Raw genomic sequence first — 43261 nt, 5'->3', positions numbered from 1 at the left:
GAGGCTGTGTCAAAAGTCCCTTCTGAGATAGACTTGCGGCCTCATCTGCGGAGGCCAGCATGGGTCGGTTCGTCGAAGGGCAGGACCGTCGGCAGTCCTGGTTGCTGCCCAGTTCGCTGGATGACTATGTCACCGCCGACAATCCGGTTCGGGTGATCGAGGTCTTCATCGACGAACTCGATCTGGGTGCGCTTGGCTTCACCCGCTCCGAGCCTGCGGCGACCGGGCGGCCTGCCTATGACCCGGCCACGCTTCTGAAGCTCTACCTCTACGGCTATCTCAACCGCGTGCCGTCGAGCCGGCGACTTGAGCGTGAGGCACAGCGCAACATCGAGGTGATGTGGCTGACCGGTCGCTTGGCTCCCGATCACAAGACGATCGCCAACTTCAGGCGCGACAACGGAACTGCGATCCAAGCGGCCTGTCGGCAGTTTGTGGTGCTGTGCCGGGATCTGCAGCTCTTCGCCGGGGCGACCGTCGCCTTGGACGGGTCGAAGTTTAAGGCGGTCAACAACCGGGACCGCAACTACACCGTGGCCAAGGTCGCCAAGCGCTTGGAACAGGTGGAGGCCAGCATCGCCCGCTACCTCGCGGCGCTCGACAGGGCGGACAGGGAGGGCAACGACGTCCCCGAGGCACGCACGCAGCGCATCGGCGAGAAGATCGCCGCCCTGCGCCGCCAGATGGCCTTCCTGCGCGAGATGGAGGCGCAGGTGGAGACCGCAGACGACGGACAGGTCTCGCTGACCGACCCGGACGCGCGCTCGATGGCGACGAGCGGGCGCGGCACCGGCATCGTCGGCTACAACGTCCAGATTGCGGTTGACCCCGAGCATCATCTCGTCGTCGCCCATGAGGTCATCAACGAGGGCCACGACCGAACCCAGCTCGTGCCGATGGGCGATCGGGCCAAGCAGGCCATCGACGCGGGCGAGATCGTGGTCCTGGCCGATCGCGGCTACTACAGCGGTGACGAGGTTCTGGCCTGCGAGGGCACGGGCATCCTGCCGGCCATGCCGCGGGCCGACACGTCGGGTCGAGCCAAGAAGGGGCTCTTCGTGCGCGCCGACTTCGTCTACGCCGCCGCGGCCGATCACTACGTCTGTCCCGCCGGCGCTGTGCTGACGAAGTCTAACGCTCGCTCCGATCGACACGGTGACATCGACCACTACCGCAACCTGGAGGCCTGTCATGCCTGCGCGATGCGGGCGCGCTGTACGACCGAGAAGTTCAAACGCTTCAAGCGCTGGAAGCACGAGGCGGTGCTGGAGGCCATGCAGAGGCGGCTCGATGCCATGCCGGACGCCATGGCGGTCAGACGCGCCACGGTCGAGCACGTCTTCGGGACGCTGAAAGCTTGGATGGGCAGCACGCCCTTCCTGACGAAGGGCCTGAAAGGCGTGCGAACCGAGATGAGCCTCGCGATTCTTGCCTACAACATGAAGCGGATGATCCGCCTGTTTGGCGCAGCCTGGCTCATCCAGGCCATTCGAGCCTGAAGCGGCCCACCGCGCCGCCGTCATCATCCTGCCAAGCGACGCTGCCGGCCACGAGCAACGCGTTTTGACACGGCCTCGCACGAAAACGGCCCTCGGGATGGGATGCCGTTACCGCTCGCCCTGCGGCACCGCCGGCACGCCGTCCGCGAAGGGGCCGCCGCCGGCGCTGAACAGCTTCCGCAGGAAGCCGGGGGCGATCGCCGAGAGCGGGTTCACGCTCACGTCCGGGGAGGAGAGCTTGCCGGCGACGCGGAAATTGACCGCGAACAGGCCCTCATTGTGCCCGCCGCCCAGCAGCGGCCCGAGCAGCGGCAGCTGCGAGGCGACGTTGTTGAGCCCGTAGAGCGGCACGAAGGTGCCGTTCATGTCGGTGCGCTCCCGGCCGGTATCGAGCCAGCCCGACAGGGTGAAGCCCATCGCGGCGTTGGAGATCGCCGCGTCGCTGAAATCGACCCGGCTGCCGCTGCGCACGAAATTTGCCCGCATCCGGTCGAAGGTCACGTCGCCGGCCGCCCGGCCCGGGGCGATGCGGCGGCCGCGGGCCGATTCCGCCTCGGCTGGCTCCGGCCCCTGCGCCATGATGCTCGACAGGGCCGGCTCGTTGCGGAGCGAGAAGTCGCGGATCTGGACCACGCCGGATTGCGGGCCGTCATTGAGGCCGATCCCGGCGGTCAGGCGGCCACCATACATCCGCCGGTAGACGTCGACGAAGCGCAGCGTCGCGCCGGCATCGGACGATTCCACGGAAAGCATCGGCACGCCGCGCTCGCCCCTTGTGACCGTGGCGGCGAACGGCGCCGCGCGGAAGCGCCCGGTGATGTTGGCCGCCCGCAGGGTCCGGCCGTGCAGCGACAGCCGCAGGTTGGCGTTGGTCAGGGCTTCGTCGTTGAAGCCCGCCACGATCGGCACCTGGATGTCGGCGTCGATATCCTTCGGGTTGGGATCCCTGGTCTCCTTGCCGCCCTTGGCGTCCGGGCCGCCCAGCGACTTGAGGAACGGCCGGGCATCGACCACCGCGCCGCGCACCACGACCTTGTAGCCGCCGCCGGTGCGGTCGAGGCTCACCCGCATGTCGTCGCCCGGCGACAGCTTGACGCTCGTCAGGTCGGCGCGCTCGAGGCCGCTCTCGGGGCTGATCGTGAGGCTGCCGCGGGCGGCGGCCGGAGCGGCGTCGAGGGCGAAGTCGCGCAGCTCGTAGGTCTGGCCGCCATCCACCAGCGTGAAGCTGACGCGGCCCGGCTTGCCCGCCAGCTTGGTCAGCCCGGGCACCAGCCCGTCGATGCCGGCCTTGGCGAGATCCGCCTCGACCCGGATCGGCGGCTTGCCGGAGCCCGGCCGGCCGATCGGCACGACGGCGCGGACCGGAATCGTCCCCGAGAGCTGCGGCGCGGTCGGCAGGCCCTTCTTGCCGCGCAAGGCATCGTCGAGGGCGAGGTTGACCACCGCCTCGCCGGGCTGGCCGACCTTGGGCTGGCGCAGGTCCACCGAGATCGGCGCACCCGCGACCCGGCCGTCGCCCTTCAGCGTGAAGGCGCCGCGGTCGTACAGCAGGGAGAACTTGCCCGATTCCAGGCGGTCCTTGCCCATCACCTTGTCGACCGAGAGGTCGGAGAGCGTTCCCGACAGGGTCACGGGCAGGTTCGGCAGGTCGGGCACGTGCTTGAGGTCGAGGGGGAAGTCGACCCGCAGGTCGGCGCCGCCCTTGATCGTGGCCGGGTCCAGGTCGACGCTCATCAGGCTCTTGAACAGCTTCGCCTGGAGCACGGAGGCCATGCCGTCCGCGCCGCCGGAGAGCCGCATGCCGATCTGCGCCACCACCCGGTCCGGGGTGATCTGCGGGATCACGAAGCTGCCGTCCGAGATCGCCAGCCCGCGCCCGTCCGGGCCGCGGACCTCGGCCGTCACATTGCGCACGGTGGTCGAGCGCCCGGTGATGGTCCCGGAGACGTTGCCCTTGACCACCGGCGGCGCGTCCGCGGTGACGTCCAGCGCCGCGTCCGAGACCCGGAAATCGATATGCACCGCGTCGTCGGGGGCGGGCTCGCCCTTGGTCGCGGCAGCCAGCACCGTCCCGGACATCTTCACGCGGATGTCGACGGAATCGATCCGGCCCCGGCGCAACTGGTCCACCAGGTAGGTGCGGGCCGGCGGCGCGATATGCTCCGGCCACAGGCGCAGCCCGGTCCGGACCTCGCCGTCATGGCCGAGGATGCGGAGGGTCAGGCCGCCCTCGTCGGCGGTCGTGCCGATCGTGCCGGTGATCACCCCCTGCACACCCGGCGCCGAGACGTTGAGCGCGTCGATGGCGATGCCGCCGTCGCGGCCGGTGAGCTGCGCGTCCAGCGCGTCGATCTTCACTGGCGCGTCCTGGGCGGTCGCCCCCCGCAGGGTCGCGTCGCGGCCCGACAGCGTCGCGGTCCAGGCCGTGGCGGCGTCCGGCGGGCTTCCCGTCCAGGCCCCGGTCAGGTGCACCGCGTTGCCGGCGCCCCGGTAATCCAGCCCGGTGAGCGACATGACCCGGCCGGCCTCGTCCCAGTTCAGGGTGGCGTCCAGGCTCTCGACCGTGACCGGGTTGAAGTCCTTCTCCTCGATCAGGAAGGTGCCGTCGCCGGTATGGACCTTGGCGCTCATGGTCTTGATGCGCCCGGCCGCCAGGCTCACATCGGCACGGGCCGAGAGCTTGAGGTCGGTGGTCAGCGGCAGGCCCGACTGGCCCGAGAGCAGCAGCAAGTCGGGCACCGGCAAATCGTCCAGGGTGATCACGCCCGAGCGCGCGTGTTCTGTGCCCTCTTGCCCCTCCCCGCCCTCCCGCAGGGAGCCTCCGAAGCGCCACTCGCCGTGCGGTCCGTCGAGCCGCAACTCGAAGTTGCGGGTTCCGTTCACCGGATCGCGCCCGAACAACCCGTTGACCCGGGCGAACACCGCCCGCTCGCGGCCGTCATCGTCGATCAGCCGCAGGCGCGCATCGGTGAGGCGGGCGCGGTCGAGGGCGCCGACGATGCCGCTGGAATCGAGCACCACGCCGAAGATCGACGCCACGGTCGCCGAGAGCGGCGAGACCTTGCCCCGGGCGTCGTCCACGCTCGGCAGTGTGTGCGGCTCGATATCGACCGGGTGGTTGGCCTCGGAGGCCGCGAACGCGATCGAGCCGTCCCGGTGCACCAGGGCGGTGGTCTGGGTCTCGCGGAACTCGATCGAGCGCGGCTGCAGGTTGAGATGCAGGAGCCCCCAGGGATCGAGGCTGACCACGGCGAGCGGCGCCCGCACCACCAGGTCGCCCTGCGGGTTGCGAATGTCGAGGCCGGAGAAGCGCAGGCTCAGGGCGTTCTCGCGGTCGAGCTCGAGGCTGCTGCCGCGGATCGCGATGCTCCAGCCCGGCCCGATCCGCTCGGCCACGGCGGCCGCGACCCGGCGCGACAGGGCGTCGATCTGCAGCGGGCCGTTCGACAGACGCAGCACCGCCAGCCCGATCCCGCTGCCGACGAGCAGCACCAGGGTCAGCGCGCCGACGAGGCAGAACCCGCCCCAGCGTCGTGCCCTCCCCCGAGGCTTGCCTGCCAAGGTCGTCTCGTCCGCCATCGGGACCCTTGTTCCGGGTGCTTCGCGCGCGGAACTCCGCGGCCGGTGGATCGAAGTGCGGCCGCGCTTTACAGCGGGCTTGACTCCGAGTTCTGGTCGGGCGGCGCGGCGCAACCTCATGGAGCTGCCGCGCACGGCGGGACTGCACACCATCAATCGGCCGAAAGGAAGGCACGATGCCATTGTCAGAGGGCGATCCGGCCCCCGATTTCGACCTCCCCGCCTCGGGCGGAGGACGGGTCGCGCTGTCCGCGCTCAAAGGTCACAAGATCGTGCTCTACTTCTACCCGAAGGACGACACGAGTGGCTGCACCCTGGAGGCGCAAGACTTCAACGGATTGCTGCCGGCCTTCGCGGAGGCCGACGCGACAGTGATCGGCCTGTCGCCGGATCCGGTGAAGAGCCACGACAAGTTCTGCGGCAAGTACGGCCTCGCCTTCCCGCTCGCCTCCGACGAGGACAAGGGCGTGCTGGAGGCCTACGGGGTCTGGGTCGAGAAGAGCATGTACGGGCGCACATACATGGGCGTGGAGCGCACCACCGTGCTCGTCGATCGCGCGGGGCGCATCGCGAAGATCTGGCCGAAGGTGAAGGTGCCCGGGCATGCCGAGGCGGTGCTGGAGGCCGTCCGGGCGCTGCCCTGACCGGGCGCGGCGCGACGGATCCTTAACCCTAAGCGGGTCTGAATGGCGGCTCCCACGGGGCCGTCTTGATGCATCGCCCGCCGCTTCCGAAAATCCTCGCTGCCGGCTTCGCCTTCGCCCTGATCTGGGCGCTCGGCGCCTCCTACCTGATCGTGTTCCACGACGACGTGCTGGCCGGCTTCGTCGCCCGCCAGGGGGCCATGCGGGACGCCTACGAGGCCCGTCTCGCCGAGCTGCAGGACCGGCTCGACCGGGCGGGCCGCGATCGGGCCGGGGCCGAGACGAGCCTGGCTGAGCGGGTCGCGGCGGCGCTGGAGCGCCAGGCCGAGCTGGAGCGGCGCCAGGCGGCCCTGGCCACCCTCGGCGCTCAGGTCTCCGATCCGCTCACCACCGGCGCGCTGCCGCGTCCGGATGCGGACCCGGACGGGTTCAGTCTGCGCCCGCCCGAGGCGGGCCCCCGGCCGCGCCTGCCCGCCCTCCCCCGTCGCAGCGCCATCGACGCCGAGACCGGTCTGATCCGGCTGGAAGCCCGCCTCGACGGCCTGCGGGCCGCACAGGGCGAGCGCCTCGCCCGGGTGGTCGAGCGGGCGGGCGACACGGTCCGGCGCCTGCGCGGTCTGATCGGCCGCACCGGCCTCGACCCCGACCGCCTCGACCGTGCGGCGGCCGGCGGAACCGGCGGCCCGCTGGTTCCCCTCGGTCCCGACATGCTGGACGGGGCCGGCGTCGCCAATAGCTTCGCGAGCAACCTGGACCTGGCCCGTCGGACGCTCGGCGACGGCGAGCGCCTGCACCAGCTCGTCGCCACTCTGCCGCTCGGCCGGCCGACCCGTGGCGAGCCGGTCGTGTCGAGCCCGTTCGGGACCCGGCTCGACCCGTTCACCCGGGGGCTGGCGCTCCATACCGGCCTCGACCTCAAGGCCGAATCCGGCGAGCCCACCCGCGCCACCGCCCCCGGCCGGGTGAGCGCCGCAGATTTTGCCGGCGGCTACGGCAACATGGTCGAGATCGACCACGGCCACGGCGTCGTCACCCGATTCGGCCACCTCGCCCGCATCTTCGTCCGGACCGGCCAGCGCGTCGCCGCGGGGGACGTGGTCGGCCTCGTCGGCTCGACCGGGCGCTCCACCGGGGCGCACCTGCATTACGAGACCCGGATCGACGGCGAGCCGGTCGACCCGCAGCGCTTCCTCGAGGCCGGCGGCGATCTCGCGGCGGTGCTCGCAACCGACTGAGCCGTCGCCGGAATCAGAGATTCATGTTATCGTGGCGCCTCCGATCGGAGGCCGCCATGGCATGGGCTGGGAGGCGCGACGCCCGCATGAGCGTCGCCGAATACCGGCGCTGGGTCGAGCCGCGTCCGGACGAGGAGCGCTGGGAACTGCTCGACGGCGAGCCGGTGCTGATGGCGCCGCCGAGCGCTCGACACCAACGCATTGTGACCAACCTGCTCACGCGTCTCGATGGTCTGGCCGAGCCTCGGGGCTGCGGCGCCTACCCGGGCCTCGCCATCCTCAGCGACGCGATGGACGATTACGCGCCCTACCCGGATGTCGTGGTCCATTGCGGATCGATGCCGCCCGGCGGCTACGTCGACGACCCGCTGCTGATCGTTGAGGTGCTCTCGTCCGGCACCATGACCAACGACCGGGGCCGCAAGCTCGCCTTCTACGCCACCGTCCCGAGCCTCCAGACTTTGTTGATCGTCTATCAGGACGAGGCCCGGATCGAGGTCTGGCGCCGGGATGCCGGCTGGACGATGCGGGTCGCCGGGCCGGGCGAGGCTATCGCCCTGCCGGAACTCGGCGGTGCCCTGCCGGTGGGCGAGGCCTACGCCCGCGTGGCCTTCTGAACCGGCGCTGTTGCGGGCGCCGTCGCGGGTGCTACCATCGCGCCCGGATCGGAGGGCGGCGATGGCGTTGGCCGCGAAGCGCGACACGCGCATGGGATTTGCCGCGTTCAGGCGCTGGGCGGAGGATCGCCCGGACGAAGAGCGCTGGGAGTTGCTCGACGGCGAGCCCGTGCTCATGTCGCCGCCGCGCGAGCGCCATCAGCGCATCGTCATGAACCTGGCCGGGCGCCTGGATGCCCTCGCCGAGCCGCGGGGCTGCCGCGCCATACCGGGCCTGGGGATCGTCAGCGCCGAGCAGGACGATTTCGTGCCGATCCCCGACGTGGTGGTGCGCTGCGGACCGCCGCTGTCGGACGGCTACGCGGAGGACCCGCTGCTGGTGGCCGAAGTGCTGTCGCCGTCCACGATGAGCCTGGACCGGGGCCGCAAGATCGACTTCTACCGCACGGTCCCGAGCCTCAGGGGCCTGCTGATCGTCTATTCCGACGAGGTGCGGGTCGAGGTCTGGCGCCGGGGGCCCTCCGACTGGACCGTGCAGGCGCTGGGCCCCGGCGGCAGCGTCGCGCTGCCGGAACTCGACGGCACCGTGCCGGTATCCGACATTTACCGCGGCCTCGCCGACTGAGCCCCGCACCCGATCGCAACGCGCCGGTCTCCCCGGCCCAGCAGAGCTTCAAGGCAACCGACTTGCCCCATTTCGAAGATTTCTACGCGGCCAAGCTGCGCGGCGCCCTCGGCGTGACGGACGCGGAATCGGTGCTCGACCTGCGCGGCGCCAACCGGGCGACCGCGGAGGCGTCCCTCAAGGACATGCTGGAGCGCAGCCGCTTCGCCAAGGGCAAGACCGTGGCGATCCGCCTGGACCCGCCCCCGGAGGGCGGCGGCGAGACCCTGTTCCAGCCGGCCGGCCGCCTGCTCCTCGACGCGAAGCGCCGCGGCCTGATCGAGCGCCTGCACACCCTCCCAGCCCAGGACGGGCTCGGCTTCTACGTCGCTCTGGCCGGTCGCTCGGAGCGGACGCCGATGTGATCCGGGCGATCGGTATCGAGCTGGCAACGGATCGGGTCCGGGCGTCCGGGCGTTGACCGGTCCCGCATCATCGGATCCCGCCCGTGCCGAACCTGATCTCCTGCCCCGACCGGTGCCGCGCATGACGCCCGTTCCGGGCGGTCGCAACACGATCGAGCGCATCGCCCGTTTCGGCTACGGCGCCCGCGGGGTCGTCTACGTCGTGGTCGGCGCCCTGGCCCTGCTCGCGGCGATCGGCCAGGGCGGCCGGGCCGGCGACAGCAAGGATGCCCTGCGCGCCGTCCTGAACGGGCCGTTCGGCGCCGTCCTGGTCGGGCTGATCGCCCTGGGGCTCGCCGGATTTGCGCTCTGGCGCCTGGTCGAGGGCGTGACCGATGCCGACCGCCGGGGCACGTCCGCCAAAGGGCTGGCGGTGCGCGGCGCGCATCTCATCAGCGCCGTGATCTATTTCGGTCTGGCCGTCAGCGCGGCCTCGCTCAGCCTCGGCCTCGGGATGAGCGGCGGCGACGGCGTCCATGACGGCACCGCCTGGCTCCTGGCCAAGCCCTTCGGCCGCTGGCTCGTGGCGCTCGTCGGCCTCGGCGTGATCGGCGGAGGCTTCGGGTTCCTCGGCAAGGCGTGGCGGGGCGACGTCACCGACCGGCTCGCCCTGGATGACCAGGCCCGCGACCGCTGGGCCGGGCCGGTCGGGCGCTTCGGCTACGCGGCCCGGGGCATCGCCTTCCTGATCATCGGCGGCTTCCTGGTGGCGGCGGCCTGGCATCAGCGCTCGTCGGACGCGAAGGGCCTGGCCGAGGCCTTCGCGCTGCTGCGCGCCCAGCCCTATGGCTGGATCCTGCTCGCGCTGGTCGCGGCCGGCCACGCCGCCTTTGGGGCGTTCGGGCTGATCCAGGCCCGCTATCGGCACATCGACGCGCCCGACATCGACCGGGTGGACGACGCGGCCGGGGCGGCCGTCCGGGCGCTGCGGTGAAAGATAAGTCTTTGTAAATCGTCGCCCGTGCCCCATGTAGAGTTCACCCTCCGCGCAATCCCGTGCCCTGGGCGACGATGCGGAGACGATAATGGCCAGGACTCTGATTACGGGTAAGGCGCAGACCGTAACGACGGAAGACTTTAACGAGCGCGTTCGGGTCCTGCTCGTCGACAAGATTTACCCGCTGAAGGGCCGGACCTACCAGAAGAATTTCAAGACCGGCTTCTCCGGCGCGATCGTCAAGTAAGGTACGCCACCGGCCGGGTGCCCCCGGGGCGTCCGGCCCCGCGTTGACAGGGCGGATGCCGCAGCGGATACCGCGCGGCACCCCATCCGGCCCCCGATGCAGCAGCGCTTCTACAAGATCGCGGTGATGGTGGCCCACGACCTCGCGGCGACCGCCGCCGCCGTGGTGCTCACCTTCCTGTTCCGCTTCCAGGGCGGCATGTTGGACGAGCGCCTGCACGCCCTGCCGCTGCTGCTGCCGCCGTTCCTGCTTTTCGCCGGCCTCGTCTATGCCCGGTTCCGGCTGTACCGGACCAAGTGGCGCTTCGCCTCGCTGCAGGATCTCGCCGGGATCGTCCGGGCGTCGAGCGTCCTGGCGCTCGCCCTCTTGGTGACCGACTGGGTCCTGGTCTCGGCCGACCTCTACGGCTTCTACTTCTTCGGCAAGATCGCGATTTTTTTGTACTGGGTCCTGCAGATCTTTCTGCTCGGGGGCGCGCGCCTCGCGTTCCGGTACCTGAAGGACACCCGCTCCCGGCAATCGAGCGCCCGGGCCGCCACCGTGCCGACGCTGCTGCTCGGGCGCGGCGGCGATATCGACGTGCTGATCCGCGCCATCGAGACCGGCTCGGTCAGGAAGCTGGCGCCCCGCGGGATCCTGTCGCCCCGGGCGGACGAGACCGGGCAGTTCATGCGCGGCGTGCCGGTGCTCGGCGGCTTCCGCGACCTCGAACGGGTGGTGGCGGAGCTGGCGGCGAGCGGCGAGCCGGTCCGGCGGCTGGTGGCCGCCCCCAGCGCCCTGGTGCCGGAGGCCGCCCCGGACGACCTGATCGCCCGCGCCCGGCGGCTCGGCCTGCCGCTGGCCCGCGTGGTCGGGCTCGGCGAGGGCGCGCAGGGACCCGAGCTGGCCCCCCTCGAGATCGAGGACCTGCTCCTGCGCCCCACCGTGGCGATCGACCGTCCGCGCCTCGAGGCGTTCCTGACCGGCCGCCGGGTGGTGGTGACCGGCGGCGGCGGCTCGATCGGCTCGGAGATCTGCCTCCGGGCCGTGGCCTTCGGGGCCGCCGCGGTGCTGGTGCTCGAATCCTCGGAGCCGGCCCTGCACGGCATCCTCAGCCACCCGGCGATCCTGTCCGCGGAGGCGGCGGTGACCGGCGTGCTCGCCGACATCCGCGACCGGGACCGGACCCATCAGGTCATCGCGGCGTTCCGGCCCGATTGCGTGGTCCATGCCGCCGCGCTCAAGCAGGTGCCCTATCTGGAGCGCGACTGGCAGGAGGGCATCAAGACCAACGTGTTCGGCTCGATCAACGTCGCCGAGGCCGCGGTGGCGGCGGGCGCCCGGGCGCTGGTGATGGTCTCTACCGACAAGGCGATCGAGCCGGTCTCGCAGCTCGGCGTCACCAAGCGCTTCGCCGAGATGGTCGCGCAGGCGCTGGACGCCGAGCAATCGGCCAGGCCGGACCATCCGACCCGGCTGATCGCGGTGCGTTTCGGCAACGTGCTCGGCTCGGTCGGCTCGGTGGTGCCGGTGTTCAAGGCGCAGATCGCCCGGGGCGGCCCGGTGACCGTCACGCATCCCGACATGGTGCGCTACTTCATGACCGTGCGCGAGGCCTGCGACCTCGTGCTGACCGCGGCCTCCCACGCCGACGGCGAGGGCCGCACCGCCCCGGAGGCGGAGCGCGCCGCGGTCTACGTGCTCAAGATGGGCCAGCCGGTGCGGATCGCCGAACTCGCCGAGCGGATGATCCGGCTGGCCGGGTTCGAGCCGGGAGCGGAGATCGAGATCGCCTATACCGGCGCCCGGCCCGGCGAGCGGCTCAACGAGATCCTGTTCGCCCGGGAGGAGCCCCGGGTCACCCTGCCGGGCATCGACGGCGTGATGGCGGCCCGCCCGGTCTTCGCCGACCGCGCCCGGCTCGACGCCTGGGTGGCGCAACTGCGCGCCGCCGTCGCGGCGGGCGACCGGGCCGCCGCGGAGGCCGTGTTCGAGGCGGCAGTGCCGCATTTCCGCGAGCGCCACGCGCAACGGCCGGCGGGGCGGGAGCCGGCTTCCGCCGGGGCGGCGATCGCGGACGAGTCGATGGCCGGTGCGGCGAGCCCCGCGATCGGCTGACGCGTTCGGCTCCCAGGGGCGACCTCGTGTTTCGTCCCATCCAACCCCCTCATCTTGAGGCGATGGAGCGAAGCGGAGGCCTCGAAGGAGCCCTCCAGCCGGCCGCGCGATCCCTGGGGACCTCCTTCGAGGCCCGCTGACGCGGGCGCCTCAGGATGAGGGGTGTGGATGGGAAAGACCGTCACCGCCCTGAACTCAGCCCCCCTCCCGCGCCAACCGGGCCAGCCCGTCCCGGGTCGGTGCGGCCGGGCGCCATCCGAGTGCCGCGAGGCCGTCGGCGCGCGCCTCCAGGCCCTCGGCCACCCGGGCGAACAGCGCCTCCCGGCCGGTCAACCGGCAGGCCAGCCCGAGCAGGCCGGCCGGCACCGGGACCAGGCCGGGCTTGCGGCCGAGGCCGGCGCGCAGCGCAGTGAGCATCTCGGCCAGGCTGAGCGGGTCCGGGTCGGCGGCGATCAGGGCGGATCGGATCGGGTCCGGCGCCCGCAGCACCGCATCCACGGCCCCCGACAGGCTCTCCAGGGATATCAGCGAGCGCCGCGCCGCCAGCCCGCCCAGCGGCAGGGGATAGGGGCTGCGGGCGAGCCGCAGCAGCGCGGCCATGTTGCCCTTCACGCCGGCGCCGTAGACCAGGACCGGGCGGAGCGCGACCCAGTCGAGCCCGATCTCGGCGAGCGCCCGCTCGGCCTCCAGCTTGGAGCGGCCGTAGGCGTCGGTGGGCCGGGGCTCGTCGTCCTCCCCGACCACGGCGGACGCGCTGGCCCCGATCTGCGCGCGGATCGAGGACAGGAACACGAAGCGGCGCACCTTCGCCCGGGCAGCGGCCTCCGCGAGCTTGCGCGTCGCCTCCGTGTTGAGGGTGCGGTAATCGTCCTCGGGGGCGCCCGACGTGGACGAGGTGAGATTGGCGTGGGCGAGGCCCGCCGAATGCACCACCGCGTCCACGCCGCTGAGCGCCGCCGCCATGTTGATCGGGCGGGTCAGGTCGCCCACCACCGCGCTCGCGGCCCCCTCCGGCAGGGCGGTCGGCCGGCGCAGCAGCACCCGGACCTTGTAGCCGCGGGCGGTGAGGTCGGCGAGCAGGTGGCGGCCGATGAACCCGGTGGCCCCAGTGAGCGCGATCGATCCGGTCACGGGCTGGGGGCACCTTCGGCATGGGCCGGCGCGGGGGCGCGGGCGAAGCGGCGGAGCAGGGCGGCGACCAGGGCGAGCCCGGCCGCGAGAGCCCCGAGCGTGACCGGCCAGGACGGCCAAAACAAGGTCGCGGCGGCGAGCGCGGCCAGGACGAGGTTGACCCCGAACACCCGCGCCACGACGCCCGAGACGGTCAGGCCGTTGTTGGTCGCGCGCTGGTAGTAATGGCCGCGATGCGCCTCCCAGACCCGCTCGCGCCGTGCCGCCCGGGCGGCGAGCGTCAGGCTGGCATCGGCGAGGTAGACGAGCGGCAGCAGCAGGGCGGCGGCGAGCCCCCCCGCCAAGGCGAGCTGGCACAGGAGCCAGGCGGTCACGAGCCCGATTGGCAGTGACCCGACATCCCCGAGGAAGAGCCTCGCCACCGGCCGGTTGAACGGCGCGAAGCCGAGCAACGCCCCGAGCAGGCAGGCCGCCACCAGGGCCGGCAGCGCCGGCAGGCATCCCGCGAGCCCGAGCAGCAGCAGCGCCCCGGAGACCGGGACGATCTCGGCCACCGTCATCCAGTCGAGCCCGTCCATGAAGTTCGTCAGGTTGACGAACCAGACCCCTGCGAGCAGCGCGAGGCCGCGCTCGAGCCACAGGGGCGCCCCGGGCAGTAGACGGCCGTCGATCTGCCAGACCAGCACGCCGACGACGCCCGCCTGCACGGCGAGCCGCAGCCCGGCCGGCAGCGGGCGCAGGTCGTCCACGGCGCCGAGCAAAGCCAGGACCAGGGTGCCGCTTGCGAGCCCGATCCAGTCCGGCCGGCCGCCGATCTCGGGCGCCGCAATCAGGAGGCCGGAGATCGTCACCAGAGCCGTCACCACGGCGATCCCGCCGCCCTGCGGCGTCGGCACCGTGTGGCTCGACCGGGCGTTCGGCCGGGCCAGGGCGTAGCGCTGCAGCACCGGCCGCAGGCGCAGGATCAGCCCGGCCGACAGGGCGGCGGCGAGTGGGACAGCGAGGAGGAGAATCGTGTCGCGGACGGACGGCATGGCGCCGTCCTACGCGATCCCGCGCGCGCTCGGGAAGGCGCGCCGCCCGTATCCCGTGGGATGCGCCTCAGTAGACCTGGGCACCCTCCCGCGCCGGCTCCGGCGGAGCGCCCTGCCGGTCCAGGCTCTTCTCCACCACCTTGGCCAGGCCGATCATGATCGCGTCGATGGCGTAGTCCTTGGGGGTGTAGACCGCGCGCACGCCCATGTTCTTCAGGACCAGCTCGTCCTCGGGGGAGATGATGCCGCCGACCACGACGGGGATGTGGTCGAGCCCGGCCTCGCGCATCTGGGCGCGGACCTCGCGGACCAGCGGCACGTGGCTGCCGGACAGGATCGACAGGCCGACCACGTGGGCGCCGGTCTCCTTGGCCTTGGCGACGATCTCGGCCGGCGTCTGGCGGATGCCGTCATAGGTGACGTCGAAGCCGACATCCCGGGCGCGCAGGGCGATCTGCTCGGCGCCGTTCGAGTGGCCGTCGAGGCCGGGCTTGCCGACCACCAGCCGCGGGGTCTCGCCCAGGCGCTCGCCGAGATCGGCGATCAGCAGCTTGGCCTCCTCGGCCGCCCCGGAGGAGACGGTCTCGACCGTCACCCCGGTGGGCGCCCGGTACTCGCCGAAGACCTGCCGCAGGCGCTCGCCCCACTCGCCGGTGGTGACGCCGGCTTTGGCGGCCGCGATCGAGACCGGCATGATGTTGGCGCCCGAGCGCGCGGCCTGTTCCAGGGCGTCCAGCGCCTGGCCCACCGCCTGGGCGTCACGCTTGCTGCGCCAGTCGCGGATGCGCCCCTGCGCCTCCATCTCCACCGTCTCGGAGACGGAGAAGATCGCCCCCTCCCCGGCGGTGAGCGGCGAGGGCTCGCCCTGCTGCCACTTGTTGACGCCGACGACGATCTGTTCGCCGGCCTCGATCGCCGAGATCCGCTTGGCGTTCGACTCGACCAGGGCGCGCTTGAGGGCGCCGGTCTCCACCGCGGCGACCGCGCCGCCGATGCCGCCGATCCGCTCCAGCTCGGCCCGGGTCTCGGCCTTCAGCGCCTCAACCTTGGCCTCGATGACTTTCGAGCCGTCGAAGATATCGTCATATTCCAAAAGATCGGTCTCGAAGGCCAGGATCTGCTGCATCCGCATGGACCATTGCTGGTCCCAGGGCCGCGGCAGGCCGAGCGCCTCGTTCCAGGCCGGCAGCTGCACCGCCCGGGCGCGGGCGCGCTTGGAGAGCGTCACGGCCAGCATCTCGATCAGGATGCGGTGGACGTTGTTTTCCGGCTGCTGCTCCGTCAGGCCGAGCGAGTTGACCTGCACGCCGTAGCGGAAGATCCGCTTCTTCGGGTCGTCGATGCCGTAGCGCTCCTGGGCGATCTCGTCCCAGAGCTCGGCGAAGGCCCGCATCTTGCAGATTTCGGTGACGAAGCGCAGCCCGGCATTCACGAAGAACGAGATCCGCCCGAAGACGTCGGAAAAACTCTTCTCGTCGAATGCGGGGTCGTCGCGCACGGTGTCGAGCACCGCGATGGCGATGGCGAGCGCGTAGGATAGCTCCTGGACCGGCGTCGCCCCCGCTTCCTGGAGGTGGTAGGAGCAGACATTCATCGGGTTCCACTTCGGCACGTTCTTGGTCGTGAACAGGATCACGTCCTTGGTGAGCCGGAGCGAGGGCGCGGGCGGGAACACGTAGGTTCCCCGCGACAGGTATTCCTTGATGATGTCGTTCTGGGTGGTGCCCTGGAGGGCGTCGAGCGGCGCGCCCTGCTCCTCGGCCACCGCGAGGTAGAGCGCCAGCAGCCACGGGGCCGTGGCGTTGATGGTCATCGAGGTGTTCATCTGGGCGAGCGGGATGTCCTGGAACAGGGTCCGCATGTCGCCGAGATGCGCGATCGACACGCCGACCTTGCCGACCTCGCCGCGCGACAGCTCGTGATCGGGGTCGTAGCCGGTCTGGGTCGGCAGGTCGAAGGCCACCGACAGGCCGGTCTGGCCCTTGGCGAGGTTGCCCCGATAGAGCGCGTTCGACTCCGCGGCGTTGGAATGGCCCGCATAGGTGCGGATGATCCAGGGTTTATCGCGGGGCGTCTTGTCGCCCTCAGTCTCCGCGACGCGCGCGCCCATCCTGGCCTCCGTATGGTCTTCTTCACTATCCGCGCTCGGGGCGCAGTCTTGGCCGCACCGTAGCGAAGGCGGCCGGGCGCGTCATCCACGACAGAAGTGCAACGCGCGCCAGTACTGCTTGGGCAGCCTTTAAAAAACTTGCCCCAGAGGGCAGCCGGATTTGAGGGCCGGTCCAGGCCCCCCTTCACAAGCCCGCGCGCGAGCCAGAATTCAACGGCTCCAAACGGGAACCGGTGCGTTGGACCGCCGGCGATCGCACCGGCACCGTTTCGCACGCGTGCGGCCGCCAAATCGGGCGCGACCGGTGTCGCCCCCGATTCCAGATCCGTGACTCACCGCGCTCTCCCGTGCCGGACCGGATGGATCGGCCGGCGGGGAGCGCTTCCAAGGAGCGACAGCGATGGCCGACCAGAGCCCGCGCCTGACCACCGCGTTCGGCAACCCCATCTCCGACAATCAGAATTCGATCACTGCGGGTCCCCGCGGGCCCGTGCTGATGCAGGACTACCACCTCATCGAGAAGATGGCCCATTTCAACCGGGAGCGGATCCCGGAGCGGGTGGTGCACGCCAAGGGCTACGGGGCCTACGGCACGTTCCGGCTGACCAAGTCGCTCAGCGCCTACACCCGCGCCAAGGTGCTGACCGAGGTCGGCAAGGAGGTGCCGATGGTCGCCCGGTTCTCCACGGTGGGCGGGGAATCCGGCTCCGCCGACACCGCCCGCGATCCCCGCGGCTTCGCGCTGAAATTCTACACCGAGGAGGGCAACTGGGACCTCGTCGGCAACAACACGCCGATCTTCTTCGTGCGCGACGCGATCAAGTTCTCCGACTTCATCCGCACCCAGAAGCGCGATCCGCGCACGCACCTGAAGCCGCATTGGCGCCGCTGGGACTTCTGGAGCCTCTCGCCCGAGGCGATCCACCAGGTGATGATCCTGTACAGCGACCGCGGCACGCCGAAATCGGCCCGGTTCATGAACGGCTACGGCTCGCACACCTTCTCGCTCTGGAACGAGCGGGGCGAGCGGCACTGGGTGAAGTTCCACTTCCACACGAAGCAGGGCATCCAGAATTTTTCCGCCGAGGAGGCCGATCGGATCGCCGGCACGGATCCGGACTACTCCGCCGCCGACCTGTCCTCTGCGATCGAGCGGGGTGACTTCCCGAAGTGGAAGGTCTCCGTCCAGATCATGCCGGAGCTCGATGCCGACACCTACCGGATCAACCCGTTCGACCTGACCAAGGTCTGGCCGCACGGCGACTACCCGCTGATCGAGATCGGCGAGATGGAGCTGAACCGGAACCCGGACAACTACTTCGCCGAGATCGAGCAATCGGCCTTTGAGCCGTCCAACGTGGTGCCGGGCATCGGCTTCTCGCCGGACAAGATGCTGCAGAACCGCATCCTGTCGTACTCGGACGCGCACCGGTACCGGCTCGGCGTGAACTACCACCAGATCCCGGTGAACCAGGCCAGGAACGCCAAGGTGCAGACCTACCATCGGGACGGGGCGATGCGGACCGACGGCAACCACGGCGCTCAGGTGGACTACCAGCCGAACTCCTTCGGCGGCCCCGTGGAGGATCCGGCCTTCGCCGAGCCGCCCCTGCGCATCCAGGGCGATGCGGCGCGCTACGGTTGGCCGAACGACGACGAGGACCTCTACGGCCAGCCGCGCCAGCTCTGGTCGAAGGTGCTGAACGACGGGGAGCGCGAACGGCTCGTCAAGAACATCGTCACCTCGATGGGCGATTCCCCGCGCCACATCCAGGAGCGAATGATCGCCCACTGGTATAAAGTCCACCCGGATTTCGGCCGCGGGGTTGCGGAAGGTCTCGGGATCGACACCCGGCAGGCTGCCGCCGAATAATACTTGGTCTGCCGGAAAGGCGAATTTGAATACGGAGGCGCCGGCCTTGAGCCGGCGCCTTTTTCACATCCGAAACCCTTGGCTTTCGACTTTCGGCCCACTTGGACGCTTCGGATATCGCCGCTATAGCGCGATGAGAACCGCGGCCTTCAAGAACCACGCGGGACGAGAGGAGAGCGAGATGGCGGCGAGCGCTGCGGTCAGTCCGGCAGGCGGCGAGGTCAAGGACCTCTACGAGATGGGCGAGATCCCGCCGCTGGGTCACGTGCCGGCCAAGATGTACGCCTGGGCGATCCGGCGCGAGCGCCACGGGCCCCCGGAGCAGTCCCACCAGCTCGAAGTGCTGCCGGTCTGGGAGATCGGCGACGACGAGGTGCTGGTCTACGTCATGGCCGCGGGCGTCAACTACAACGGCGTCTGGGCCGGCCTCGGTGAGCCGATCTCGCCCTTCGACGTGCACAAGGGTGAATACCATATCGCGGGCTCGGACGCCTCCGGCATCGTCTGGAAGGTCGGCGCCAAGGTGAAGCGCTGGAAGGTCGGCGACGAGGTCATCGTCCACTGCAACCAGGATGACGGCGACGACGAGGAGTGCAACGGCGGCGACCCGATGTTCTCGCCGAGCCAGCGGATCTGGGGCTACGAGACGGGGGACGGCTCCTTCGCGCAGTTCTGCCGGGTGCAGTCGCGCCAGCTGATGCACCGGCCCAAGCACCTCACCTGGGAGGAGGCCGCCTGCTACACGCTGACGCTGGCCACCGCCTACCGCATGCTGTTCGGCCACGCGCCGCACACGGTCCGGCCGGGCCAGAACGTGCTGATCTGGGGTGCCTCCGGCGGGCTCGGCGTGTTCGGTGTGCAGCTCTGCGCGGCCTCGGGCGCCAACGCGATCGCCGTGATCTCGGACGATTCGAAGCGCGACTACGTCATGAGCCTCGGCGCCAAGGGCGTGATCAACCGCAAGGACTTCAACTGCTGGGGGCAGCTTCCCACGGTGAACTCGCCTGAGTTCCACGCCTGGACCAAGGAGGCGCGGAAATTCGGCAAGGCGATCTGGGACATCACCGGCAAGCAGGATGTCGACATCGTCTTCGAGCATCCGGGCGAGGCGACCTTCCCGGTCTCGGCGCTGGTGGTGAAGCGCGGCGGCATGGTCGTGTTCTGCGCCGGCACCACCGGCTTCAACATCACCTTCGACGCCCGCTACGTCTGGATGCGCCAGAAGCGGATCCAGGGCTCGCACTTCGCCCACCTCAAGCAGGCCTCGGCGGCGAACCAGTTCGTGATGGACCGCCGGGTCGACCCGTGCATGAGCGAGGTGTTCCCCTGGGACAAGATCCCCCAGGCCCACACCAAGATGTGGAAGAACCAGCACCCGCCGGGCAACATGGCCTGCCTGGTCAATTCCCCGCGCGCCGGCCTGCGCACCGTCGAGGACGTGATCGAGGCCGGCCCGCTCAAGCGCTGACGCCGCCCCCGGTCTCCGCCCTGTGCGGGGGCCGGATCAGCGATCCTGAGGCTGCCCCTTGCCCCCGGCCCGGCCGGGAGCGAGAACGGCCGCGCTTGTTCCAGCACCCGGGCCGGGGCGATGACCGATTCGGCGTGACGGGCGCGGGCAAGCGGGGTGACGGGCGCAGCGCCCGGACCCGGTACCGGGGGTATGGTCTTGGCGGGCGACGACGAATCTTACGTGTACGACGAGGCGACGGGCGAGTGGCTCCCGCCGGGGCAGGCGACCGCCGCGGCGGCCCCTGGACGCGCGGAGGTGCGCGATTCGGCCGGCAACGTGCTGGCGGACGGCGATTCGGTCACTCTGATCAAGGACCTGAAGGTCAAGGGCGCGAACCAGACCCTGAAGCAGGGCACGGTCATCCGGTCGATCCGGCTCACGGACGATCCCGAAGAGATCGACTGCCGCCACGACACCATCAAGGGCCTTGTCCTGCGCACCGAGTTCGTGCGCAAGCGGTAGGACCTGAGGGTTTCACAAGGTCCGGGACCTTTTGCGGGTCCAGGGCAGAGCCCCGGGTCGAGCGAAACTCGATGGCATTGGGGCTCTGCCCCGATGCCCCGCCAAAGGGCTGGGCCCTTCGGAATCCCGGTCTTTCTACCGGCGCTTGGTCTCTTCCTGCGGCAGGTGACGCCCGTAGGTCTCCTGCTTCTCGGCGCGTTCCCGGATCAGGTCGGCATAGGCCTGCCGCATCTCGGGGGAGACGCTGACGCTCTTGCCCTTGGCAGGCTTGCGCTTGGGCGCCTTCTTGAAGGTGTTGCTGGTCTCGCTCATGCCGGGCTCCGCGTCGGACCATGGCGGCGGCGCGCGGCCGGCAGGAGGTCCGAGTCGAGTCCCGATTCGGATATCCGGGCCGGCCCGCGAGGCCGGACCCCTGCCCTCTAGCGCATCGCGCGGCCGCGTGCACGGGAGAGCGGCGCTGGACGGGCAGATTTCCCTGCGCGTGACCGGCCGCGGGCCTTCGATCTGGCGCGCGGTCGAGGCCTCTGCCAAGGTTGCCGCGTTGAGCGTCGGGGACGGCGATGGATTCGCGTCGAGCAGGGCATGAACCGGGTCGTGAGACCGCGCCGCGTGGCCGGCGGACGCGTCCGCTCCTGGCGACGCTGCTGCTGGGGTTCCTGACGGCCCCTGGTCCGACCCTCGCCCAGGACCGTCCGGCCCCGGCCCGGCCGGCCCAGCCCGCGCCGAGGGCGGCGTCCCCTGCCCGGCCGCCCGCGCCCGATCCGGCCCTCGAGGCGACGAAAGCCGCGTTCGAGGCGCTGCCCGAGGCGGAGCGCAAGGCAATCCAGGACGCGCTGGTCTGGACCGGCGACTTCAACGCGGTGGTCTCGGGGGCGTTCGGCCGCCGGACCTTCGACGCGCTGAGCGCCTACCGGACCCGGACGGGCGGCGCCGATCCCCTCGACCCGCGCGGCCGGGCGGCGCTGCTGGCGGCCGGCGAGTCGGCCAGGGCGGCGGCCCGCTTCCGGATCGCCGCGGATCCCGCCAGCGGCGCGATGATCGGCGTGCCCGAGCGCCTGCTGTCGAAGCGCACCGCCCTGCCATCCGGCACTCGCTGGCAGAGCGCGGATGGGCGCGTGACCCTGGAGACCCGGGCCTTCCCGCCCGGGACCGAGACCCTGGACAGCCTGTTCGACCAGGCCACCGCGCCGCTTCCCAACCGCAAGGTCACCTACAAGCTGCGACGGCCGGAATCGCTGGTGGTCACCGCCGAGGCCGGGCCCGGCCTGTCCTACATCCGCTACGATGCCGGGCCCCAGGGCGTGCGCGGCTTCCTGATCGGCTACGACCGGGCCCTGGCCGCGGAGGTCGGCCGCGTGGTGATCGCCGTGGCTAACGCCTTCGAGCCGTTCCCGACGGCCGGCGCGTCGGCGCCTCCGAAGCCCGCCGCGAGCGGATTGTCCGCGGCCGCCGCGGCGCCGCCGCCACGGGCATCCAGTTCAACCGCCGAGGGGGCCGGAACCGGGCTCGTGGTCGCGCCGGGGCGCGTGCTCACCGCATCCGCGGTGCTGGAGGGCTGCGCTGCGCCCCGCATCGGCGCGTCATCGGCTCGGGTGCTGGCCACCGATCCGGCCGGGCTCGCGCTGCTCGAGGCGTCGGGCATTCTGGCCCCGGCGCGCCTGTCCGTGCGGGCGGATCCGCCCGCGGCTGACGAGGCTCTGATCGCCCTGGCCCCAGGGCAAGACGGGGGATTGGCCGCGCCGGCCAACGCGGTGACGGGCGGCGTGATCTCGCCGCTGCAGCCGGGCGCGGGCGGCGCGCCGGTTCTCGACCGGTCGGGCCATCTCGTCGGGCTCGTCGCCCGCTATCCAACGGCCCCGCGGCGGGTCGCCGGGATCGTTCCGCCCGCGCGCCTGGCCCTGGTACCGGCCCAGGCGGTCGCGGCCTTCCTGGCCGGCCAGGGCATCGCCGAGGCAAAGCCGCGCCCGGATGGCGGGCCCGGCGCTCTGGCCCCCGCCCTGGTCGCGATCGCCTGCCGGTAGGGCGCGGCCGTCGCGGACGATCCCGCCGGACCGGATCCGGTCCGGCGGGCCCTGCGTCCGAGAGGGTGTGCGGTGCTTAGAGCCGGCCGGTGACCAGCAAAACGATCAGCACGATCAGCAGGATGCCGCCGAGGCCGAAGCCCGGGCCGCGATAGGCGCCGCCGCCCAGGAAGCCGCCGCCGCCGAAGGCCAGGATGATCAGGATGATGAGGAGAATGGTAACGAGGGACATAGAACGGGCTCTCCGGACGGTCGCGCTGTTGCGAGCGTGACCGTTCAAACGCTGCGACAATCCGTTCCGTTCAACGCAGGGCCACGCTTTTGTGAGGATATTGCCCGGATGAGGCGGTAGTTCTCAGGCGTGCCAATCCGGCAACACATCCTGCGGCGCCTCCAGCCAGTCCGGGACCGGCAGGTTCCGTTCGGTCAGGAAGGCCGGATTGAACAGCTTCGAGGCGTAGCGCGCCGCTCCGTCGCACAGGATCGTCACCACCGTGTGACCGGGCCCGAGCTCCCGCGCCAGCCGGATCGCCCCGGCGACGTTGATGCCGGACGAGCCGCCCAGCGACAGGCCCTCCTCCCGCATCAGCCCGAAGACGAGGTCGAGGGCTTCGCGGTCCGGGATCCGGAAGGCGTGGTCCGGGGCGAAGCCGTCGAGGTTCCGGGTGATGCGGCCCTGGCCGATCCCCTCGGTGATCGAGGAGCCCTCCGCCTTCAGGGTGCCGGTCGTGTAGTGGGCGTAGAGGGCGGAACCCTCTGGGTCGGCCAGCGCAATGCGCACGCCCGGCTTCCGGGCCCGCAAGGCCGCCGCGGTGCCCGCCAGCGTCCCGCCGGTCCCGGCGGCGCAGACGAATCCGTCGACCCGGCCGCCGGTCTGGTCCCAGATCTCGGGACCGGTCCCGTCCACATGCGCCTGACGGTTCGCGACGTTGTCGAACTGGTCGGCGAAGAACGCGCCCGCCGGCTCCGTAGCCGCGAGTTTTTCGGCCAGCCGCCGGGCGACGTGGACGTAGTTGTTCGGGTTGGCGAACGGCACCGCCGGCACCTCGACGAGGCGCGCGCCCGCGAGCCGCAGGGTCTGCTTCTTCTCCTCGGACTGAGTGACCGGGATGACGATCAGCGTCCGGTAGCCACGCACCGAGGCCACCAGGGCGAGGCCGATACCGGTATTGCCGGCCGTGCCCTCCACGATGGTCCCGCCCGGCCGGATCAGGCCTTTCGCCTCGGCATCCTGCACGATGGCGAGCGCCGCCCGGTCCTTCACCGACAGGCCGGGATTGAGGAACTCGGCCTTCCCGTAGATCGCGCAGCCGGTCTCCTCGGAGGCCCGGCGCAGGCGGATCAGCGGTGTCTGGCCGATTGCCGCGAGAACGTCGGGATGGGCGGTGCGATTCGGGGTCGTCATGGGCTGGAGCCTAGGCGGATGTGCGGTGTCTGACGAGCTTCACCCGAACACATGCCCGCCGTTGATCCGCAGGCCGACCGGATGGCCGGCCGGGTAGCGGACGCCGTCGAAATCCTCCACCGCCAGGACGCGGCCCTGGTCGTCGGCGACCTCGATGCGCTGGCGGCCCTGGCTGCGGTAGGAGCTGCGCACGGTGCCGGAGAGATGCGCCGCCTCGGGCTCGGCGAGCTGCAATTGCCACGGCCGGACGTAGAGCTTGACCGGGCCGATGATCCCGGCGGGCGCCGCCACCGGCGTCTCCCGGCCGCGCACCAGAACGCGGCCGCCCTCGGCGAGCGCTTCGACCTCGACGTGGTCGCCGAGGAACTTCATCACGGTCGCGGAGGCCGGGTGCTCCTGGACCTCGTCCGGGGTGCCGACCTGCTCCAGGCGGCCGCGGTCGAGCACCGCGACGCGGTCCGACAGCTCCAGGGCCTCGTCCTGGTCGTGGGTGACGAAGATCGTGGTCTGGCCGGTGCGATCGTGGATCTCGCGCAGCCAGCGGCGCAGGTCCTTTCGCACCTGGGCGTCGAGGGCGCCGAAGGGCTCGTCCAGCAGCAGGACGCGGGGCTCGACCGCGAGCGCCCGGGCGAGCGCCACCCGCTGGCGCTGGCCGCCCGAGAGCTGCGACGGGTAGCGGTCGCCGAAGCCCGAGAGCCGGATCAGGTCGAGCAGGTCGCCGACCCGACGCTTGATCTCGGCCCTGGCCGGGCGCTCGGCGCGCCGCCGCGCGTTCAGCCCGTAGGCGATGTTGTCGGCCACGCTCATGTGCTTGAACAGGGCGTAGTGCTGGAACACGAAGCCCACCGCCCGCTCCTGCACGGCCAGGCCCGTGGCGTCGTCGTCGCCGAACAGGATCCGGCCCCGGTCCGGCGCGTCGAGACCGGCGATGATCCGCAACAGCGTCGTCTTGCCCGAGCCCGAGGGGCCGAGCAGCCCGAGCAACTCCCCCGCCCGGACGTCGATCGACAGGTCGTGCAGCACCGCGGCCGTGTCGAAGGTCTTCGAGATGCCCTCGACCCGGATCGCCGTGGACGGGCGATCAGTGAGCCCGGCCGTGCGCAAGCTCGCCCGCGAAGCGCCATTCGAGGATGGATTTGAGGATGAGGGTGATGAGGGCAAGGACAGCGAGGAGCGTAGCGACGGCGAAGGCGGCGACGAAGTTGTACTCATTGTAGAGGATCTCCACGTGGAGTGGGATGGTGTTGGTCAGGCCGCGGATGTGGCCGGACACCACCGACACCGCCCCGAATTCGCCCATCGCCCGGGCATTGCAGAGAAGCACGCTGTAGAGCAGGCCCCAGCGGATGTTGGGCAGCGTCACCGTGCGGAACGCGTGCAGGCCCGAGGCGCCGAGGGTGAGGGCCGCCTCCTCCTCAGCGGAGCCCTGTTCCTGCATCAGCGGGATCAGCTCGCGGGCTACGAACGGGAAGGTTACGAACACGGTCGCCAGCACGATCCCCGGCAGGGCGAACAGGATCTGGATCCCGTGGTTCAGCAGCCAGCCGCCGAACAGACCCTGCGAGCCGAACAGCAGCACGTAGATCAACCCCGAGACCACCGGCGAGACCGAGAAGGGCAGGTCGATCAGGGTGATCAGCAGCGACTTGCCGGTGAACTCGAACTTGGCGATCGCCCAGGACGCCGCCAGGCCGAACACCACGTTGAACGGCACCGCGATCGCCGCCACCGTCAGCGTCAGGCGGATTGCGCTCCAGGCATCCGGCTCCCGGAACGCCGCCAGGAAGGCGTCGAGCCCCTTCGACAGCGCCTGGGTGAACACCGCGATCAGCGGCAGGACCAGGAACAGCGCCAGGAACGCGATCGCGATCCCGATCAGGACGATGCGCGTGCCGGTCCCTTCCGAGGCGACCGGCTCCGTGCGCGCGGCGGGCGCGAAGGTCGGCGAGAAGATTTCAGACATAGCCGAAGCGCCTCCGGCTCCAGGCCTGGATCAGGTTGATGGCGAGCAGCGTCAGGAACGAGATGCCCAGCATGATCGTGGCGATCGCCGCCGCCCCGCCGTAATCGAACTCGGACAGCTTGATCACGATCAGGAGCGGCGCGATCTCCGAGACGTAGGGCAGGTTGCCGGCGATGAAGATGATCGAGCCGTACTCGCCGACCCCGCGGGCGAAGGCCATGGCGAAACCGGTGAGCACCGCCGGGATCAGCGGCGGCAGCACCACCCGGGTCAGGGTGGCGAACCGGGTGGCCCCGAGGGTGGCCGAGGCCTCCTCGATCTCCTTGTCGATCTCGGCGATCAGCGGCTGCACGGTCCGCACCGCGAAGGGCAGCCCGATGAACACCATGGCGATGAAGATCCCCACCGGCGTATAGGCCGCCTGGATGCCGAGCCGGGCGAGCGGCGCGCCGAGCAGCCCGTCGGGGGCGTAGAGCGAGGCCAGCGCGATTCCGGCCACCGCGGTCGGCAGCGCGAAGGGCAGGTCGACCGCCGCGTCCACGAGCTTGCGCCCCGGGAAGCGGTAGCGGGTCAGGACCCAGGCAACCAGGAAGCCGAAGGCTGAGGCGGTGAGCGCGGCGAGCGCCGAGACGCCGAAGCTGAGCTTGAGGGCGCTGGCCACGCGCGGATCGGTGGCGACGTCCCAGATCCCCGAGAGGCCGAGGCCGGACGCCTTCACGACCAGCCCGGCCAGCGGCAGCAGCACGATGAGCCCGAGGCAGGTCAGCGTGTAGCCGAAGCTGAGCCCGAAGCCCGGGATCACGCTGGGACGGCGGAAGGTCCGTTTGCGACGCGGCGTCTCGACCATGATTCCCGCCTCAGCGGCCGGCCCGGCTCAACCGGTCGAACAGGCCGCCGGCGTCGAAGTTCCGCTTCTGGATGTCGTCCCAGGAGCCCTGCATGTCCTCGATCTTGAACAGCTTGATCTCGGGGAGCTGCGCCAGGTCGGCGGCCGCGGCCGCCTCGCGGCGGATCGGGCGGTAATGGTGCTTGGCGAAGATCGCCTGCGCGCGGTCGCTGTAGAGGAAGTCGAGATAGGCCTGGGCGGCCTTGGTGGTGCCCTTGCGCTCGGCATTGGCGGCCACCAGAGCCACCGGCGGCTCGGCGTAGATCGAGGTCGGCGGCGACACGATGTCGAACTTGTCCGCGCCGAATTCCTGCAGGACCAGGTAGGCCTCGTTCTCCCAGGTCGGCAGCACGTCGCCGAGCCCGCGCTGCGCGAAGGTCACGGTGGAGCCGCGGGCGCCGGTATCGAGCACCGGCACGTTCTTGTAGATCTGGCCCACGAAGGCGTCGGCCTTCGCGGTGTCCTTGTCCTGGGCGTAGGCGTAGCCCCAGGCGGCCAGGAAATTCCAGCGGCCGCCGGCCGAGGTCTTCGGATTCGGGGTGATCACCTTGACGTCGGGCTTGGCGAGGTCGGCCCAGTCCTTGACGCCCTTCGGGTTGCCCTTGCGCACGAGGAACACCACCGTCGAGGTGTAGGGCACGGCCTCGTTCGGGAGCTTGGTCCGCCAATCCTCGGGGATCTTGCGGGTCAGCTTGGCGATGGCGTCGATGTCGGACGGGATGCCCAGCGTGACCACATCGGCATCGACGCCGTCGATCACCGTGCGGGCCTGGGCGCCCGAGCCGCCATGCGAGGCGCGCACCGTGATCGCCTCGCCGGTCTTGGCCTTCCATTCCCCGACGAAGACGGCGTTGATCTCGCGGTAGAGTTCCCGGGTCGGGTCGTAGGACACGTTGAGCAAAGCGGTCTCGGCCGCGGCCGGCAGGAAGCCGCTGAGCAGGCCTGCGCCGACCAGCATCGACAGCCCGACCGCCCGGAAGGCCCGGTTCCGTGCCGCACCGTTCTTCATCACGCCCGCTCCCCAGCCGCCGACGGTCGCGCCACACGAAGACACGCCCGGAACGCCTTGGATCGTTCGTTTTATCGAACGAAGTCAAGACGTCCGAACGTGTCTGCGCCAGCATCGTCGCGGTGCAGGATCGGCGGAATCGCCCGGAACGCAAGCGTGCTCAGAGTCCGCTCCTGGCAGAAGACATGGATCTTCTCTCGCGCGCGGCGCTGGGAGAAGAATGTCGGCGTGTTTCCGGGTTTCTTAGAAAGAACGAACTCACGTGCGCTGGCGCACATTTCACCCGGAAGGGCTCCGCCGGGCTGCGTCGCGGGGCGCCTTACGGCTTGGGCTTGGCGAGTTGCTGGACCAGCGCTTCGAGCCGCTGGCTGATCGGGGCCACCAGCGTATCGGCATAGGCCGAGCGCAGGGTCTGGCCGAGATGGCGCCGCACGCTCGGGCCGAGCGACCCCGCGTTCGCGGAGGCTGCCGTTTCGGACGGACGCTCCGGGTGCGTCTTCGTCATGATCCCGACTCCTCCGCACATCCCAGCCTCGAGAGTGGCAAGGCTTGGTTAAGAAGCCGTCACGCGGCCGCCGCAGCGAACCGGAACTGGCCGCCCCGGGGCTACGTTGGCGGGCATGACTTCTCACACAGATCGGACCCGCCCCTTGTCCCGCTCACTTTCCCTGACCCTGATGGCGTTCCTGGCGGTCGCGGCGGCAAGCCCCGCCTCGGCGCAGACCAAGCCCGGCGAGATCAAGGGGATTGACGCGATGGGCGACAAGTCACGCAGTGCCCAGGACGGCTGGAGCCAGGCGCCGGTGCCCCGGGAGCAGTCGGCGGCCAAGGATGCGCCGAATCCGGGCGGCAAGTCGATCGGCGAGAACACCAATCGGCCGGTCCCCGGCGCCGATACCGGCAACTCCACCGGGACCGAGCCACAGGCGCCGCTGGACCACCGCACGGGCGGCCCCTCCGGACACAACCCGGCCGCGCCCGCCAAATAATCCGCCGCCCGAAAAGATCTGGTTTCCCAGGATGATAGCCGGCATTCGAACGTGCCGGCTAAAAGACGACGGCGCCGCGCGCTGTGTCACCCAATCGCACTTGCCTCGTGCACGCTTTTTTGGGACACCCTGGAATTATACCAGATCGCTTGAGGAGCGGAGATGACGGTCCAGGTCTCTAGGCGTGGCCTGCTCAAAGGGGCCGGCGCCGGCCTCGCGGGCGGCTCGCTCGGCGCACTCGGCTTCGGCGGCCTCCAGCCGGCCATGGCGGCCGCGGTGCGGCCCTTCAAGCTCGCGCAGATGCGCGAGACGCGCAACACGTGCCCGTACTGCTCGGTGGCGTGCGGCGTCATCCTGTACAGCCTGGGTGACCGCTCGAAGAACGCGCGCTCCTCGGTGATGCATATCGAGGGTGATCCCGATCACCCGGTCAACCGCGGCACGCTCTGCCCGAAGGGCTCGGCGCTGCTCGACTTCGTGCATTCCGAGACCCGCACGAAGTACCCGCTCTACCGCGCCCCCGGCACCTCCGAGTTCAAGCGCGTCTCCTGGGACTTCGCGCTCGACCGGATCGCGACCCTCCTCAAGGAGGATCGGGACAAGAACTTCCTGGCCAAGAACGAAGAGCTCACGGTCAACCGCTGGACCACGACGGGCTTCCTCGGCGCCTCGGCCACCACCAACGAGACGGCCTGGCTGACCTACAAGACAGTCCGAAGCATGGGGGCCCTGGTCTTCGATAATCAGGCCCGGGTTTGACACGGTCCGTCGGTCGCCAGTTTGGCGCCCTCCTTCGGACGCGGTGCGATGACCAACCTCTGGATGGACATCAAGCACGCGGACGTGATTACCGTGATGGGCGGCAATGCCGCCGAAGCGCATCCGTGCGGATTCAAGTGGGTCGTCGAGGCGAAGGCCCATAACAACGCCAAGCTCATCGTCGTCGACCCGCGCTTCACCCGCACGGCGTCGGTGGCCGATCTGTACTGCCCGATCCGGCAGGGGACCGACATCGCGTTCCTGTCGGGTGTCGCGAAGTACCTGATCGACAACGACAAGCTGCAGCACCGCTACGTCGCGGCCTATTCCAACGCGGGCTACGTGGTCCGTGAGGGCTACGATTTCAGCGAGGGTCTGTTCGCCGGCTACGACGCCGACAAGCGCGACTACGACAAGACCACCTGGGACTACGAGATCGGTCCCGACGGCTACGCCGTGGTCGACGAGACGATGCAGCATCCGCGCTGCGTCATGCAGCTCTTGAAGAAGCACATCGCGATCTACACGCCCGAGATGGTGGAGCGGATCTGCGGCTCGCCGAAGGAGACCTTCCTGAAGGTCTGCGAGTTGATGGCGACCACGTCCTCCCCTGAGCGGACGATGGCCTCCCTCTACGCGCTCGGCTGGACGCACCACTCCAAGGGCTCGCAGAACATCCGGTCGATGTGCATCGTCCAGACCCTGCTCGGCAATATCGGCATGCTCGGCGGCGGCATGCAGGCCCTGCGCGGTCACTCCAACATCCAGGGGCTGACCGATCTCGGGCTGATGTCGAACCTGATCCCGGGCTATCTCAACCTGCCCGTGGAGAAGGAGCCGGACTACGCGAGCTACATCGCCAAGCGGCAGTTCAAGCCGCTGCGTCCGGGCCAGACCAGCTACTGGCAGAACTACAACAAGTTCTTCGTCTCGTTCCAGAAGATGATGTGGGGCGACAAGGCGGCGAAGGAGAACGACTGGGCCTACGATTACCTGCCCAAGCTCGACGTGCCGACCTACGACGTGATCCGTGGGTTCGAGCTCGCCAAGCAGGGGAAGATGACCGGCTACGTCATCCAGGGCTTCAACCCCCTGTTGTCGTTCCCGAATCGCGCCAAGATGACGGAAGCCTTCTCCAAGATGAAGTTCATCGTGGTGATGGATCCGCTCAAGACGGAGACCGCCCGGTTCTGGGAGAACCACGGCGAGTACAACGACGTCGATCCAACCAAGATCCAGACCGAGGTGTTCGAGCTGCCGACCACCCTGTTCGCGGAGGAGGAAGGCTCGCTGTCGAATTCCAGCCGCTGGCTGCAGTGGCACTGGCAGGCGCAGGAAGCGCCGGGCGAGTGCCGGTCGGACATCGAGATCATGTCGGAGATCTTTCTCCGCGTGAAGGCGGCCTACAAGAAGGATGGCGGCGCGTTCCCGGACCCGATCGTCAACCTGAAATGGGACTACGCCATCGCCGAGTCGCCGACGCCCACCGAGCTCGCCCGCGAGCTCAACGGCTACACGGTGGCGCCGACGCCTGACCTCAACGGGACGATCATCCCGGCGGGCAAGCAGGTCGACGGCTTCGCCCAGCTCAAGGACGACGGCACCACCGCCTGCGCGTGCTGGATCTACTCGGGCTGCTACACCGAGAAGGGCAACACCATGGCCCGCCGGGACAACAATGATCCCGGCGACCGCGGCATCGCCCCCAACTGGGCCTTCGCCTGGCCGGCCAACCGGCGCGTGCTCTACAACCGGGCGTCCTGCGACCCGGAGGGCAAGCCCTGGTCGGAGAAGAAGAAGCTCATCGAGTGGAACGGCAAGCAGTGGATCGGCTTCGACGTGCCGGATTACGGCGTCACCGTCGCCCCCGATAAGGGCGTCGGCCCGTTCATCCTGAACCAGGAGGGCGTCGCCCGCCTGTGGACCCGGGGGCTCATGCGCGACGGGCCGTTCCCGACGCATTACGAGCCGTTCGAATCGCCGATGGCCAACATCCCGTTCCCGAAGATCAAGGGCGCCCCGGCGGCCCGGATCTTCAAGGACGACCTGGCCGATCTCGGCGACGCGAAGGAGTTCCCCTACGCGGCGACGAGCTACCGTCTCACCGAGCACTTCCACGGCTGGACCAAGCACGCCCGGATCAACGCGATCCTCCAGCCGGAGGCCTTCGTGGAGATCTCGGAGGAGCTGGCCAAGGAGAAGGGCATCACCAAGGGCGGCTGGGTCCGCGTCTGGTCGAAGCGCGGCTCGCTGAAGGCCAAGGCGGTGGTGACCAAGCGGATCAAGCCGCTGATCTGCGACGGCAAGCCCGTCCACGTCGTCGGCATCCCGCAGCACTGGGGCTTCATGGGCCTGACCAAGAAAGGATGGCACCCGAACTCGCTGACGCCCGTGGTGGGTGACGCGAATACCGAGACGCCGGAGTTCAAGGCCTGGCTCGTGAATATCGAGCCAACCACGCCGCCGTCCGACGCGGTCGCCTGAGGGGAGCCGAGATCATGGCCGATTACAGCTCCCTCGATATCCGCCAGCGCTCCGCCTCCACGGAGACGCCGCCGGAGATCCGCCGCCAGGTGGAGGTCGCCAAACTCATCGACGTGTCGAAGTGCATCGGCTGCAAGGCCTGCCAGTCGGCCTGCGAAGAGTGGAACGACCTGCGCGACGACATCGGCATCAATCGCGGTGTCTACGACAACCCCCACGACCTCACGCCGAAGTCGTGGACGCTCATGCGGTTCACCGAGTACGAGAACCCGGAGACCCAGAACCTCGAATGGCTGATCCGCAAGGACGGCTGCATGCACTGCACCGAGCCGGGCTGCCTCAAGGCGTGCCCGTCCCCTGGGGCGATCGTGCAGTATTCCAACGGCATCGTCGACTTCATCGAAGAGAACTGCATCGGCTGCGGCTATTGCGTGAAGGGGTGCCCGTTCAACATCCCGCGCATCAGCCAGACCGACCACAAGGCGTACAAGTGCACCCTGTGCTCGGACCGGGTCGCGGTGGGTCAGGCTCCGGCCTGCGCCAAGGCGTGCCCGACCGGCTCGATCATGTTCGGCACCAAGCAGGCGATGATCGAGCAGGCCGAGACCCGCGTCGAAGACCTGAAGTCGCGCGGCTTCCAGCATGCCGGCCTCTACGACCCGGCCGGCGTTGGCGGCACGCACGTCATGTACGTGCTGCACCACGCCGACCAACCGAGCCTCTATGCCGGCCTGCCGAACGACCCGAAGATCTCGCCGCTGGTCGCCTTCTGGAAGGGCGGCGCCAAGGTGTTCGGGCTCGCCGCGATGGGCTTTGCCGCGGTGGCGGGCTTCTTCCACTACGTGACGGCCGGCCCGAACGAGGTCGTGCCCGAGGAGGAGGAAGAGGCGGTCGAGTTCGACGAGGCCAAGCGCCGCGAGAGCGGCGGCGGCGAGGCCCGGCCGCACTGATACCGATCTCGGGCTGCCACAGCGGCCCGAGAGACGCGACAGGCCCCCTCTCCCGTGCGGGAGAGGGTTGGGGTGAGGGGCCCGGTCTTTCCGGATCAAGTGAACCCCTCACCCTGTCCCTCCCGTACGGGAAGGGCATCCGCGGCCGGTCCTGCGATCGCGTAGATTCGACGGGCCGCCCGATCTAAAATTCCAGAGCCAGCCCTCGCCGCCGCTGCGGCGCAGGGCCGGCGCCACGTCAGGCGCGAGAAGGCCGATGACGAGCCAGAACGATATCCGGGACGGTGATTCCCGCCCGCTGCATCACGCCAGGTCCGAGGCGCCGGAGGTGATGTACGTCCCGCGCTACACCGGGGTTCAGCGCGTGAACCACTGGATCACCGCAATCCTGTTCACCCTGCTGACCCTCTCGGGGCTGGCGATGTTCACGCCCTACCTGTTCTCGCTGACCGGCCTGTTCGGCGGCGGGCAGGCGACCCGGGCGATTCATCCCTGGTTCGGCGTCGCCCTGGCGGTGAGCTTCTTCTTCCTGTTCGTGCGCTTCTGGAAGCTCAACATCCCCAACAAGGACGATGTTGAGTGGACCAAGCATATCGGCGACGTGGTCACCAACCGGGATGACCGTCTGCCGGAACTCGGCAAGTACAATGCCGGCCAGAAGGGCGTGTTCTGGGGCCAGACTGCGCTGATCGGGGTGATGTTCGTCACAGGCCTGGTGATCTGGAACACCTATTTCGGCGGGCTGACCACCATCGAGACCCAGCGCTGGGCGCTGCTCGCCCACTCGCTCGCTGCCGTGATCGCCATCGCGATCATCGTGGTCCACATCTATGCCGGTATTTGGGTGCGGGGCACCGGCCGGGCGATGGTGCGCGGCACGGTGACGGGTGGCTGGGCCTACCGGCATCACCGCAAGTGGTTCCGGCAGATCGCCGGCTCCAAGGTGCGCCGGGGCTCGGTCGACAAGCGCGGATCCTGAGGCGTGGCCAATTTCTTCCGGCGCAAGGCCGCGGTCCCGGCCGAGACGACGCCCGCCGCTTCCGATCCGAAGCCCCGGCGGCGGGATTTCAGCGAGCTGAAGCCCGATCCCGACAAGATCGGGATCTCGGGCTCGGTCCCGTTCGTGCGGCTGCCCGATCCCGGGACGCTGTTCGCCGACCGGGCCGCGCGCCTGACCGCGGCGGCGCCGGGGCATCCGCTCGAGGCCTACCTGCTGTTCGTGGCCGAGGTCGCCCGGGCACAGGCTTCGGTCCAGGCGGCGTTCCCGGCCGCCGAGGCCACAGCGGCGGCCGACATGGCCCTGCGCGCCGAGCATGGCATGCCGCCCCTGTCACGCCAGCGGCTCGAGACCGATGCCGGCTTCGACGCCTGCCTCATTGCCCTCTTGCAACAGCTCGACCTGTCGGTGTCGCCCGAGGCGTCCCAGGCGGCGCGGGCGAGCCTGCTGGCGGCGTCCCCGGCCGACCGGCTCGACCTGGCCGTGCAGGTCGTCGAAGGCGCGCTCCCGGTGGAGCGGATCGCCGAATGCGTGTTCGTCGGGGCGGCCCTGCAGGTCCGCTTCGCGCAGGATGCCGCCCGCCTCGACGCCAAGACCCTGAAGCCCGTGGCAGACGGGGTCTGCCCGTGCTGCGGCGGCGCGCCGGTGGCGAGCGTGGTGGTCAGCTGGACCCCAGCCGACAAGGCCCGGTACCTGAGCTGTTCGGTCTGCGGCACCCTGTGGAACCATGTCAGGATCCGCTGCACCGCCTGCGGCTCCGGCGAGGGCATCAGCTATTACGGGCTCGACGAGGTGTCGAAGGACGTCCAGGTCGAGACCTGCACGACCTGCCACAGCTACATCAAGCACCTGCACCAGCATCGGGCGCCGGCGCTCGATCCGGTGGCGGACGACATCGCGTCCTACGGCCTCGACCTGAAGATCACCGACGACGGGTTTCGTCGGGCGGGACTGAACCTGCTGTTCATTGTTTGAGTCCCGGATCTACAAGGTCCGGGACCTTGTGCGGGTGCAGGGCGGAGCCCTGCTAAGTCCCGCGCTCAGACTGCGCTTCGCGTCATCTTTTCCGAAAGCCGGCGTCCACCTTTCGGGATGATGCTCTAGCGATATCCGTAACGGCTCTTGGCGGCGGCCAGGAGGTGAAGCGCCTCGCCGGACTTGCCGGCGGCGCATTCCGCGGCGGCCTGGCTGAGGTCGGCGTTGAAGCGCTCGCCCACCGGCTTGTTGAGGTTGCCGGTCGCCACGTCGCTGTCGACGATGGCCTTGGTGCGCGCGATCTCCGGACCGCAGCCGTTGCCCGTCGGCAGGGCCAGCGGCGCCGGCACGACGGGCGAGGGCTCGGAGATCTTGGGCGCGGCGGCGCGCTGCTGGCAGGCACCCAAAGTCGCGGCGGCGAGAACAACGAGACTGAGACGCATCGGGAGACGGGACGCGGGCACGGCGATCATCCTGTTGCGGCGCACGGGCTGCGCCGCCGGGGTTTTGAGCCGAGCTTGGCAGTGGGTCAATCGCCCCGGCGGCATGGCTGCGCGCTGTGATGATCACGCATCGCGTTCGGTGTGATCCGGGGCTCAGTTGGGCCTTGATCCGAAGCCGAGACGCGCCTGACCTTCCCGCAGAGGGTGCAGGTCCCCTCTCCCGTGCGGAAGAGGGGGCGCGTCGCGCCTTCGGCCCGCGCGGGTGAGAGCGTCCTACTTGGCCTTGTCCGACAGCGCCTTCAGGCCCGATTCGTAGATCCCCTGGATGGCGTCGACCGCCACGGTGTCGGGGGCGCCCTTGGCGTTGAAGGTGCCGCTCCAGGTCACCTTGGAGCCCGTGCCCTCGGGGGCGACGGCCAGCGTCGACTTGTAGTCGGAGACCGGCAGCGGGCCTTCCAGGATCGTGTAGGTGTAGCTCATCACCTTGTCGTCGCGGGAGACCTGCTCCTCCTTGAGGGTGCCGCCGCCCTTCAGGCTCAGCGTGCGGACCTTCATGCCGTCCTTGTCGGACAGGACGCACTTCTCGATGGCCGGGTGCCAGTCGCCGATGCCGCAGAACTCGCCGATCGTCTGCCAGACCTTGGCCGGCGGCGCGGCGATGTCGGCCGAGCGCGTCACCTCCAGGGCATGACCCGCCACGGTGGAAGCGGCCAGCGCGAGGGCGGCGAGAGGCAGGGGCCGGCTGAAAGCGAAGGGCATCGGGGGGAGTCTCCATCCATGACGATCGCGGCGGGCGCCGCGCAGCCTCTGAGGGCCGCGCTTGAGCTAGGCCGGGATGCCTGCCGCGGCAATGGTCCGGTTGGACGGGGTGGGTGGCCGCGCCCAGACGACGCAATGTGTTGGGCGGAAGCGCGTATCCCAAACCCTCCGCTCATTCCCAGGCGCCGAGCGATCGAGGATCGCTCGGCCGCGCAAAAGGGCGCCTAAGAGGACGCTGCCTCCAGATGAGGGCGTGGGTGGGAAGGACCTGCCGAGCCCCCACCCTACCAGCCATCCGCCACATCGACCTCGACGGGATACCCATAGCCCGGCACCGGCACGTAGGCCGGGCGCACGACGGTGCGGGTGTAAGTGGCCGGGAGCGTGCGCCGGCCCATCTGGTCGAGATCGGCCAGGCTGTCGTCCGGTGCGTAGCGATCGCGGCTCCGGGCGACCCGGCGGCTGCGCACGGCGCGCTCGGCCACCACGGCATCCGCGCCCTCGATCTGGACGCGGGTCCGGTTCATGCCCTGCGCCTTCACCAGGTTGAACAGGGTCGCGGCGTTGCGCACCGACAGGCGCACGCAGCCATGGGAGGCCGCGCGGCCGAGGCTGCGGACGTGGTTGGTGCCGTGGATCGCGTGGCCCTGGGTGGTGAAGAACATCGCGAACGGCATGGGCGCGTCGTCCCACTCCTTCGAGAAGTGGGTGCGCTCCATCCGGAACGGCCGATAGGAGCCGGACGGAGTGTCGTAGGCCTCGACCCCGGTGGAGACCGGCCAAGTGTAGCGCGGCTGCCCGTCGACCGAGACCTCCATCCGCTGGGAGGATTTGTCGACGCTGATGAGCACATCCGCCCGCGCCGCCGGCGGCGCGGCGGTCCAGAGAAGGAGCCCCGACAGGACCGAGACCAGACCGATACGCATGTACGACCTCGATAGATGGGCGAAGACAGCTTTCAGATAGGCTAAGCCATTGGCAACGCCAAGGTTCCTGGGCGCAGGCGGGCGACCGCGGGGCGCGACTGCGCAGAGCGCGCGCGGCGAAAAACCCAGGACAGCGTGCGATCCCGGACTGGGGCGTATCCCACGGGTGTGGTGCTGCGCGCGCGACGACCGCACAGGTTCGCTTCGGCACGGAAGATGCGGCCGTTGACACGCGCCCGCGGCCGGGCGCCTCCTCCCCATCCCGAACCTGGAGATCCCATGGTCGTCCCATCCACCCTCGACCCTGCCCTCGCCGCCGAGATCGAAGCCTCTGTGGCGGAGGGGTTTGCCGACCAGGTGGCGCACACGCAGGCCCTGGTCCGGTTCGCCTCCCTGCGCGGCGAAGAGCATGCCTGCCAGGATTACGTGTTCGGCGCGTTCCGGGCCCGGGGCTACGCCACCGAGCGCTTCGCCATGGACCGGGCCGCCATCGCGGCCCATCCGGGCGGCTCGAAGATCGATGAGGCCCACCATTCGGACGCGCCGATCGTCGTCTGCCACCACCGTCCGCAGACTGAGACCGGGCGCTCGCTGATCCTCCAGGCCCATGTCGACGTGGTGCCGCCCGGCCCCCTCGACCTCTGGTCCCATCCGCCCTTCGACCCGGTGATCGAGGGCGACTGGCTCTACGGCCGCGGCGGCGGCGACATGAAGGCGGGGCACGCCGCCAACCTGTTCGCCCTCGACGCGCTCGCCCGGCTCGGCCTCCAGCCCGCCGCCGCGGTGACGATCCAGTCGGTGGTCGAGGAGGAATCCACCGGCAACGGCGCGCTCGCGACCCATCTGCGTGGCTACCGGGCCGATGCCGTGCTGATCCCCGAGCCCGAGGACGAGAAGCTCGTGCGCGCCAATACCGGCGTGCTCTGGTTCACGGTCGAAGTCCGGGGCGTGCCGGTCCATGTCCGCGAGATGGGCGCCGGCGCCAACGCCATCGACGCGACCTACCGGGTGATCGGCGCCCTGCGGGAGCTCGAAGCGCGCTGGAACGCTGAGAAAGCGGCGCACCCGCATTTCGAGAGTGAGGACCACCCGATCAACCTCAACATCGGCAAGATCGAGGGCGGCGACTGGGCCTCCTCGGTCCCGGCCTGGTGCCGGATCCACTGCCGAGTCGCGATCTACCCCGGCGTGACCGCCGCGCAGGCCGCCGCCGAGATCGAGGCCGCGGTCGCGTCCTTCTCCCGCACCGACCCGTTCCTCGCGAACAGCCCGCCGCGGGTGGTCTTCAACGGCTTCTTCGCCGAGGGCTACGTGTTGGAGGAAGGCTCGGAGGCCGAGGCCGTGCTCGGCCGCGCCCACGAGCGGGCGATCGGCTCACCGCTTCAGAGCTTCATGACGGCAGGCTATCTCGATACCCGCGTTCACGCCCTCTACGATCGGGTGCCGGCACTCTGCTACGGCCCGACCTCGCAGAACATCCACGGCTTCGACGAGCGGGTGAGCCTCGCTTCGGTGAAGCGTTGCACCACCGCGATGGCGTTGTTCGTGGCCGAATGGTGCGGGACGGAGCGGCGACCAGGCTGAGGCTCCGGTCTTTCGCATGGAGCGCAGGGCCCTTCTCCCGTGCGGGAGAAGGGCGTGTCGCGGCTCGCACACGGTGATGCGAGAACATCCTAGCCCGCACGGAAGGGAACCTGTGCCTCATCCGGCGGTGCGTGCCCCCCTCAGGGAATCAGCCGGTCCGCCCGGAGCTGGGTGAACAGGTCGTAGAAGGCGTCATCGGTGGGCTGATACACCGAAAAACCCAGCCGCCGACTCTTGCTCATGTCGGTCACGACCTCGATCGGTCGGCCGAGATCGGCGTCGGTGTGCCAGGGCGATGCGAGCTTCGCGAGGTCCGGCTCGGCCAAGCCGTGCTGCTTGGCGATTTCCGCCCAGGCCGGCCCGTCCTGCGCCATCCGGGGCTCCAGCGGCCGGTGCGTGCCGTCGAACGGAACCGCCTCGATCCCAAACCAGTCGGCGATCCGGCCCCACATCCAGCTCCAGCGGAAGACATCGCCGTTGACGACGTTGAACGCCTCGTTGGCGGCCTTGGGCTCCGTGGAGGCCCAGAGCAACTGGCGGGCGAGCAGCCGCGCGTCGGTCATGTCGGTCAGCCCGTTCCACTGCGCGGCCGAGCCCGGGAAGATGAACGGGCGCCCCAGCTCCCGGCACAGGGTGGCGTAGCAGGCCAGCGTCGTGCCCATGTTCATGGCATTGCCCACCGCCTTGCCGATGATCGTGTGCGGGCGGTGCACGCTCCAGGCGAAGCCGTCGCGGGCGCTGGCGTCGAAGACCGCATCCTCCTGGGCGTAGTAGAAGTTCTCGATGTCGAGCCGGCCCTGGTCCTCGCGGAACGGCGTCTGCGGCAGGGTGCCCTTCCCGTAGGCCTCGAACGGGCCGAGATAGTGCTTCAGCCCGGTCACCAGGGCGACGTGGCGGACGCTCTTCTGCGGCCGCAGGGCGTCGAGCAGGTTCTCGATCATGGCCCGGTTGACCCGGATCATCTCGGCCTCGGTCGGGCGCCGCTGCCAGGTCGCCAGGAAGACGTGGCTCGGGGCGAGGCCGGCCAGCGCCGTCTCCAGGGAGGCCGGATCCTGCAGGTCGGCTACGACGGGCTCGACCCCCGCCATCTCCACCGGCTTGCGGGCGAGCCCCGCGACGCGCCAGCCCTCCTCGGTGAGCCGCGCCGCGGTGGCGCTCCCGACGATCCCGCTGGCGCCGACGATCAGGGCGGTGTTCGACATGCACATCCTCTCGACCTGGCTTACATCCAGGTTGAGCGGCAGATGCGGCCGTCACCTTTAGGCTTCAAGGCCAACCGGCGCCGCCCTCCCCCGCGTCGCGGGTATTATTGGAGGGGACCGATGGTGCAGGTGAGCGGTCCGCCGCCCCCGCCCCTCACGCCACCCGGTCGATGGCCGCGCCCAGCACCTCGACGATCTCGCCGATCTGGCCGCGCTCCAGGATCAGCGGCGGCGACAGGGCGATGATGTCGCCGGTGACGCGGGTGAGCAGGCCGCGCTGGAAGCAATCCACGAACAGCTCATAGGCGCGCTTGCCGGGGGCGTCGGGCCGGGGCGCCAGCTCGATGCCGGCGATCAGCCCGATGGTGCGGATGTCGATGACGTTCTTGCGCCCGCGCAGGTCGTGCATCGCCGCCGCCCAATCGTCGGCGAGGTCGGCGGCGCGGGTGAGCAGCCCCTCCTCCCTGTAGATGTCCAGCGTCGCGAGGCCGGCTGCGCAGGCCACCGGATGGCCGGAATAGGTATAGCCGTGGAACAGCTCGATCCCGTCCGGGCCGTTCATCAGCGCGTCGTGCACCGGGCGGCTCGCGAACACCGCACCCATCGGCACCGTGCCGTTGGTCAGGCCCTTGGCGCTGGTGACGAGGTCCGGCACCACGCCGAAATAATCGGTGGCGAAGGGCGCGCCGAGGCGGCCGAAGCCGGAGATCACCTCGTCGAAGATCAGCAGGATGCCGTGCTTCGTGCAGAGCGCGCGCAGCCGCTCGAGATAGCCCTGCGGCGGGATCAGCACGCCGGTGGAGCCGGCCACCGGCTCGACGATGCAGGCCGCGATGGTCTCGGCCCCGTGGAGCGCCACCAGCCGCTCCAGGTCGTCGGCCAGCTCCGCCCCGTGCTCGGGCTGGCCCTTCACGAAGGCGTTGCGGGCCGGATCATGGGTGTGGCGCAGATGGTCGGTGCCGTTGAGCTGCGGGAAGACCCGGCGGTTCGAGACGATGCCGCCCACCGACAATCCGCCGAAGCCGACGCCGTGATAGCCGCGCTCCCGGCCGATCAGCCGGGTCCGGGTCCCCTGCCCGATCGCCCGCTGGTAGGCGAGCGCGATCTTGAGGGCGGTGTCGACCGATTCCGAGCCGGAATTGGTGAAGAACACCCGGTCGAGACGCTGGTCCGGCCCGCCCGGGGCGATCTCGGCCAGCCGCTCGGCGAATTCGAAGGCGATCGGGTGGCCCATCTGGAAGGTCGGGGCGAAATCGAGCGTCGCGAGCTGGCGCTCGACCGCCGCCGCGATCCCCCGACGCCCGTGGCCGGCATTGACGCACCAGAGCCCGGCGGTGCCGTCCAGGACCGTGCGGCCGTCATCGGCCGTGTAGTGCATGCCCTCGGCGGCCACGAGCATCCGCGGCGCCGCCTTGAACTGGCGGTTGGCGGTGAACGGCATCCAGAAGGCGTCGAGCGACGGCGTGTTGCGCAGGGGATGGTCGGTCATGGGCGGCACTCCGGGGCGAAGGTTTCTCCAGGGGACACCCTGGCGGATCGGGCAACAAGTCCTTTTCTGATCGCCGCCAAGCCCTTGCAGAATCGGGGCCGCGGGTGCCACCGTTGCGGGATCCTCAACACCTGAAACGGGGCCCGGGCGAATGAGCATCGATGTCGGCGCGCGCCTGCGCTTCGTGCGGGCCCGTCACGGCCTGTCGCAGCGGGCGCTGGCCAAGCGGGCCGGGGTGACGAACTCGGCGATCTCGCTGATCGAGGCGAACCGGGTGAACCCCTCGGTGGGCGCCCTGAAGCGGATCCTCGACGGGGTGCCGATCGGCATGGCCGAGTTCTTCGCCCTCGAACCCGAGCCGGAGCGCAAGGCGTTCTTCGCGGCCGACGAGCTCACCGAGATCGGCCGCAAGGCGGCCAAGGGGTCGATCTCGTTCCGGCAGGTGGGCGACAGCCTGTTCGGGCGCAAGCTGCAGATCCTGAAGGAGCGCTACGAGCCCGGCGCGGATACCGGACGGGTGCCGCTCTCTCACGAGGGCGAGGAGGGCGGCATCGTGCTGTCCGGGCGCCTGGAGGTCACGGTCGGCGAGGAGCGGCGCATCCTCGGCCCCGGCGACGCCTACAGCTTCGACAGCCGCCGCCCGCACCGGTTCCGCTGCGTCGGCCCCATCCCGTGCGAGCTGGTCAGCGCCTGCACGCCGCCGAGTTTTTAGCGCTGCACGAAGTCGCGGACCTTTTGCGGGTGCAGGGTGGAGCCCTGCTCTCTTCAGGGGCTCTGCCCCTGAACCCCGCCAAAGGGCTCAGCCCTTTGGGAACCCGGTCCGTGCATGCATTCGCTCAAAAGCGGCGGATCCGGCTAACGCCGGATTCACGGGCGGCGCGTAGGAGGGGCGCATGAGCGCTCTCGCTGCCACCGCCAGCCGGATGCTGGCATCGTCACAGAACCAGGCGATCGGCACCGCGGTCGCACGCCAGCAGATCGCCGCCGAGAAGGCCGTGGCCGGGCTCGTGGCGGAGACCGCCCAGGGCGCCGCCTCCGGTCCGCCCGCACCTGCCGGACAGGGCCAGCGCGTCGACCTGCGGGTCTGACATCCCCTATTCGAAACCGTAGAGGTGGCGCGGGTTGTCCACGAAGAGCCGGCGGCGCCGGTCCGCGTCCGGCACCCACTCGGCCATCAGGTCGAGCAGGTCGGCCAGGCGCGGCGGCCCGTCCCAGGCGGCCACGTGGGGCCAGTCCGAGCCCCAGAGGCAGCGCTCGGGGGCGGCGTCGTTGAGGGCGCGGGCGAACGGGATCGTGTCGGCATAGGGCGGTCCGGCGACCGAATCCCGGAAGGCGCCCGAGAGCTTCACCCAATGGCCGTCGCGCACGAGGCCGAGCAGGGTCTGAAAGCCCGGATGCTCCACCCCCGCCGAGGCCGGCATGTGACCCATATGGTCGAACACCAGGGGCACCGGCAGCCGCGCCAGGCGCGTGGCGATGGGCGGCAGGTCGCGGGCGTCGAGCAGGAACTGCAGGTGCCAGCCCATTTCCCGGGCGAGCGCCCCGTAGGCCTCGACCGCGTCGAGGCCGACCCCGCCGCCGAACAGCACGTTGAGGCGCAGGCCCACCACCCCGGCCTCCTTCAGGGCGGCGAGCTCCGCGTCGGGGAGGCCCAGCGGGATCACCGCGATGCCGCGCAGGCGCTTCCGGTTGGCCCGGAGCGTCTCCACCATCAGCCGGTTGTCGGTGCCGTGGACGCTGACCTGGACCAGCACGCCGTTGGCCATGCCGGTGGCGTCGAGCATCGCCAGATACCGGTCCGCCGGGGCGGCCGGGGGCGTGTAGCTGCGGTCGGACACCAGCGGATAGGCCGGCGGCAGGCCGATCACGTGGGCGTGGGTGTCGACCGCGCCGGCGGGCACCCGGTAGCGGGTCGGGCCGCCCGGATGCGGATCCGGGGCGGGGCAGTCTCGGATCTCCGGCATGGTCAGGTATCCGCGTGCAGGACCCGGCCGCGGGTCTCGGGCAGCGCGAAGGCCGCCAGGAAGAAGATCCCGTAGGCGATCGCCGCGAAGATCGCGATGGCCGAGGCGAGGCCGGCGCGCTCGGCGAGATAGCCCACGAGCGCCGGGAACAGGGCGCCGACGCCCCGGCCGAAATTGTAGCAGAACCCCTGCCCCGAGCCGCGCAGGCGGGTCGGGTAGAGCTCGGTCAGGAAGGCGCCCATCCCGGAGAAGTAGCCCGAGGCGAAGAACCCGAGCGGGAAGCCCAGCACCCAGAGCACGCTGTTGGAGAGCGGGATCTGCGTGTAGGCGACGATCACCGCGATGGCGCCGAGCGAGAAGATCAGGAACAGTGGCCGGCGCCCGAGCCGGTCGGCGAGCCAGGCGCCGACCAG

40 protein-coding genes (1 of these 40 running past the window's edge) are annotated in these 43261 nt (G+C 70.2%); 21 read left to right on the top strand and 19 right to left on the bottom strand.

The window, feature by feature from the left end; genetic code table 11:
• The first annotated feature begins 59 nt into the window (after positions 1 to 59).
• Positions 60 to 1499, top strand: coding sequence for an IS1182 family transposase (locus AKJ13_RS12505; RefSeq protein WP_050733625.1), 1440 nt, complete (start codon positions 60 to 62; stop codon positions 1497 to 1499).
• Positions 1500 to 1607: 108 nt separating this feature from the next.
• On the opposite strand, the gene AKJ13_RS12500 is transcribed toward AKJ13_RS12505, so the two are convergent.
• Positions 1608 to 5078, bottom strand: coding sequence for a DUF3971 domain-containing protein (locus AKJ13_RS12500; protein ID WP_050733624.1), 3471 nt, complete (start codon positions 5076 to 5078; stop codon positions 1608 to 1610).
• 176 nt (positions 5079 to 5254) lie between these two features.
• Here AKJ13_RS12500 and AKJ13_RS12495 point away from each other — a divergent pair, with 176 nt between their 5' ends.
• The 8 genes from AKJ13_RS12495 to AKJ13_RS12465 all read left to right on the top strand — a co-directional run bounded on the left by AKJ13_RS12495 (position 5255) and on the right by AKJ13_RS12465 (position 11923).
• Positions 5255 to 5722, top strand: coding sequence for a peroxiredoxin (locus tag AKJ13_RS12495; protein WP_050733623.1), 468 nt, complete (start codon positions 5255 to 5257; stop codon positions 5720 to 5722).
• Positions 5723 to 5790: 68 nt separating this feature from the next.
• Complete coding sequence (locus tag AKJ13_RS12490) at positions 5791 to 6957, top strand: M23 family metallopeptidase (protein ID WP_050733622.1); 1167 nt, start codon at positions 5791 to 5793, stop codon at positions 6955 to 6957.
• Positions 6958 to 7013: 56 nt separating this feature from the next.
• Positions 7014 to 7574, top strand: a complete 561-nt coding sequence (locus AKJ13_RS12485; RefSeq protein ID WP_050733621.1) for a Uma2 family endonuclease — start codon at positions 7014 to 7016, stop codon at positions 7572 to 7574.
• A 61-nt stretch (positions 7575 to 7635) separates the two neighbouring features.
• The gene (locus AKJ13_RS12480; protein ID WP_050733620.1) at positions 7636 to 8199 is read left to right on the top strand and encodes a Uma2 family endonuclease; all 564 of its coding nucleotides are present in this window, start codon (positions 7636 to 7638) and stop codon (positions 8197 to 8199) included.
• A gap of 62 nt (positions 8200 to 8261) precedes the next feature.
• On the top strand, positions 8262 to 8603 hold the full coding sequence (locus tag AKJ13_RS12475) for a hypothetical protein (RefSeq protein ID WP_007563255.1): 342 nt from the start codon (positions 8262 to 8264) through the stop codon (positions 8601 to 8603).
• A gap of 121 nt (positions 8604 to 8724) precedes the next feature.
• Positions 8725 to 9576, top strand: coding sequence for a DUF1206 domain-containing protein (locus AKJ13_RS12470; RefSeq protein ID WP_050733619.1), 852 nt, complete (start codon positions 8725 to 8727; stop codon positions 9574 to 9576).
• Positions 9577 to 9667: 91 nt separating this feature from the next.
• Complete coding sequence (locus AKJ13_RS32250) at positions 9668 to 9826, top strand: hypothetical protein (RefSeq protein ID WP_007563251.1); 159 nt, start codon at positions 9668 to 9670, stop codon at positions 9824 to 9826.
• Positions 9827 to 9922: 96 nt separating this feature from the next.
• Positions 9923 to 11923 (top strand): SDR family NAD(P)-dependent oxidoreductase, encoded by a 2001-nt coding sequence (locus AKJ13_RS12465; RefSeq protein ID WP_050733618.1) that lies wholly within the window; start codon positions 9923 to 9925, stop codon positions 11921 to 11923.
• Positions 11924 to 12118: 195 nt separating this feature from the next.
• On the opposite strand, the gene AKJ13_RS12460 is transcribed toward AKJ13_RS12465, so the two are convergent.
• The 3 genes from AKJ13_RS12460 to AKJ13_RS12450 form a co-directional block, all read right to left on the bottom strand.
• Positions 12119 to 13054, bottom strand: a complete 936-nt coding sequence (locus AKJ13_RS12460) for an NAD-dependent epimerase/dehydratase family protein (RefSeq protein ID WP_050733617.1) — start codon at positions 13052 to 13054, stop codon at positions 12119 to 12121.
• Positions 13051 to 14088, bottom strand: a complete 1038-nt coding sequence (locus AKJ13_RS12455) for a glycosyl transferase (RefSeq protein ID WP_050733616.1) — start codon at positions 14086 to 14088, stop codon at positions 13051 to 13053. The genes AKJ13_RS12460 and AKJ13_RS12455 overlap by 4 nt, the downstream gene beginning before the upstream one ends.
• A gap of 67 nt (positions 14089 to 14155) precedes the next feature.
• Positions 14156 to 16198: a protein meaA gene (locus tag AKJ13_RS12450; RefSeq protein ID WP_050733615.1), complete on the bottom strand. Its 2043-nt coding sequence runs from the start codon at positions 16196 to 16198 to the stop codon at positions 14156 to 14158.
• Between the two features lie 400 nt (positions 16199 to 16598).
• Between AKJ13_RS12450 and AKJ13_RS12445 the strand changes: the two genes are divergently transcribed.
• The 3 genes from AKJ13_RS12445 to AKJ13_RS12435 all read left to right on the top strand — a co-directional run bounded on the left by AKJ13_RS12445 (position 16599) and on the right by AKJ13_RS12435 (position 20043).
• A complete protein-coding gene (locus AKJ13_RS12445) occupies positions 16599 to 18071 on the top strand; it encodes a catalase (protein ID WP_050733614.1) in 1473 nt (490 codons plus the stop codon).
• Positions 18072 to 18252: 181 nt separating this feature from the next.
• Positions 18253 to 19539, top strand: coding sequence for a crotonyl-CoA carboxylase/reductase (gene ccrA / locus AKJ13_RS12440; RefSeq protein WP_007563238.1), 1287 nt, complete (start codon positions 18253 to 18255; stop codon positions 19537 to 19539).
• A gap of 198 nt (positions 19540 to 19737) precedes the next feature.
• On the top strand, positions 19738 to 20043 hold the full coding sequence (locus AKJ13_RS12435) for an alkylphosphonate utilization protein (RefSeq protein WP_050733641.1): 306 nt from the start codon (positions 19738 to 19740) through the stop codon (positions 20041 to 20043).
• A gap of 135 nt (positions 20044 to 20178) precedes the next feature.
• Here the strand turns inward: AKJ13_RS12435 and AKJ13_RS32245 are convergent, their stop codons facing one another.
• On the bottom strand, positions 20179 to 20355 hold the full coding sequence (locus AKJ13_RS32245; RefSeq protein WP_163006003.1) for a hypothetical protein: 177 nt from the start codon (positions 20353 to 20355) through the stop codon (positions 20179 to 20181).
• Positions 20356 to 20603: 248 nt separating this feature from the next.
• On the opposite strand from AKJ13_RS32245, the gene AKJ13_RS12430 reads away from it, so the two are divergent.
• Complete coding sequence (locus tag AKJ13_RS12430; RefSeq protein WP_050733613.1) at positions 20604 to 22064, top strand: serine protease; 1461 nt, start codon at positions 20604 to 20606, stop codon at positions 22062 to 22064.
• A 76-nt stretch (positions 22065 to 22140) separates the two neighbouring features.
• On the opposite strand, the gene AKJ13_RS31345 is transcribed toward AKJ13_RS12430, so the two are convergent.
• From AKJ13_RS31345 to AKJ13_RS12400, 7 genes are all read right to left on the bottom strand, one after another.
• Entirely contained in the window at positions 22141 to 22296 is a 156-nt protein-coding gene (locus AKJ13_RS31345) for a hypothetical protein (RefSeq protein WP_007563230.1), read from the bottom strand.
• Between the two features lie 123 nt (positions 22297 to 22419).
• On the bottom strand, positions 22420 to 23469 hold the full coding sequence (locus tag AKJ13_RS12425) for a cysteine synthase A (protein WP_050733612.1): 1050 nt from the start codon (positions 23467 to 23469) through the stop codon (positions 22420 to 22422).
• A 39-nt stretch (positions 23470 to 23508) separates the two neighbouring features.
• Positions 23509 to 24573 carry a sulfate/molybdate ABC transporter ATP-binding protein gene (locus AKJ13_RS12420; protein WP_230365302.1) on the bottom strand — a complete coding sequence of 355 codons (1065 nt, stop codon included), beginning with the start codon at positions 24571 to 24573 and terminating at the stop codon, positions 23509 to 23511.
• Positions 24551 to 25432, bottom strand: coding sequence for a sulfate ABC transporter permease subunit CysW (gene cysW, locus AKJ13_RS12415; protein ID WP_050733611.1), 882 nt, complete (start codon positions 25430 to 25432; stop codon positions 24551 to 24553). The genes AKJ13_RS12420 and cysW overlap by 23 nt, the downstream gene beginning before the upstream one ends.
• Positions 25425 to 26279 carry a sulfate ABC transporter permease subunit CysT gene (cysT, locus tag AKJ13_RS12410; RefSeq protein WP_050733610.1) on the bottom strand — a complete coding sequence of 285 codons (855 nt, stop codon included), beginning with the start codon at positions 26277 to 26279 and terminating at the stop codon, positions 25425 to 25427. The genes cysW and cysT overlap by 8 nt, the downstream gene beginning before the upstream one ends.
• A gap of 10 nt (positions 26280 to 26289) precedes the next feature.
• On the bottom strand, positions 26290 to 27276 hold the full coding sequence (locus AKJ13_RS12405; protein WP_244471590.1) for a sulfate ABC transporter substrate-binding protein: 987 nt from the start codon (positions 27274 to 27276) through the stop codon (positions 26290 to 26292).
• Positions 27277 to 27646: 370 nt separating this feature from the next.
• The gene (locus tag AKJ13_RS12400; protein WP_050733608.1) at positions 27647 to 27832 is read right to left on the bottom strand and encodes a hypothetical protein; all 186 of its coding nucleotides are present in this window, start codon (positions 27830 to 27832) and stop codon (positions 27647 to 27649) included.
• 145 nt (positions 27833 to 27977) lie between these two features.
• Between AKJ13_RS12400 and AKJ13_RS12395 the strand changes: the two genes are divergently transcribed.
• From AKJ13_RS12395 to fdhE, 5 genes are all read left to right on the top strand, one after another.
• Positions 27978 to 28316 (top strand): hypothetical protein, encoded by a 339-nt coding sequence (locus AKJ13_RS12395; RefSeq protein WP_050733607.1) that lies wholly within the window; start codon positions 27978 to 27980, stop codon positions 28314 to 28316.
• A gap of 162 nt (positions 28317 to 28478) precedes the next feature.
• Positions 28479 to 31559: a formate dehydrogenase-N subunit alpha gene (gene fdnG, locus AKJ13_RS12385; RefSeq protein ID WP_082316935.1), complete on the top strand. Its 3081-nt coding sequence runs from the start codon at positions 28479 to 28481 to the stop codon at positions 31557 to 31559.
• Between the two features lie 14 nt (positions 31560 to 31573).
• Positions 31574 to 32509, top strand: coding sequence for a formate dehydrogenase subunit beta (fdxH, locus tag AKJ13_RS12380; RefSeq protein ID WP_050733605.1), 936 nt, complete (start codon positions 31574 to 31576; stop codon positions 32507 to 32509).
• Between the two features lie 256 nt (positions 32510 to 32765).
• The gene (locus tag AKJ13_RS12375; RefSeq protein ID WP_082316934.1) at positions 32766 to 33488 is read left to right on the top strand and encodes a formate dehydrogenase subunit gamma; all 723 of its coding nucleotides are present in this window, start codon (positions 32766 to 32768) and stop codon (positions 33486 to 33488) included.
• Between the two features lie 3 nt (positions 33489 to 33491).
• Positions 33492 to 34481, top strand: coding sequence for a formate dehydrogenase accessory protein FdhE (fdhE, locus tag AKJ13_RS12370; protein WP_050733604.1), 990 nt, complete (start codon positions 33492 to 33494; stop codon positions 34479 to 34481).
• 125 nt (positions 34482 to 34606) lie between these two features.
• On the opposite strand, the gene AKJ13_RS12365 is transcribed toward fdhE, so the two are convergent.
• The 3 genes from AKJ13_RS12365 to AKJ13_RS12355 form a co-directional block, all read right to left on the bottom strand.
• A complete protein-coding gene (locus tag AKJ13_RS12365; protein WP_050733603.1) occupies positions 34607 to 34954 on the bottom strand; it encodes a hypothetical protein in 348 nt (115 codons plus the stop codon).
• Positions 34955 to 35197: 243 nt separating this feature from the next.
• On the bottom strand, positions 35198 to 35683 hold the full coding sequence (locus AKJ13_RS12360; protein ID WP_050733602.1) for an SRPBCC family protein: 486 nt from the start codon (positions 35681 to 35683) through the stop codon (positions 35198 to 35200).
• Positions 35684 to 35967: 284 nt separating this feature from the next.
• A complete protein-coding gene (locus AKJ13_RS12355) occupies positions 35968 to 36609 on the bottom strand; it encodes a L,D-transpeptidase (protein ID WP_050733601.1) in 642 nt (213 codons plus the stop codon).
• Positions 36610 to 36888: 279 nt separating this feature from the next.
• Here AKJ13_RS12355 and AKJ13_RS12350 point away from each other — a divergent pair, with 279 nt between their 5' ends.
• The gene (locus tag AKJ13_RS12350; protein ID WP_050733600.1) at positions 36889 to 38193 is read left to right on the top strand and encodes an ArgE/DapE family deacylase; all 1305 of its coding nucleotides are present in this window, start codon (positions 36889 to 36891) and stop codon (positions 38191 to 38193) included.
• A 140-nt stretch (positions 38194 to 38333) separates the two neighbouring features.
• Here the strand turns inward: AKJ13_RS12350 and AKJ13_RS12345 are convergent, their stop codons facing one another.
• Together AKJ13_RS12345 and AKJ13_RS12340 are read right to left on the bottom strand one after the other, a co-directional pair.
• Positions 38334 to 39395 carry an SDR family oxidoreductase gene (locus tag AKJ13_RS12345; RefSeq protein ID WP_050733599.1) on the bottom strand — a complete coding sequence of 354 codons (1062 nt, stop codon included), beginning with the start codon at positions 39393 to 39395 and terminating at the stop codon, positions 38334 to 38336.
• Positions 39396 to 39549: 154 nt separating this feature from the next.
• On the bottom strand, positions 39550 to 40884 hold the full coding sequence (locus AKJ13_RS12340; RefSeq protein WP_050733598.1) for an aspartate aminotransferase family protein: 1335 nt from the start codon (positions 40882 to 40884) through the stop codon (positions 39550 to 39552).
• A 151-nt stretch (positions 40885 to 41035) separates the two neighbouring features.
• Between AKJ13_RS12340 and AKJ13_RS12335 the strand changes: the two genes are divergently transcribed.
• Both AKJ13_RS12335 and AKJ13_RS12330 read left to right on the top strand, forming a co-directional pair.
• Positions 41036 to 41596, top strand: coding sequence for a cupin domain-containing protein (locus AKJ13_RS12335; protein WP_050733597.1), 561 nt, complete (start codon positions 41036 to 41038; stop codon positions 41594 to 41596).
• Between the two features lie 181 nt (positions 41597 to 41777).
• Complete coding sequence (locus AKJ13_RS12330) at positions 41778 to 41972, top strand: hypothetical protein (protein WP_050733596.1); 195 nt, start codon at positions 41778 to 41780, stop codon at positions 41970 to 41972.
• 6 nt (positions 41973 to 41978) lie between these two features.
• Here AKJ13_RS12330 and AKJ13_RS12325 read toward each other — a convergent pair whose 3' ends face one another.
• Entirely contained in the window at positions 41979 to 42848 is an 870-nt protein-coding gene (locus tag AKJ13_RS12325) for an amidohydrolase family protein (RefSeq protein WP_050733595.1), read from the bottom strand.
• 2 nt (positions 42849 to 42850) lie between these two features.
• A protein-coding gene (locus tag AKJ13_RS12320; RefSeq protein ID WP_007563181.1) for an MFS transporter crosses the window boundary here: on the bottom strand, positions 42851 to 43261 show its final stretch. 894 nt of this gene lie beyond the right edge of the window; 411 of the gene's 1305 nt are visible here — the last part of the coding sequence; its start codon lies off the right edge, out of view; its stop codon occupies positions 42851 to 42853.

It is taken from the genome of Methylobacterium sp. ARG-1 (assembly GCF_001262595.1).
GTDB lineage: Bacteria > Pseudomonadota > Alphaproteobacteria > Rhizobiales > Beijerinckiaceae > Methylobacterium > Methylobacterium brachiatum.
This window is presented reverse-complemented; position numbering and strand designations above follow the sequence as displayed.

Bases quoted from the DNA above. Each gene is read 5' to 3' on its own strand.
- AKJ13_RS12365 (WP_050733603.1), bottom strand. From the start codon at position 34,954: ATGATCGCCGTGCCCGCGTCCCGTCTCCCGATGCGTCTCAGTCTCGTT.
- ccrA (WP_007563238.1), top strand. From the start codon at position 18,253: ATGGCGGCGAGCGCTGCGGTCAGTCCGGCAGGCGGCGAGGTCAAGGAC.
- AKJ13_RS12455 (WP_050733616.1), bottom strand. From the start codon at position 14,088: ATGCCGTCCGTCCGCGACACGATTCTCCTCCTCGCTGTCCCACTCGCC.
- AKJ13_RS31345 (WP_007563230.1), bottom strand. From the start codon at position 22,296: ATGTCCCTCGTTACCATTCTCCTCATCATCCTGATCATCCTGGCCTTC.
- AKJ13_RS12485 (WP_050733621.1), top strand. From the start codon at position 7,014: ATGGCATGGGCTGGGAGGCGCGACGCCCGCATGAGCGTCGCCGAATAC.
- AKJ13_RS12490 (WP_050733622.1), top strand. From the start codon at position 5,791: ATGCATCGCCCGCCGCTTCCGAAAATCCTCGCTGCCGGCTTCGCCTTC.
- AKJ13_RS12480 (WP_050733620.1), top strand. From the start codon at position 7,636: ATGGCGTTGGCCGCGAAGCGCGACACGCGCATGGGATTTGCCGCGTTC.
- AKJ13_RS12340 (WP_050733598.1), bottom strand. From the start codon at position 40,884: ATGACCGACCATCCCCTGCGCAACACGCCGTCGCTCGACGCCTTCTGG.
- AKJ13_RS12325 (WP_050733595.1), bottom strand. From the start codon at position 42,848: ATGCCGGAGATCCGAGACTGCCCCGCCCCGGATCCGCATCCGGGCGGC.
- AKJ13_RS12465 (WP_050733618.1), top strand. From the start codon at position 9,923: ATGCAGCAGCGCTTCTACAAGATCGCGGTGATGGTGGCCCACGACCTC.
- AKJ13_RS12350 (WP_050733600.1), top strand. From the start codon at position 36,889: ATGGTCGTCCCATCCACCCTCGACCCTGCCCTCGCCGCCGAGATCGAA.
- AKJ13_RS12400 (WP_050733608.1), bottom strand. From the start codon at position 27,832: ATGACGAAGACGCACCCGGAGCGTCCGTCCGAAACGGCAGCCTCCGCG.
- AKJ13_RS12495 (WP_050733623.1), top strand. From the start codon at position 5,255: ATGCCATTGTCAGAGGGCGATCCGGCCCCCGATTTCGACCTCCCCGCC.
- AKJ13_RS12470 (WP_050733619.1), top strand. From the start codon at position 8,725: ATGACGCCCGTTCCGGGCGGTCGCAACACGATCGAGCGCATCGCCCGT.
- AKJ13_RS12500 (WP_050733624.1), bottom strand. From the start codon at position 5,078: ATGGCGGACGAGACGACCTTGGCAGGCAAGCCTCGGGGGAGGGCACGA.
- AKJ13_RS12425 (WP_050733612.1), bottom strand. From the start codon at position 23,469: ATGACGACCCCGAATCGCACCGCCCATCCCGACGTTCTCGCGGCAATC.
- AKJ13_RS12430 (WP_050733613.1), top strand. From the start codon at position 20,604: ATGGATTCGCGTCGAGCAGGGCATGAACCGGGTCGTGAGACCGCGCCG.
- AKJ13_RS12330 (WP_050733596.1), top strand. From the start codon at position 41,778: ATGAGCGCTCTCGCTGCCACCGCCAGCCGGATGCTGGCATCGTCACAG.
- AKJ13_RS12445 (WP_050733614.1), top strand. From the start codon at position 16,599: ATGGCCGACCAGAGCCCGCGCCTGACCACCGCGTTCGGCAACCCCATC.
- AKJ13_RS12375 (WP_082316934.1), top strand. From the start codon at position 32,766: ATGACGAGCCAGAACGATATCCGGGACGGTGATTCCCGCCCGCTGCAT.
- AKJ13_RS32245 (WP_163006003.1), bottom strand. From the start codon at position 20,355: ATGAGCGAGACCAGCAACACCTTCAAGAAGGCGCCCAAGCGCAAGCCT.
- AKJ13_RS12335 (WP_050733597.1), top strand. From the start codon at position 41,036: ATGAGCATCGATGTCGGCGCGCGCCTGCGCTTCGTGCGGGCCCGTCAC.
- AKJ13_RS12360 (WP_050733602.1), bottom strand. From the start codon at position 35,683: ATGCCCTTCGCTTTCAGCCGGCCCCTGCCTCTCGCCGCCCTCGCGCTG.
- cysW (WP_050733611.1), bottom strand. From the start codon at position 25,432: ATGTCTGAAATCTTCTCGCCGACCTTCGCGCCCGCCGCGCGCACGGAG.
- AKJ13_RS12450 (WP_050733615.1), bottom strand. From the start codon at position 16,198: ATGGGCGCGCGCGTCGCGGAGACTGAGGGCGACAAGACGCCCCGCGAT.
- AKJ13_RS12345 (WP_050733599.1), bottom strand. From the start codon at position 39,395: ATGTCGAACACCGCCCTGATCGTCGGCGCCAGCGGGATCGTCGGGAGC.
- AKJ13_RS32250 (WP_007563251.1), top strand. From the start codon at position 9,668: ATGGCCAGGACTCTGATTACGGGTAAGGCGCAGACCGTAACGACGGAA.
- fdxH (WP_050733605.1), top strand. From the start codon at position 31,574: ATGGCCGATTACAGCTCCCTCGATATCCGCCAGCGCTCCGCCTCCACG.
- AKJ13_RS12405 (WP_244471590.1), bottom strand. From the start codon at position 27,276: ATGCTGGTCGGCGCAGGCCTGCTCAGCGGCTTCCTGCCGGCCGCGGCC.
- AKJ13_RS12355 (WP_050733601.1), bottom strand. From the start codon at position 36,609: ATGCGTATCGGTCTGGTCTCGGTCCTGTCGGGGCTCCTTCTCTGGACC.
- cysT (WP_050733610.1), bottom strand. From the start codon at position 26,279: ATGGTCGAGACGCCGCGTCGCAAACGGACCTTCCGCCGTCCCAGCGTG.
- AKJ13_RS12505 (WP_050733625.1), top strand. From the start codon at position 60: ATGGGTCGGTTCGTCGAAGGGCAGGACCGTCGGCAGTCCTGGTTGCTG.